Here is a 57,671-nt window from a genome sequence, read left to right as displayed (position 1 = left end):
AAGGCTCACAGCAGCAGCAGCGTTTCGCTCAGCCGCTTGCCCGCGGTGCCGCCGAAATCCTCCGCCCGGCGGATGCGCAGGAAGGAGGAGCCGTAGATCATCCGCTCGTTGTCCAGCTCGCCGTCCTCCCCCAGGAAGATGCCGATGATGTGCACCCCTTCCCGGCGCAGCCTCCGCACCTGGAAGCAGGTGTCCCGGATGGCCGCGTCGCCGATATAGCGCTCGGGCTTATTTTTCCGCACCCGGCCGCTGACCATGTCGTTGGGCAGGCCGTCGCTGAAAACAATGACGATCTTATGGTCCTCCCGCCGCTTCAGCAGGTCCACGCCTGCGGCGGCCAGGGCCAGTCCGTCCCGGTTGTTGGAGGTGGCCCGGTACTCCAGAATCTTCTCATCCGCCTCCGGCTTATCGTCGTAGTCCCGGAAGCGCCGCAGCACGGTGTGGTCCCCGTAGGTGCAGTAGCTCATCACCCGGTGGGGGATCTGGATGCGGCTGAGGGCGGAGCTGAAGAGATAGCTCTGCAGGGCCACCATGGACTGGCGGCTCTTCTGGGAGCCGCTGGCGTCGATGAGCAGCTCCACTACCACGGTGGAGTTGTCCTGGCGGAAAATTTTGTGGAACAGCCGGGGCTCCTCAATGCGCCCCACCTTCCAGAGGGTGCTGTTCACCAGCACGCCCCGGTGGGAGGAATAGATTTCCGGCTCGCTTTTCAGGTTCAGCGCGTTGCGGAAGGCCTGCTCGATGCTGCGGATGCTCTGCATGGCCGAATCCCGGTGCTCCTCCAGCATGCGCTGGTTGGCCTCCCGGGAGGCGCGCAGGGACCCGGCCCGGTCAGTGGTCTCCTCGTAGGCGCTCTCCGGCAGGCCGTCAGTAAAGAGCAGCCTGCGCCCCTCGTGGATGCCCACGCACACCGCGTTCTCAATCTCCTGCAGGGCCTTTTCCGTCTGGAAGCTGGGGCCGAAGTTTTTCTCCAGATACTCCGGGACCGCCGCCAGGGCCTCCTCGGACAGCTCAATGGGGTCGGTGGTCAGCTGCTTGGCCCGCTCATAGGTGAGCTCCTGGTCTTCCTCCTCCGGCGGGGCGGCCTCCTCCTCGGGGGCCTCATACTTCCCTTCCCACAGGTCGTCGTCGGAGACCTCAAACTGGGACAGCTCGTCCCGGCTGTGGTCGGGGGCAAAGTAGCGGGTGAAGACCTTCTTATAGAGCAGCACCGCCTGGTCCACCAGGGACCGGGCGTCCGGACAGTGCTCACACCCCTCCGCCAGCTGTACAAACAGCTCCAGCACCGACTCAAAGCCGGTGAAATTACGCAGGATGCGGCGGCTCTCCGCGTTGGCGGCCTGGGGGAACTGCTCCGTCAGCCAGTAGATGTTCAGCCAGCCCCGGGAGGAGTAGCGCAGGCTCAGAGGGTCTTCCTGCAGCAGCTCCCGGGCCACCTGCTCCGCCATGGCCGGGATGCCCGGACGGTCGGACGTCAGCCGGCGGCGCACCGCATACTCCAGACACAGGTGGGCAATGGGGAGCAGCACATGCATGTCGTAGGCCGCATAGCGGTGCCTCCGGAGCCACAAATTCAGCTCGTCCAGCCCGAACAGCTTGTCCGCGCCCCCCAGAATTACCCCCTCGTAGGCCGCAATCATTCCGCCCACCTCTTCATAAGGTTGGCTCATGCGGAGGATATATTCCGGATAGTTCCGTTTCGTATGGTTTTCGGAAACCGTCAGAAACAAGCTTTCCTCTCTGTCAATACTCACTGTGTTCTCCCGTCTCAGCCGAAGCGCGTCATGACAACATCCTGAACCAGCTGATACTCATACTCGTCAAAGCACTTGTTGGTAATGTTGATGGTGATGGCGTCCTTGGGGTTCATGCCGTCGGTCATCATGCGCAGGGCGGCAATCATGCCGCGCATGTCCACCGGGTGGGTGGACACCTCGCCGTTGATGGCCTTCTCATTGAGGTCTAGGAACAGCCCGATGCACCGGTCAATGTTCTCCTCCGAGGCTCCGGGCACATCCGCCCGCAGCAGCTGGTGCATCTGTCCCTCCTCCAGGGTGGGCATGCGGATGACCGTAAAGCGGGAGACCAGGGCCTCGTTGAGCTCCCGGGTGCCCGCGTAGCCGTAGTTCATGGTGGCAATGAAGCGGGTGGCCGGATGCATGGGGATACACTCATAGCCCGGCACATCAATAAGCCGGCGGTAGTCCAGCACCGAGTGCAGCACGGCCACTGCGTCATTCTTGGCCATGTTGATCTCGTCCAGAATGCAGAAGCCGCCGTACAGAGCCGCCTGGGAAATGGGTCCATGGCGCAGGCGCACCTCCCCATCCACAAAGGTGTCGGTGCCGATGAGGGTGCTGCTGTCCGTATTCACGTGGAAGGACACATTGTAGATGGGTCGGGCAAACAACCAGGCCAGGTTGTCCGACAAAATATTTTTTCCGGTGGCCTTTCCGCCGCACAGCAGAAGGTTCTCTCCCTGCAGCAGCGCCGCCACGGCCAGCTCAAAAATTTCCCGGCCAATGAATTCCACCGGCGGCTTTCCAATGCGGCCCTGTACCGCCGCGTCCGCGGAGTAGCGCTCCTTAAACTGTTCCAGTCGAATCTTCAGATCTTCTCTCATAGTGTTGCCTTTCCTCGGGCAGAGGCCCGATCCTTCCGCCTCAACAGCGCCTTCTGGGCCCCTGTTGGCATCAATTCAATTGTATCGTCCCCAGAAAATCTTGTCAATGGGATTCCCCTTCTCTCTGCGCAGGAAGGTCCTCATCTGCCGGCAGCCAACCTGTTTTCTGCCAAACTACCTGACAAAGCAAGGCGTCCTGTCCCAGTTCCCTATGCTCCCCACACCCCAGTTGTCCCGCTGCCCAGCCCTTCTTTTCTGTATGGTTTCCAGGTGGAACGGAATTTCTCCTCCAGCCGTTGCTTTTGTGCCGACAATATACTATGATGGAGTTACAAATGTAACCTTACAGGAGGCTGCCATGAACTACAGCCGGGAAAAATTACAGAAGCTGGCCCATGTGGCCCAGCGCTACTATCTGGAGGACTGGAAGCAGAGCGACATCGCCCGGGAGCTGGGGGTATCCCGCCCTCTGGTGAGCCGGATGCTCCGGGAGGCCCGGGAGCTGGGGGTGGTCCAGATCCGCGTGGGGCCGCCGGAGGACGACGCCCCCGCCCTGCTGGAGCGGCTTCGCCGGTCCAGCTCCATCCGGGACGGCGTGCTGGTGGAGGACGGCGGAGACGACGACACCACCAACCAGCTGCTCTCCCAGGGAGCCGTGCAGCTGCTGGGGCAGCTGCGGGCCCGGCACCTGGGCATCGGCTGGGGCTACCTCATCGGCCAGCTGGTGACCTGGCTGGAAAAGCACCCTCAGCTGGACAGCACCGTCACCCACATCTGCCCCCTGGTGGGCAACGCCAGCATCCCCGCCCGGAACTACCAGTCCAACGAGAACGTCCGCCTCATCGCCCAGCAGCTGGGGGCCACCCCCCACTTCATCTACCTCCCCGCCCTCCCCGAGGGACTGGAGGAAAAGCAGCTGCTGTGCTCCACGGAGATTTACCGCCAGATCCAGACCCAGTGGGAGCGGATGGACACCGCCCTGGTGAACATCGGCAATTACCCCTCCAGCCCTGACTTTGCCTCCCTGGTGCGGTACGGCGATCTGCTCCAGCAGGCCCACACCTGCGGCCGCCTGCTCATCTACTACTTCAACGAGGAGGGGGAGGTCATCCAGTCGGACCAGGACTTTGCCATCCAGATCCCCCTGGACACCCTGAAGCGCTGCCCCAACGTCATCGGCGTCTGCTCCGCCAACACCAGCGCCCGGGCCCTGCGGGGGGCGCTGAACTCCGGCATCTTTACCCACCTGGTGGCCCGCAGCCAGCTGGTCCGGGACCTCCCCCTCTAATCTCGTTACATATGTAACCCCGCATTCCGAAACCGCCCCTTCGGAACGCGGGGTTCTTTGCTGTTTTGCACAGTTTTTTATATTTATTTTAGGCGCTTTATAGAATATATCCCCGTTCGTTGACTTCCTCGGGTCGGTAAGATAAAATAATTGAACAAACGTAACTTCCCGGCAGCGGCAAACCTTCCCGCTTGCCGGAATCCCATCAAAGCAGAAAGAAGGAGTGCCGCAATGAAGAAAGCAGAGCTTGCCGCGCGCCTGAACCGCGCCTGCGCACAGGTGATCGAGGCCGAGCCGGTGCTCACCGAAATTGACTCCAAATTCGGCGACGCAGACCACGGACTCACCATGACCAAAATTGCCGGAGCCATTGCTCAGGCGGTGGAGGAGTCCCAGGATGGCATCCAGGCCATGCTGGATGACGCCGCTATGTCCGTGATGGTGCTCAACGGCGGCAGCGCCGTTCCCCTGTGGAACACCTGGCTGGACGGGCTGCAGGAGGCCGCCCCCGCCGGGGACGAGGTGGATGTGGCCGGGCTGAAGGCCATGTTTGCCCAGGCCCTGGAGGCGCTCAACGATATGTCCGGAGCCAAGGTGGGGGACAAAACCATGATGGACGCCCTCATCCCTGCCAGCGAAGCCATTGCCGCCTACCAGGGGGACAGCGAGGCAGAGCTGTTTGCCGCCGCCGCCCAGGCCGCCCAGGCGGGCATGGAGGCCAGCAAACAGTATGTGGCCAAATTCGGCCGCGCCAAGAGCTACAAGGATCAGACCATCGGCACCCCCGACGCCGGGGCCGCCTCCATGGCCTTTTTCTTCCAGGGTCTGGCCCAAGTGTAACGTCATTCATTCTGAACTTAAAACCGGGAGGTACATCTCATGAAAATGAAGAAGTTTATCAACGCCCCTGAGACCATTACCGATGAGGAGCTGGTGGGTCTGGGTCTGGCCTACCCCGACATTCTGGACGTGGACGGCCACCTGGTCATCAGCAAGGACCTGGCCGATGCCGACCGGGTGACCATCGTGACCTACGGCGGCTCCGGCCACGAGCCCGCCCAGGCCGGCTTTGTGGGCAAGGGCATGCTGGACGTCCAGGCCGTGGGCGACATCTTCGCCGCCCCCAACGCCAAGCTGGTCTTTGACGCCATGAAGCTGGCAGACAAGGGCCACGGCGTGCTGCTGCTCACCCTGAACTATGCCGGCGACCAGCTGGCCGGCAAGCAGGCCATGAAGCTGGCCCAGAAGGCCGGGCTCAACTTCCGCCAGGTGGTCACCGGCGAGGAAGTCCAGTACGACCCCAACGGCGAGGACAACAAGCGCGGTCTGGCCGGGGCCGTGGCCCTCTACCACATCGCCGCCGCGGCCGCCCGGGAGGGCAAGAGCCTGGATGAGGTGGCCGAGATCGCCCAGCGCTACGCGGACAACATGGCCTCCATCACCGTCAAGTCCACCGACGCCACCCACCCCCAGAACGGCATGTCCTTCGGCGACCTGGGCGAGACCGACATGATGGAGATCGGCGCCGGCCAGCACGGCGAGGGCGGCGGCGTCCGGGTGCCCATGATGTCCTCCAAGGACACCGTTGCCACCGTGGCCGAGGCCCTGTGCGCCAAGCTGGCCCTGAAGGAAGGGGACCGGGCCTTTGTGATGATCAACGGCTGCGGCGCCACCACCATGATGGAGATGCTGGTGCTCTTCAAGGACACCGTGGAGTTCCTGAAGGCCAAGGGCGTGGAGGTCGTGGCCAGCATGGTGGGCGAGATCCTCACCGTGCAGGAGGCCGGCGGCTTCCAGATGAACATCGCCAAGTGGGACGATGAGTTCATCCACCTGTGGAACACCCCCTGCCACACCCCCGCTTACAGCAAGGAGTAACTCATTCTCTGGAAGTACCGGGCGGACGCCCCACTTCCCCACCACAAACAAGGAGGAAATGCCCATGTCTGCGGAGTATATGCACATCGGAATCCCCATCACCAACCGCAAGCCCAACATGACCTACAACGAAGGGGCCAAGTTCTGGGTCAGCAACGTGGATGATTACGACTACAAGATCGAGTATCTGAAGTTTGAGGAGGGCACTCCCTTCCCCGAGGAGATCCACCGCAACCCCCATGTGGCCTATAAGGTGGACAATCTGGAGAAGTACATCGCCGACGCGGACAGCGTCATCTGCGGCCCCATGCCCGCCGGGGAAAAGGATCGCCTGGCCTTCGTGTGGAAGGACGGCGCCATTCTGGAGCTGTACGAGGCCAACTGACAAAAGCATAATTTTCAAGAAAACGCGCGGGACGGCATCGCATCCGTCCCGCGCGTCTTTATTTCCCGGTCCCGTTCTGCCGGTCTTTTCTCCGCCGTCACAGCCCCTCCCGAAACTCCGAGGGGGTCACCCCCACCTCGGCCTTGAACACCGAGGCGAAGTACTTGGAGGCGTGGAAGCCGGCCTTCTCCGCCACCTCGTAAATTTTCAGGCTGGGGTCCCGCAGCAGCTCCTTGGCCTTCTCAATGCGGAAGCGGAGAATGTAGTCGCTGATGTTCTCCCCCGTCTCCTGCTTGAAGATTTTGGAGAGGTAGTTGGGGTGGAGATAGGTGATCTCCGAGAGGGATTTCAGGCTGATTTCCGAGACATAGTTCTCCCGGACAAACTGCTTCACCAGCCGCACCGCCCGGCCGCTCTCGCTGTCCTCCCGGGGCGGCAGCGTCTCCGTCTGCATCTGCTTTTGGTACACCTGGGGCAGCTGCTCCGGCGTGACCCGCTGCCCTCCAAGGCCGCGGGCCTTGCCCCAGGCCTTCACCGCCTCTTCCTCCACATCCGCGCCCCACAAAAGCAGCAGGGCGTTTTCTCCATAGGAGAAAGCGTAGACGTCCTCCCCCAGGGCGCTTCCCTCCTTCTCCCAGGCCTCCCTGTCCTCCCCGGAGGCAGGCCCTCTGCCCCAGAGCACAAACACGTCCCCCTCCAGGTTCAGCCGCTGCCGCAGCCAGCGCCGGTGTTCCTCCTCCAGGAAGGGATACTCCTGCAGGTAGCGCACCAGGCAGCTCCGCTTCACTCCCCGGAGGTTCTGCTCCGCCCGCTCCAGCGCCTGACGGATTTTGGCGGGGCTCACCGGCTTGAGCAGGTAGTCGGCCACCCCCCGCTGGATGGCGTGCTGGGCATAGGAAAAATCGGCGTAGCCGCTGACGATGACGATCTGGCGGCAGCTGGAATCCAGCTTGTCCAGCATCTCCAGCCCACTCATGCCGGGCATTTTGATGTCGGTGAAGATAAGGTCAAAGTCCGTCTCCCGGCACAGTTCCAGGGCCGCCGCGCCGTTCACCGCCGTCTGCACCAGGGCCGGCGGCCTGAGCCGCCCCACAAGGGCGGCCAGACCCGCCCGGGCCTTGGGTTCATCTTCCACAATCAGAATGTTCATCCGTTTCCTCCTCCATCCGCTCCGTCTCCAGGGGAAGTTCCACCGTCACCCGGGTGTAGGCGTTGACCTGGCTCTCCAGCAGCAGGCGGGCCCGGTCCCCGTACATGTACCGCAGGCGGTGGCTCACATTCACCAGTCCGATGTGCTCCCCCTGCTCCCCGGCGTACTCCTTCCTGGCCAGCCGATCCCGCAGCTGGGCCAGCAGCTCCTCGTCCATGCCGCAGCCGTTGTCTTCCACCGTGATCTGCACCGTTCCCTCCCGGCGGCAGGCGGTCACCCGCACCAGGCCGTGCTCCCGGTCCTCCAGACCGTGGGAGACGGCGTTTTCCACCAGAGGCTGCAGGAGCATTTTGGGGGCCATCTCCCGTTCCACATCCTCCGGGCAGGAAATTTCATAGTCAAACCGGTCGCCAAAGCGGTGCTTTTGAATTTTCAGGTAATTTTCCGCCTGCTCAAACTCCATGGCCAGGAAGACCTGTCCGCTGAACTGGTCCAGGCTGTAATGGAGCATGTCCGAGAGGGAGAGCAGAATCTCGCTGATCTCATACTCCCCCTTCTCCACCAGGTCCCAGTTGATGGAGTCCAGGGCGTTGTACAAAAAGTGGGGGCTGATCTGGGACTGGAGGGCCTTCAGCTTGGCGTCCCGCTCGCTGAGCTTCAGGCGGAGGGTGCGGTTTACCAGCTTGTCCAGCTCCAGCTTCATCTGGGAGAAGGTGCGGTTGAGCATGCCGATCTCGTCATCTCCCACATCCAGGTCAGAGGCCGTCTCAAAGTCGCCGGACTGAATTTTCCGCATGTTGTCCGCCAGGGCCCGGATGCCCCGGGACATGTTGTAGGAGATGAGGCAGGCGCTGCACACCGCCAGGATGGCCAGCACCATGGCAAGGCGCACCACCACCGTCCCGCTCACTCCCTGGTTCTCCCGGAGGAATCGGGCGTCCTCCGTCAGCACCAGGGTACACTGGGGGGTCAGTTCCGCCCGGGCGGACAGGGTATCGCCGGACTGGCCCAATTCTTCCTGCAGAGCGTCCGTTCCCCCCTGGTCCGTACAGACCACATATACCGCCCCCCGCTCCTCCTCCCCATAGAGCATCTGCTGGAGATAGGCCCGGTCCAGGGTGAGAAACACGGTGCCCCATTGGGTTTCCAGGGGGAAGCGTTCCTCCCCCGCCTCCGTCTCCGCCGTCTCCACATAGGGCAGACGCCGGAGGGCGGCCAGAGCCTCCTCCCGGCTTTCACTCCCCTCCCCGGCGGCTTCCAGTCCGCTTTGCACCAGAGCCACCGTCCGCTGGGCACCCCGGTCCAGCTGAGCCTGGGCCTGGCGGGCGGCCTCCCGCCCCTGGATGGAGTAAAACAGCAGGCTCAGCACCACCGTGGGCACCACGCCGATGGTCAGAAAAACCAGGAGCAGCTTGCTGCGCAGGTTGTTTTTGATCTTGTAGCGCCGGTACCACCTGGGCCTGGGGTGCTCCTGGGCGTACTGGGTGACTACCCCCACCCCAAAGCGGGACATGGTCAGGGAGACCACCGGCGTGAGCAGGTTCAGCACCACAAAGGGGGCGTAAGCACTCACCGGCACGCCCAGAGTCTCGGAGATGAACACCCCCGCCGCCGTCCAGGGGATGAGAGGGGCGGAGAGGGTGGAGCCCTCCTCAATGGTGCGGGAGAGCATGGCCAGGGACAGGCGGTGCTCCTGGTACAGGGGGCGGTAGACATTTCCGTTGAGCACCATGCTCAGGTAGTTGTCGGCAAAGACGCAGTTGCCCAGCACGCTGGTGACCATGGTGGCCAGGAGCAGAGAAAAGTCCGACTTCAGGTAATGCCGGCAGTGGCGGATGATGCTGGAGAAAAAGCCCGCCCGCTGCAGCGCGCCGCCCAGACACACCGCCAGCAGGCACAGGTAAAAGCCGTTGATCATGGCGTCGATGCCTCCCTGGCTGAGCAGGGTGTCCAGGGCATCCACCCCCGTCTCCCCCTGTCCGCCGGACATGAGGGCGGTCATGGCGGCGGAGATGGTGCTGTGCTGGGTGAGCACGCTGCACACCACCCCCGCTCCGATGCCCGACAGCAGGGCCACGAAGACGTGGACCCGCAGAAGGCACAGGGCCATCAGCAGAATGGGCGGGAGAATGGCAAGGAAGCTGAGATTGTACTGCCCAGCCAGGGCGGTCTGCATCCGCAGGAGGATGGCCCCGTCCATCTCCGCCCCGCTGGCCAGCACCCGGTTCAGCACGCCGAACACCACCACCGTCAGCAGATAGGAGGGCAGGGTGGTGTAGGCCATGACCTGAACATGCCGGTAGACGTCCACCTCCGTCACCGTGGTGGTGAGCAGGGTGGAGTCGGAGATGGGGGACATCTTGTCCCCGAACCAGGCGCCGGACACAATGCTGCCCACAATGAGGCCGGCGGGCAGGTCAATGCTGCCTCCCTCCGCCACACCCACAATGACAATGCCCAGGGTGCCCACCGTGCCCCAGGAGGTGCCGATGATGAGGGACACCAGACTGCACAGCAGGAAGGCGGTGACCAGAAAATACCGGGGATTCAGGATGTTGAGGCCGTGGTAGAGCAGCACGGGGATGGTACCGCAGTGGATCCAGGAGCCGATGAGGGCGCCGATGAGGGGAAAGAACAAAAGGCCGGTGAGGGCCTGGGCGCAGCCGGAGGACATGCCGTCCACCAGCTCCGCCACCTTGATGCCGTGGATCCGGGCAATCATGGCCACATAGATCATATCCAGAAACAGCAGCAGGGTGATCTCCAGATGCAGCACAAACAGGCCCAGAAACAAAATCACCAGTGCCCCCAGCGTTCCCACCAGGGATAATTTTAGCGACGGCTGCCCCATAGCAAGCTTCTCCTTCTCTTATGACGCAAAAACAGAAAGTGCCATCCCCCGTCCCGGACCCGGGACGGAGGATGGTACATGGGGATATGACACGTCTGCCGCTCCGGACGGGCACCGGGAGGGGAGCCGGCGTCCGTCCGGGGCGAAACGCAAAACGGGAATTACGCTTTGGCCTTCTTGGCACCCTTCACATAAAGCACGCCAATGCCTGTGGCGGCACTGATGAGGCCCACCACCGGGCTTACAAAGTTCAGCACGCAGTAGGGGGCGTATTCCGCCACGCTGATGCCCAGGGTGCCTGTGAGGAAGGCGGCAGCCGCCGTCCAGGGAATCATGGGCACGGACATGGTGGCCATTTCCTCAATGGTACGGGAGAGCATGCTCCGGTCCAGGCCCCGCTCGTCGTACATGTCCCGGTACAGGTTGCCGTTGAGGATCATGGTGAGGTAGTTGTCGGCGAACATCATGTTGCTCAGCAGGCAGGAGACCATGGTGGTGAACACCAGGGAGAAGGTGGAGCGCATGTACTTGGCCAGGTTCTCAATGATGACGTGGAGGAACTGGGTCTTGGTGAGCACGCCGCCCATACAAACGGCCACCATGCACAGGAACATGGAGCTCATCATGCTGTTCATGCCGCCCCGGTTCAGCAGGGTGTTGACCTCGGCGATGGGGGTCTCCACCTGCAGGCCGTTCATCACGGCGGCCATGGTGTCCATCACGGTGTTGCCCTGAACCGCCATGCTGCAGAAGGAGCCGGCGGCGATGGCGCCCAGCAGGGAGATAAAGGCGTGGGTGCGCAGGACGCACAGAATGATCAGCACGATGGGGGGAATAAACACCAGGGGGCTGAGGTTGAAGTGCTCGGCCAGGGTCTCCTTGATGGGCGCAATCACGTCATAGTTCAGGGTGGCGTCACCGGCATAGAAGAAGTTGATGATGCCGAAGATGATGGTGGAAATGATGAACGAGGGGATGGTGGTGTAAGCCATGCCCCGGATGTGGTTATAGACATCGGTCTCCACAGCGGTGGCGGAGAGCACGGTGGAGTCGGAGATGGGGGACATCTTGTCGCCGAACCAGGCGCCGGCGATGATGCTGCCGGCCACGATGCCGAAGGGGATGCTCAGATCACTGCTGATGGCCACACCGGCGATGGCCAGGCCCGCGGTGCCCACGGTGCCCCAGGAGGTACCGATGAGCAGGGACAGGGCGCTGCAGATGATGAAGGACGAAATGAGGAAGAAGCGGGGGTTCAGAATGTCCAGCCCGTAGTACACCAGGGCGGGGATGGTGCCGCCGATGAGCCAGCTGCCGATGACAGCGCCCACCAGGGGGAAGAACAGCAGACCGATGAGGGCCTTGGCCACGCCCTCCTGCATGCCCTCCACCAAATCATTGAGGGTGACCCCGTTGAAGCGGCCCACAATGCCGGCGTAAATGATGCCGATGGTCAGGGCGATAATGACGTCCACCTTAAAGAGCAGCACGCAGGACAGGAGGATCACCAGTACGCCCAGGGTTCCGATCAATGCCAGTTTCAGCGTCGGTTTCTTCTTTTCCATAACATTCACTCCTTTTCTTGTCGGGTTCCCAGCATGTCTGCACACGCCAGGACCTCTCCCACACATAACAGGCCCAGCCCAAGCACAGGAAGCCCCGGGGCAAGCTGCTCCCCCAGCAGCTTCCACCCCAGCAGGCCGCACACAGGCAGGGCGCCGAACACAAGACTGCCGGAAATGGTATTCCGGCCCTTCAGCCGCCCCAGCAGCAGCGGCAAGCCGATGCTCCAGAGGACCGCGCCCCCCAGAAACAGCAGCAGCGCCCCGCCGCCCGGACAAGCAATTCCTTTGGGGTCAAAGACGGCCACCGGCAGGGCCATCAGTCCCCCCCACACATTCTGCCAGCCCACAACGAACTGCGCAGGATACTCCTCCGCCAGGTCCAGAGTCAGGATAAGCCACAAAGTCCAGGTAATCAGCAGTCCCAAGGGGACCAGATACCAGACAAGGCGCAATTCCCGTCCCCCCATTCCCATGGCACACACCGCCCCAATGGCGGTCACCGCCACAGACAGAACGGTTCGGGGACGGATGTACTGCTCCTTCACCAGGGAGAGACCAATGAGCAGCGTCAGGCACTGGAGGGAAAAGGCCACGGTCAGCTCCCCCAGCCCCGCCAGGGAGGCCCAGCAGGCGGCCAGAACCATGTACCCCGCATATAGCCCGCTGCTCACCGCCGCCACCGGCCAGTGCTCCCGCCGCCACCGGATTCCGGCGCCGGAGCCTGCCCGTCTGACCGCCAGCCCCAGCACACCGGAAATCAGCATGGAGGCCGAGGCCAAAAGCCCCGCAGGGATCTGCTCCGCCAGAAGGGTCAGCCCGGCCAGATTCAACAGCCAGACCAGCGCCGCCCCGGCCAGAGCCGCAGCCCCCACCTTATTGGTCATGGGCTCCTCTCACCCCTCCTTTTCCACCCGGACGGGCACCGACTTCATCACCGGGAACCCGCTGAGAAAATCAAAGGTGTCGTCCAGGGTGAGGCGGTTCACGTTGGCTTCCTTCCAGCCATGGGTGATCTGCACCACCCCGGGCATGATCTCGTCGGCCACCGCCACATGGACAGGAATGACAATGCTGCCGATGCGGGAGGTTACCCGCACCTGGTCTCCCTCCTTCACGCCCAGCTTCTGGGCGTCCGCCTCGTGGATCTCAATTTCCGGGCTTCTCAGCGCCTGGGAGAGGGCGGGGAGGTTATGGCCCCGTGCGTGACAGAAGGGCAGCTTCCGCGCCCCGGTGACCAGGGCGAAGGGGTAGTCGGGATCAGGCTGGTTGGTTTTGGGCGGGATATACACCGGCAGATCGGGATAGCCGTACCCCGCCAGATAGTCGGAGACAAACTCCACCTTCCCGCTGGGGGTCTTGAAGGGGGGCTCCCCGTCCGCCTCCCGCTCCCGGTACTTCTGGTAGCGGGGCCGGGCGTATTGATAGCCCGAGGGAGCCTTTTTCAGCTCCTCCAGGGTGAGGCCCGTGTCCTCCAGCAGCCAGGCGTTGAGTGCGTCCTCGTTCTCCCAGGGGAAGTACTCCCCAGCCCCCAGCCGGTGGGCCAGGTCGTGGAAGAACTGGTACTCGTCCTGCACCTCCGGCGGAGGGGGCAGCACCCGGTTTGTGAGGGTGACAGTGTGGAAAAGCCCGTGGGTCACCAGCTCGCTGCGCTCCAGGTAGGAGGCGGCGGGCAGGACATAGTCGGCCAGCTGGGCCGTCTCGGAGAGAAACAGGTCCCGGACCACAAAGAGCTCCAGGGAGCTGAGGGCCTTTCTCACCTTGTCGCTGTTGGGGTTTGTAATGGCCGGGTTGGCAGCGGTCATCACGATGGCTTTGATGGGGTAGGGTTCTCCGCTGAGGATGGTGTCCATGAGGGTCATGGTGTGGCACTCATGGCGGAAGTCATAGAGCACAGGAAACTTGTCCGCCCCCAGGGGCTCCAGCTCCTTCAAGGGCTTCTGGTCGTACAGGGGCAAATACCGGATGTCCAGCCCCACCGGCAGGTACTTGCCGCCCTTCTGGTCCACCGAGCCGATGAGCCCGTCGATGCAGGTCACCGCCCGGATGCTGTTGACGCCGTTTTCGTGGTGCTCAAAGCCGTTGCCCACCACAATGCCCGTGCGGGGCATGCTGTCCCGGATTTCCCGGGCAATCTGGGGAATGAGGGCCGCGGCGTCGCAGCCCGTCTCTTTGGCCACGTAGTCGTAGGTAAACTGCTGGGCATATTCCTTCAGGCGCTCAAAGCCCAGGGTGTAGCGCTCAATAAAGTCATGGTCCAGCCAGTCATTTTGGATGAGCTCCCGGATGATGCCCAGGGCCAGGGCCCCATCGGTGCCGGGCCGGACCTGGACAAAGAGGTCCGCCTGGCGGGCAATCTGGGTAAAGCGCACATCAATGACGATGAGCCGCGCTCCCCGCTCCCGGGCCCGGTTGATCTGCTGGGTCACGTTGGGGTGGGAGTTGGGCGGGTTCTGGCCCCAGTAGATGAGACACTTGGCGTTGTCCACATCGGCCTGGAACCCCTGGGGGCCCAGCACCAGGCCGCCTCCCATCCAGCGGCTGGCAAAGCAGGCCGAGTCGTTGGAGAAGTAGTTGGGCGAGCCGATGGCGTGGATCCACCGCCGGGCCAGCTCCTCCTGCTGGGCAAAGCCCACGGCCTCCCCCTTCCAGACGCCCACAGCCCGGGCGCCGTACTTGGCCTGGATGCCCTTGATTTTTTCCGCAATTTCATCCAGGGCCTGCTCCAGGGGGATCTCCACGAAGCCCTGCTCCGTGCGCTTGAGAGGGTGCTTCAGCCGCTGGGGCGAGGTGAACATCTCCAGGCCATGGCTGCCCTTGATGCAAAGCCGCCCCCGGTTCCACACGTGGTCTCGGTTGCCCTCGATCCTGGTGATCTTGTCCCCGTCCAGGTGGACGTCAATGCCGCAGCGGTCGTCGCACATTCTGCACAGGGTCTTTACAATCCGTGTTTCACTCATGGCTGGTTTCCTCACCCCCGTTCCCCATGCGCACCAGCTTGTAGCCGAACATGTTCTGCTTCCGCTCCGCCAGCTTGTCGATCTCCTCGTAGTTGAGGGCGCCGCTGATGCAGTGCTTGACGCACTCCGGGTCGCCGCCGCACAGGTCACACTTCCGGCTGACCAGCTTCTGGGCATCAAAGCGGATGTTCCCGTAGGGGCAGGCCAGAATGCACATCTTGCACCCGGCGCACCGCAGGGGATCGATGACCACCGCGCCCGTCTCCTCGTTCCGGGAGATGGCTCTGGCCGGACAGACCTCCATGCACCAGGCCCGGGCACAGTGGAAGCAGGTCACCGGCATCACAAAGCGGTCCGGTGTGGAGACGCTGACGTGGATATTGGACCACCGGCGGTCACAGCTGTCCCCGCTCTGGGCAAAGGCGCAGGCCATCTCACAGTCGTGGCAGCCCACACATTTTTCCGGCGTCACGGTTACCATTTTCATCCCGGTTGTCCCTCCTCCCAATTTCTTGCAAACACTTGTTTATTTACATAATCCCCCAGTTCCTGGGGGTGTCGCGTCATGGGCTGGTGCCGGGCAATCAGGGGCCGCAGCTTGCCCAGGAAGGACACGCCCTCGCTGCCTCCGATGAGAGTGGCGCCGCACAGGACCCCGTCCTTGCCAAAGACGCACAGCCGTCCATAGCCCAGCTCCTCCGGCAGGACCACACATTCGTCCACATCCTGCTGCCGGAACTTGCCCACAGAGGCCACCGTGACGTGGAACATCTGGGTGACGTTCATATTGAGGCTGCCGTCGTAGGGCAGGTCCACCCCGGCCATCTGGCCTCCGGCCACCCGGCCCATCTCCACGGCAGTGGGCCACAGGGAGTGGAGCACATGCTCCTCCCCAAATACCGTGGGGCCCGCGGCCACATCTCCGGCGGCGTACACGTCCGGGTGGCTGGTCTGCATTTTCCCGTTGACGGGGATGCCCTTTTCCACCAAAATCCCGCTGCCGGCCAGAAATTCCGTGTTGGGCTTCACGCCCGCGCCCACCAGAATGACGTCGGCGTCCACCCACAGGCCTTCCTCCAAACAGATACGCAGGCCGCCATCGGGGCCCGGCTCAATGCTCTTTGTATGGACAGGGGCCAGCAGCTCCACGCCGCTGTCCCGGATAGCCTGGGCCACCACCTCCGCCCCCGCCTCGTCCATGGCCGAGGGCATAATCCGGTGGCCCAGCACGGTGACGGGAAGACCCCGGAACCGGGCGGCCCAGGCCGCCTGCAGCGCCACAAAGCCAGACCCGATGACCGCCACCCGGGCCCCCGGGTGCAGCAGGGGCATCATGTGGTCCAGGTCCTCCTTGGTGCGCATGTAGCACACCCGGCTGTCCTGAATACCGGGGATATTGGGCGTAGACGCCCGGGCTCCGGTGGCGATGAGCAGCTTATCATAGGAGCAGACGGTGCCGTCCTTCAGGATGAGCCGGTGCTCCGCCTCTTCCAGCCTGGCCGCCTCCCCCTGCACATAGCGCAGGTTCAGACGGGTAAAATAGTCGCTCTCCCGTATGGTCAGCCCCTGGTAGGGGATCTTGCCCCGCAGCACATAGGGCAGCAGCACCTTGGAATAGGGCAGCCCCTCCTCGGGACTGATCAGCGTCACATCGCTTTGCTCGTCATGCCGCCGGAATTCCTCTGCGGCGGAGAGCGCCGCGGCGCTGCTTCCCAAAATTACGACTTTCAATTCCAGCCCCTCCTTCCCCATTCGGTTCTGGCCCAGCTTTTTTGGAGATTATAGCACACTACTGTGCTAGAGGGAAAGGCATACTTAAAAATCGCATAAAATTATGGTAAGAATATTGAATTATCGAACCATGTCCTCCCCATATTCTGGAGCCTTTGCCCGACTCTCACAGTCTCTTTTACTCCGCTTCCTCCATCCAGCACTTTGCCCTTTCTTTCCCACGTCATAATGCTCCTCAGCCAGCCGGCCCCAAAAATTCTTTTTCCGTTTTTCTGCAAAAAAGTCTGTACTGCTTCTTGGCAGTACAGACTTTACTCAGAAATTCGGTTTGCTTTCTTCTTCGCCAGGGCTCGGTCGGATGCCAATTCCAGCCGCCGGGGGAAGGACCAGCAGCGCAGGCGTCGGCCCGGCGGATGGCATTGGGCCAGCTTCAGGGGAACAGGTGACAGGCAATCTGGCGTCCGTCCACCTCTTTGACCGGCGGCTTTACCTCCATGCAGATTTTTTCCTTGCAGGTACACCGGGTGCAGAAGGGGCAGCCTTTGGGCGGGTTGATGGGGCTGGGGATTTCCCCTTCCAAAAGGGTGCGTTTCTGCTCTCTGGTGCGGATGGGGTCCGGAATGGGAACCGCCGAAAGAAGCGCCTTGGTATAGGGGTGCATGGGGTGGGTGTAAACCTCTTCGCTGGGTCCGCATTCCACCATGTTGCCCAAATACATCACGCAGATTCGGTCGCTGATATGGCGCACCATGGACAGGTCATGGGCGACAAACAAATAGGTAAGATTTAATTTGTCCCGCAATTCCTCCAGCATGTTGATAATCTGTGCCTGAATGGACACGTCCAACGCAGAGATGGGCTCATCGCACATGATGAAGGAGGGATTGACGGCCAGCGCTCTGGCAATTCCCACGCGCTGACGCTGTCCGCCGGAAAACTCATTGGGATAGCGGCGAATGTGATCCGGCTTGAGCCCGACCACGTTCAGCAGCTCCTGTACACGCTCCTCCTGCTCCGCCTTTGTCCCAATATGGTGGATGCGCATGGGTTCGCTGATGATATCTCCAATGGTCAGACGAGGATTCAACGACGCGTAAGGGTCCTGGAAGATGATCTGCATCTTCTTTTTCACCGGAATGAGCTCCCGGTTGCTGGCGTTGGTAATATCCTGCCCATCAAAGAAAATTTTTCCTCCGGTGGGTTTGTAAAGGCGGACCGCTGTGCGGCCCAGCGTGGTCTTGCCGCAGCCGGATTCTCCAACCAGTCCCAGCACCTCGCCCCGGCGTATGCCAAAGGAGACTCCGTCCACCGCATGGACCACCTGTCGTTCTCTGCTGAAAATCTTTCGGCTTTTTACGGGAAAGTACTTCTTTAAATCCTGAATTTCCAGAATATTGTCTGCCATATCATCCCTCCTGCTCCATCGCCATAACTTCAGGATGGCAGCGCCAGCACTTGCAGCTGTGTGTATCAGACAGAGTCACAACCGGCGGCTCGTGGGCCTTGCAGATCTTCATGGCATACTTACAGCGGTCCACAAATGCACAGCCCTGGGGCGGCTTACGCAGGTCCGGCGGACTGCCGGGGATGGGCTCCAGTTTGCGCTTGCCGCCCAGCTCATTGTCACAGGTCGCCACAGAGTTCAGCAGGCCCTCGGTGTACGGATGCCGGGCCCGGTAAAAAATATCCATGTCCGAGCCTTCTTCCATGATCTGCCCGCCGTACATAATGATAATGTGGGTACACATGGAGGCTACCACGCCCAGGTCGTGGGTAATCAAAATGATGGACATCCCGATCTTTTTCTGCAGCGACTGCATCAGCTCCAAAATCTGAGCCTGAATGGTGACGTCCAGTGCCGTGGTGGGCTCATCGGCAATCAGCAGCTTGGGCTTGCTGTTCAGCGCCATGGCGATCATAATCCGCTGCCGCATGCCGCCCGAAAGTTCGAAGGGATACTGGGACAGCCGCTTTTCCGCGTTGGTAATGCCTACCAGCTCCAGCATCTCGATGTTGCGCGCCCGGCACTCCGCATTGGACAGGTGAAAATACCGCTTCAGTCCTTCTGACATCTGGAACCCCACCGTCAGAAGCGGGTTCAGATAGGTCATGGGGTCCTGAAAAATCATTCCAATGTCCTTGCCCCGAATATCCTGCAAGTGCTTTTCGTAGTTTGCTTTTACATTGCGCAGCGTCTGCAAATCCACTTCGTCCGTTTCCGGATGCAGATCCAGCAACGTCTCGCCGTCAAATGTTACCCGGCCCTGGCCAACATAGCCATTTTTCGCCAACAGACCCATGACAGAAAACATGGTGACGCTCTTTCCAGAGCCGGATTCTCCTACGATCCCCAGCACTTCTCCCTGTTCTACCTTGAAGGAGACGTCCCGCACAGGACGGACCACTCCGTTTTCGGTGTTGAAGAACGACCGGAGATGTTCAACTTCTAACACATACATAGTGACCTCCTACTTGTTCCGCCGGGGATCGAACGCACTGCTCAGTCCGTCACCAATAAAATTCAGGGCAAACATGCTCAGGCAAATTGCCGCCACCGGGAAGAACAGCTGATAGGGATAGGTGGAGACATTGGACAGAGCATCACTGGAGAGCGTGCCCCAGCTGGCCATGGGAATGGCAACGCCGCAACCCACAAAGCTCAGGAAGGCTTCCGAAAACACAGCAGTGGGCACATTCAGCGTGGCGGTAACAATAATGGGACCAACCGAGTTGAGCAGCAGATATTTTACCAGGATCCGCTTTCCGCTTGCGCCCAGGGCCTGTGCTGCCAGGGTAAACTCCTGCTCCTTCAGGGTCAGTACCTGGGAGCGAACGATTCGCGCCATGCTGGCCCAGCTGCTGATTGCTATGGCGGCAATCACCGTACCCAGGCTGCTGCCAAAGACCATGGTGATCAGCAGCACATAAAGCATGGTAGGGATGGAATAGACAATGTCCACAAACCGCATCATGATCTGGTCGGCCCGCCCGCCTATGTAGGCCGCTGTACCGCCGTACAGAGTGCCGATGATCAAATTCAGAAGTGCCGACACAAAGCCCACCGTCAGGCTGATCCGGCCGCCGTAAAGGACCCGAACAAACACATCACGGCCCAGGGCATCCGTACCGAACAGGTGCTCCATAGACGGCCCCTTGTTCATATTTGACAGGTCAATTCCGTCATAGGTCCAAGGGGACACCATAGGGCCAAAAATAATGATCAACACAAATACAGCCAGGAATCCGGCACCAAACATGGCCAATTTGTTTTTCTTGAACTTTCTCCAGGCGTCCTGCAAAAATGTACGGGACTCCATGGCAATAAATTCCCGATCTTTTTCGGTGTCATCCAAATGCTCCAGCAGGTCCGGCGAGATGATAACCGGCTGTTGTTCCAGTTCGGAATTTCGCACTTGGATTGTCTTCACATTGCTTCGCAAGTTACCGTCCCTCCTATTCGTATTTGACCCGCGGATCGATCAGCACATATATCAGATCCACAATGATTCCAATCACGATTACTGTGGTTCCGTAAAAGATGACCATTCCCGTCAATGTGGTATAGTCCCGCATGGTAATGCTGGTAGCCAGCATTTTGCCGATTCCGGGGATGGTAAACATGTTTTCCACCACAAAGCTGCCAATCATCAGGGAAGAAATCAGGGGACCAATGTAAGTAATCACCGGCAGCAGCGCATTTTTCAGCGCATGGAGACACACCACTCTGCCAGTCCGCATTCCTTTGGCCCGGGCCAGCACCACATAATCCTGATTCAACGCATCAATCATGCTGGTTTTGGACAGCTTTGTCAGATGGGCAATGGGATTAAGTGAAAGCGCTATGACCGGAAGGAAATAGCTTTTATAGCTGTCCAATCCGGTAACCGGTACCCATTGAAGCTTTTGCGCAAACACATACATGAGCGCAATGGCGACTACGTAGTTGGGCAGTGAAACACCGATGGTGGACAGCGCGGTACAAAATCGGTCCAGCCCGCTGTCCGGTCTCAGGGATGCACTGATTCCCAAAGCCAGCCCCACCGCCACGGAAAAAATCAAAGCGCAGGTGGCCAAACGGGCGGTGGCGCCGATTCCCCGGCCGATCAAATCGGCCACCGGCGTACCGGTGTACTGAAGCGACTCTCCCAGGTCTCCGTGCAGCAAGTTTGTCATGAATACCGCGTATTGAACGTAAAGGGGTTTATCCAGGCCATATTTCATTTCCAGGTTCCGATATGCCTCTTCCGACATCTCCGCCACATCGGCGTCAAAAGGACCGCCGGGGACGATACGGATCATCAAAAACGCCACGGACGCCAGGATAAAAATGGTCAAAACACCCATCAAAATACGCTTGAGTACGTATTTGACCATCTGGTCGTTTCCTCCTTGATTCTCTAGAAATAAAAATTCGCTGCATACAGTAGGCTGCCGTATACAGCGAATCTGTTTTTTTAGCTTATGAACAGGGAACCGCCCTGTTTTTTGTTAGCCCGCCAAGACGTAAGCGGACTTAAACTCCAGCATGCCGGTGCTGCTGATTCCCACATCCTGAACTGTCGGCTTAATCAGGTACTTCAAACTGGGATAATACAGAGGAATCACTGCGGCATCCTCAATCAGCGTCTGATCCAGCTGGTGATACAGATCAAACCGCTTGCCTACATCGCCTTCTGCCCGGGCCTGATCCAGCAATGCATCGTACTCAGCGTTGGCATAATGAGAGTCATTGTTGCTGTCGGTGCTGCCGTACAGAGCCAAGGGAATAATGGGATCGGAGCAAGTGCTGGATATGGTGTAGCGAGCCACATCAAAATAGCCCTGCTCCTTGCGGTGGGCGACAAAGGCGGAGGAATCCTCAACCTGGATGCTGCAGGTGATGCCCAAATTCTGCTTCCACATGGCGCAGATTGCCTGGGCTACATTCTCATACTCCGTTCCGCTGCTGGTTCCGTAGCTGATCTCCGGGAAGCCCGCGCCGCCAGGATAGCCCGCCTCGGCCAGAAGGGCCTGCGCTTCCTCAACATTTTCCGAGAAATAGGGACCGTGCACATCCACAAAGTACTCGTCGGCACTGTAATCCTTCTCCGTCTTGGGGACGATGCTGTACGCAGGCGTTTCGCCGCCGCCCAGCATATCGCACAGAGCCTGACGATCAATGGCCATGGACAGTGCCTGACGCACACGAGGATCCTGAAGCACATCGCCCTGACAGTCCACCACCAGCCACATGGTAGCAAGTTTGGGCAAATAAGTAGCCTCATCCGTGTACTTCTGGCAGGTTTCGGCCGTGGGCTTGACCGCGATCTGAATATCACCGGTCTCATAGGCAATTTGCTCCACGGAAGACTCGGTAATAAAGCGGATCTCCAGCTCCTCAATAATGATATCGTTCACGCCGTAATAATTCTCGTTCTTCTGCAGAACCATCTTCTCAGCCGGAGTATAGGAAACCATCTTAAAGGGACCATTTCCGATACAGGTCTCAGGCTTCAGAGACCAGGACTCGCCATAGGTCTCCACGATGTCCTGACGCACCGGCAGATAGGAATTACCCGCAAGCAGTTCCTCAAAGCTGATGGAAGGAGCGGAAAGGGTTACGGTAAATACCTTGTCATCCACCTTTTCAATGCCAACCTCGGACGCATCGCACTCACCGCTGTTGTACGCCTGGGCATTCTTGATGCTGTACAGGTTGTGTACATATTTGGCGGCGGTGTTGGGATCCAGCTCCCGCATCCAGGAATAAATGAAGTCGTCCGAGGTGACGGGCTCACCATCGCTCCAATAGATGTCGTCTCTCAGCGTGATGGTATAGGTAAGGCCATCTTCCGATACTTCCACGCTCTTGCCCTGGCCAAGAACCAATTCGCCCTGATCCCAGCAGTACACACCCTCAAACATGTGGGCAACGATTTCTCCTGACTGATCATCCCGAATGGGGTCATAGGAACTGGACTCCACGCAGTTGTACACAATCTTCTGCACCTCTGCCAAGGTGCCCTCGCCAGAGCTGGCACTCCCGGCGCTCCCCTGAGATCCACTGGAGGCAGGTGAACCGCATGCTGCCAGAGAACTTAAGGCTGCCGCGGCCAGGAATACGGCAATCAGTCGCTTCAAATTGGTTTTCATGGACTTTCTTTCCTCCTCATCTTCTCATTTCATTCAATGGGCGCACTATGGTGCCTGCTCGTTCTGTCCCCCTTTCTCAAGCCGTCTCCTAAAGAGACTATGCCTTGCCTGAAAACCGAATACTATCTTTTGGCAGGCCATGGTGGATTCCTAACGAAATGTGAAAAAAGAGGGCACAGTAAAAGCCTCCAGAAACCTCGCTGTTTGATGTTATGAAATGCAAATGCTAACCGGATCCCCATATTTCCTTTGTCCAAGTGTTAAAAGGGCCTCCGGCGGACGATACAGGAGCGCAGAAATTTTCAAGATATAAAAATTCGCTGTATACAGTGGGCTGCCATATACAGCGAATCTGTCTTGTTAGTTTATGAACAGGGGACTAATCCGTTTTTTCAGCCCGCTAAGACGTAAGCAGACTTAAATTCCAGCATGCCGGTGCTGTTGATTCCCACATCCTGAACCGTCGGCTTAATCAAATACTTCAAGCTGGGGTAGTACAGAGGAATCACCGCAGCATCCTCAGTCAGCATCTGATCCAGCTGGTGATACAGATCAAACTTCTTGTCCATGTCACCCTCGGCCCGGGCCTGTTCCAGCAGAGCGTCGTACTCGGGGTTTGCATAGTGGGAGTCATTGGCGCTGTCGGTGCTGCCGTACAGGGCCAGGGGAACGATGGGATCGGAATAGGAACCGGCCATGGTGTAGCGAGCCACATCGAAGTAACCCTGCTCCTTGCGGTGGGAAATAAATGCAGAGGAATCCTCAACCTGGATGTTACAGGTAATGCCCAGATTCTGTTTCCACATGGCGCAGATTGCCTGGGCCACATTCTCATATTCCGTGCCGCTGCTGGTGCCGTAGCTGATCTCCGGGAAGCCCGCGCCGTCGGGGTAGCCTGCCTCGGCCAGAAGGGCCTGGGCCTCCTCGACGCTCTCGGAGAAATAGGGGTCGTACACGTCTACAAAGTACTCGTCGGCACTGTAATCCATCTCGGTCTTGGGTACGATGCTGTAGGCAGGCGTCTCTCCGCCGCCCAGCATATCGCACAGGGCCTGGCGATCAATGGCCATGGACAGTGCCTGACGCACACGGGGATCCTGAAGCACATCATCCTGGCAATCCACCACCAGCCACATGGTAGAAAGCTTGGTCAGATAAGTGGCCTCATCCGAATACTTCTGGCAGGTTTCGGCGGTAGGCTTGACCGCGATCTGAATATCGCCGGTCTCATAGGCAATCTGCTCCACGGAAGACTCGGTGATAAAGCGGATCTCCAGCTCCTCAATGATGATATCGTCGGCTCCGTAGTAATGCTCGTTCTTCTGGAGAACCATCTTCTCAGCCGGAGTATAGGAAACCATCTTAAAGGGACCATTGCCAATGCAGGTCTCAGGACTCAGAGACCAGGACTCGCCATAAGTCTCCACGATGTCCTGACGCACCGGCAGGTAGCACTTAAACGCAAGCAGCTCCTCAAAGCAGACAGAGGGAGCGGAAAGGGTAACGGTAAACACCTTGTCGTCTACCTTTTTAATTCCAACTTCAGAAGCGTCGCACTCACCGCTGTTATAGGCCTGGGCGTTCTCAATGCAGTACAGATTGTTCACGTACTTGGCCGCGGTGTTGGGATCCAGCTCCCGCATCCAGGAATAAATGAAGTCGTCCGAGGTGACGGGCTCACCATCGCTCCAATAGATGTCGTCTCTCAGCGTGATGGTATAGGTAAGGCCATCTTCCGATACTTCCACGCTCTTGCCCTGGCCAAGAACCAGTTCGCCCTGATCCCAGCAATACACGCCCTCAAACATCTGAGCAACCGTCTCTCCGGTCTGCTCATCCCGAATGGGGTCATAGGAGCTGGACTCCACGCAGTTATAAACGATCTTCTGCTCTTCTGCCAGAGTACCGTCACCGGAACTCGTACTGCCGGAACTTCCCTGAGATCCGCTGGAGCTGGGTGAACCGCAGGCTGCCAGAGAACTTAAGGCTGCCGCAGTCAGAAACAAGGCAATCAGCCGCTTCAAATTGGTTTTCATGGACTCTCCTCCTCATCTTTTTTATATTCCTTTGGATCGCTGCGGTACTTCCTCGTCCTACCCCTCCTTTTTACAGGAACGCCGTAAAGGGAAGGTCTGTATCCGTAGCAAAGCAATCATCAAACCCTCTGGGGTAATGATAATACAGTTTGTCTTTGTCCTGCGGATAAGAGAACTTACCACCGACCTGCCAAATAAACGGGGTAAACTGGTATTCCAAACGCTCCTTCTTCATATTGTAAAGAACCATAATTTCTTCCGGATTGGCCTGGAAATTGGACCAAATATCATGATGGAAGGGAATAATGACTTTGGCCCGGAGGGCTTCCGCCATACGCAGAATGTCGGAAGCGGTCATTTTATCGGTAATTCCTCTGGGGTTCTCACCGTAAGATCCCAACGCCACATCAATCTGATGCTCGTTGCCATGCTTGGCATAGTAATTGGAGTAGTGGGAGTCCCCGCTGTGATACAGGCTTCCACCCGGTGTCTTGAAGAGATAATTCACCGCCTTGATGCCCAGATCCTCCGGCAGCTTTCCCTTAAATGTCTCCCCATCGTCAGCGGTAATCAGAGCCGTGCGGTCAAAGGAATCCAACACCACAATCTCCGTGTCTCCAACCGTCAAGGTATCGCCCGGAGCCACGACCCGGCACCGCTCTGCCGGTACGCCCCAGCCAACCCACTTGTCCACACACTTCTGCGGCCCAATAAAGAGAACACTGTCATCGCAGTTCTGCAAAACAGCGGCCGCCACATTGACATCGATATGATCGTTGTGATTGTGGGTGGCTAAAATCGCATCCACCTTTCGGATTGCAAAGGGATCCAGTACGAAAGGCGCCGTCCGAAGGTTGGGCTGAAGCTTTTTGCAGCCGCACATCTTGGCCATTTGATGATTCGCTTTCATATAGGGATTGGCCTGCGTTTTCTTTCCCGCACCGCACCAGAAATCAATGCACAGATTGGTATCACCCGGCGTTTTAAGCCAAATTCCGGTACAGCCTAACCACCACATAGAAAAGGTGTTTTCGGGAACGACTGCGGCCTCAATCTCTTCATTGAGCCATGTCCCCCATTCCGGGAACGTATCCAGAATCCAGGACTCTCTGGTAATTTCATCTACTTTTGCCATTCGTAAATGTTCCTCCTCCCACAGAAAACCGTCTTTTTTCTTATATCATTCATATATTTATATATTTTTCTTATTTTTTCTACTTTATTCTGTGTTGTTTTGTATTATATACTCAATTTACGTGTGTGTCAAGTCGCATCTTTCAATTATCTGTGCAATACGAATCTTTTTCTATCGTTTTACGTCTATTTTATGTTTCATCTCGCCATAGGTTTAGTTTCCCTGCATCGCCTGATTTTCAAGGCTTCAGGCCGTATTGCCAAGTTTTTTCCCAGTGCTGGAATAATTTGTTTGACAAATCTTTTGTTCTTGTTTATGATTAACTTATAGTCTTTTAAGTGCGAATACGGGGCTAGGCACAATGTGTCAGGTGTAGCCAAGTATCTAGAAATAAAAGGAAAGCTGTTGATGTCATGAAAAATTCTCTGCAAAACGTGCAAGCACGGCAGCAACAAATTTTAGAACAGCTCCAGTCCGGAAAGCTGTTATACATCCGAGATTTAAGCCGTCATTTTAACGTCAGCGAAGTGACCATCCGACGTGATCTGAACGCCCTGGAGCATACTGCCCAGCTTAAACGCGTCTTCGGCGGCGTGCGCATGTCCCAGGAGCCTGAGGAGCTTCCGAATTCAGAACCCGAATTGAATCTCTCTTCCCCCGGGCTGTTTTCGCAGCGAATTCTTACCCGGCAGGCACTGCACGCCGAAGAAAAGGACCTGATTTGCAAAAAAGTGGCTACCTTACTGGAAAATGACGAAATTGTGTTCATGAATTCGGGAACCACTGTGCTATACCTTCTGCGTTATGTGGCCAACAAACATCTCCATGTTTTTACCAACAACGCTGCCATCGCGCTGGTAGAGCGTCCCGCTGACGTGGAAATGACCATTACCGGCGGAGAACACTTTGTCCGCACCCAGTCCATGGTGGGCAGTATTGCCAAGGACTCCCTCTCCCGTGTGATTGCCACCTCTTGCATTCTGGGTGTCAGCGGTATTTCTGCTGCCAACGGAATTACTACAACGTTGCATCAGGAGCGTGAAATCAACAATATCATGCTCCACAACTGCGAAGGAAAGCACATTGTAGCCGCAGATCCCAGCAAAATCGGCCGTTCGCACAGCTTTATTACCTGTCCCATTCAGGACATTGATATTCTGGTTACCCTCTCCACAGCAGACGAGGAGGAAATCCGCAAAATTCAGGATTGCGGCGTTCAGGTCATTTTTGCCGATCAGCCCGACTGAACGCATGCCTCCCTCCCCCTTTATTCCCATAACAAAGCCCCCGGCAGGAAGTTTGTGGCTTCCTGCCGGGGGTTCTTATTTTATGCATTAAATCGCCTATCACCACAAAATCGGATTACCGTTTCACCCGAGCACTTCCTCCCCGTGCCAGGGCATATGCCTCTTCCCGACTGACCAGATTCCAGTCGTTCCGTACCGTATGGCTCAGGGCAGAGTATGCGCCTGCAAAGTCGATGATTTCCTGCTCCTCATGCCCTTCCAGGAATCCCCATATAATGGCGGCCGCAAAGCTGTCTCCGCTTCCAATCCGATCCTGGATCTCCACGTTCTCATACTTGGGGGAGAGGAAAAACCCGTTTCTTGTCAGCATACAGGTCTGCCAATCATTGATGCAGGCCGTCTTTACCTGACGCAGTGACGCCCCCATTGCCATCAAATTGGGGTATTTCTGCATAATCTTTTGAGCAAGTTTGCGATAATCCTCCGGGTCCTCACTGAAGTAGTTGTCTTCCCCTTCCTCATTGTGAATTCCCAATACCGCGCCTGCTTCAATTCCAAACAGCACATCCACATAGGGCATCGCCGCCTCGGCGACTTTCCTCGCCTCCTCTATGTCCCAAAGCGTGCTGCGATAGTTCAAATCATAACTGGTGTATGCTCCATTTTCCTTGGCCGCCTTAAGCGCTGCTACCACCTCGTCACCGGTATGTTCCCCCAACGCGGCCACAATGCCGGTGGTATGGAACCACCGGGTGTCCAGCACCCTTTTCCAGTCAATTTCGCCCGGAGCAATCTTGCTTACCGCTGTATGGCCCCGATCGTAAATTTGATAACTGGGTCTGGGACCAATCCCTACTTCCACAAATGCCAAGCCATTGCGCGTGCGGCCAATGTTGTCAAAGGGTTCGACCACTACATTGCTCATGTCCACGCCATACATCTGGGCACGGTTTACAATGTATTGCCCGGTCCAGTTGTCCACCAGCTTTGTGATGTAAGCGGTGCGGAGTCGGGGAATCAGTCGTTCCACGCTCATATTTGAAATATTAACGCAACAATTCAGCTCCGCAGCCGCAATTCCAAGCTGTAAGGTATCTCCCTGCCCTAACCGGTCATGATCCGGGGGGGTAAACCGAATATTGGGCTCACCGAAACTCATAAAATCATATTTTTTCATGTAATACGCCTCATTCCGCCCATTTTTATGCCCGTTTTCTTGGATTATAGCATATGTTAGTTTTAATTGTCAATAAACTATCATTACTCTTTCATATTTTGTGTTTTTTCAGTTTTTACGACTTGACATTTTCATGTTTCGGACATATAATTAACGCGTTATTTGGACAGGAGTGATCGTTATGAACATTGAGAAAAAACTTGTCACCCATTTGACAAAATGCTACTGTCTGGCTCCCCTTCGCTATCGTGACAAACTGCACTATTTGGTGGCCTCGGAAAAAAATTATTCGTGTCTGCTGGTGGATACCCACGGCAATGTGGAGGAGGAAATTTGGTCAGAACCCGGCGGCACCATGTCTATGGTGTGGATTCCCGGAACCGACGGAAAATTCCTGGCAACCCACCGCATGTATTCTCCCAATGACTCCAAGCAGGCCAGCATTGTATTGGTAGAGCCGCCTGAACACCCTGGTCCCTGGAAGGTAACAACTCTGGCTGAACTGCCTCATGTGCACCGGTTTGATCTTCTGACTCGTAACGGCGTGCAATACCTTTTGGCATGCACCCTCTGTTCAGGGAGAGATTACAAAGATGACTGGACGCACCCGGGCAAGGTCTACGCCGCTGCGCTTTCTCCCGACTTCCCTCAGTCTGTTCAGTCCCCTCTTGCTCTGACGGTCCTCAAAGACAACCTTACCCAAAATCACGGCTATTGCCGTGTCAAGCTGGAGAATACCGAAGCCGGTCTGGTCACCGCCGACAGCGGCGTCTATTTGTTTATCCCCCCCGAGTCTCCTCAGGGGCAATGGACCATTCGGCAGCTTCTGGACAAGCCCATCAGTGACGCTCTCCTGGTTGACCTGGACCACGACGGGCTGCCTGAGCTTGTAACGTTGGAGCCCTTTCACGGCGATTTTGTTTCGGTCTATCACGATTCTCCCAATGGCTATCAGCAAGTCTACGCGCTGGATCGTCCCTTCCAGTTTGGGCACGCCATTTGCTGTGCGCAGCTGAACGGGCTGGACTGTGCGGTTCTGGGCGCCCGCAAAGGTGAGCGGGATCTTCTGGCCCTGTACCACAAGGGCCCGGAGCCCGGAGATTACGCCTATACGGTGATCGACCATGACGTCGGCGCTGCAAATGTTCTCTATGACCGGGTCGACGGGAAGGATATTCTCCTCTCTGCCAACCGTGAAATTGACGAGGTCGCATATTATATCATCCACTGAGCCGGCAGGTCCTTGCCCCGGTTCCTCGACCTTTTATTTCTTAATAAAAAGCGAGGCAGCCATCAGGATCATATCCCGTCTGCCTCGCTTTTGTTATGAACTAAAACGATCACCCGCTTCCGTATATCCCCCAGTTTATCCACTTTCTGAGCTGGTTCTGCTTATTCCCTATGTGCGGGACCATCTGCAGGAAAAATTAAAGGAGTGAACATCTATGTTGGAAGAACTGAAACAGCAGGTGCTGGAAGCAAATCTTCAGCTGCCCGCCCTTGGTCTGGTTACCTTTACCTGGGGCAACGTCTCCGGAATTGACCGTGAACAGGGGTTAATGGTGATCAAGCCTTCCGGCGTGGAATATGAACAACTTACGGCGCAGGATATGGTGGTGGTTTCCCTGGAGACGGGCAAACGAGTGGAGGGACATTTAAATCCGTCCTCAGATACCGACACACACCTTGAGTTATACCGCAATTTCCCTCAGATCGGTGGTATCGTACATACCCACAGCGAATGGGCCACCACGTTTTCCCAAATTGGCGTGGGGATCCCCGCCCTCGGCACAACCCATGCGGACTACTTCTATGGGGAAATCCCCTGTACCCGCCCCATGAGGCCCGAAGAAATTCAGGGTTCCTACGAATGGGAGACCGGAAAAGTCATTGTGGAGCGTTTCTCCGACCTGGATCCCAACCAGATGCCCGCCGTTCTGGTCTATGGGCATGGCCCCTTTGCCTGGGGAACCTCCCCTTCTGACGCCGTCCATAACGCAGCAGTTCTGGAAACCTGCGCCAGGATTGCATGGCATACGCTGTCCTTCCCCCACTTCCAGCGTCCGCCCCACATGCAGCAGGAGCTTTTGGACAAGCACTATTTGCGCAAGCATGGAGCCCACGCTTATTACGGCCAGCGATAATCCCCGAAAATCTGCAGCATAGCGCGGCCGTGCTGTCTGTCCTGACACGGTGCCGATATGCCCCGCGCTCACCACAGCCTGTCTCATCCGAACCGGAACCATATTTTTATCATGGAGGGTCCGCTTATGCCATGTTATTCCCTGGGGCTTTATGAGAAAAGCATGCCCAATACCCTTTCCCTTCGCGAAAAGCTGGAGGCAGCCAAGCAAGCAGGTTTTGATTATCTGGAGCTGTCCATCGATGAAAGCCCGGAAAAGCTGAGCCGTCTGGATTGGACTCCAGAGGAGTTGCATCGTCTCTGGCTGGACCAGCAGCAAACCGGGGTGCCCATCCGTTCCATCTGCCTGTCCGGACACCGCAGCTTTCCTATGGGGCATCCGGATCCGGAAATCCGGCAAAAGAGCCAGGAAATTTTGGAAAAGGCTGTGGATCTGGCCTCCGCCCTTGGAATCCGGCTGATTCAGCTGGCGGGGTATGACGTCTATTATGAGCCCTCCACACCCCAGACCAGGCAGTTCTTTGCCCAGGGGCTCCGCACAGCGGTGGCATATGCGGCCCGCCGCGGAGTTATGCTGGGATTTGAAACCATGGAAACCCAGTTTATGAACACCGTCCAGAAGGCCATGTTCTGGGTGGATGAAATCCGCTCCCCATACCTTCAGATTTATCCCGATATGGGGAACCTCACCAACGCGGCTGTGCTGTACCAGTACGACGTCTGCCAGGATATTGCTCTGGGCCGCGGACATTTTGCCGCCGCCCATTTAAAAGAAACCCGTCCCGGCGTGTTCCGGGAGGTTCCCTTCGGCGAGGGCCACGTGGATTTTCCCACGGTAGCCCGCTGTTGTCTGGAGCTGGGCGTCCGGCAATTTGTAGGCGAGTTCTGGTATGCGCCGGAAGGAGACTGGAAGCAGATTCTGGCCGACAACAACCGGTTCCTCCGCAGCGCCCTGGATGCCGCCGTAAAAGACATCGCTCTCTGAGCGAGTCCCCTTCCGCCTTTTATGGGCGGGCATTGTCTGTTTGATTTTCCCTCCTTTCCTATAAAGCAGGCCAGGCAGAAACAGATTCTGCCTGGCCTGCTTTTTTGGTGCAAAGAAACGCCTGTGCAGCCCCAAGGCTGCACAGGCGTTTTCTGTTTCTTATGATTGTCTGGCATCTGCCCGGTCAAGCGGCCGGCCGCTTACCACTGGGTGAGCTCCAGGTAGAGGTCCTTGTACTGTCTTGCGGACAGCTCCCAGGACACGTCCTTATCCATATCCCGCTGGACCACCTCATCCCAGTGGTAGCGGTTATCAAAGTAGAGGGTCTTGGCCCGGTTGATGGCACCCAGCAGCAGGCCCGCGTCGTAGCGGTCGAAGGTAAAGCCGTTGCCGTCACCGGTGAACTCGTTGTAGGGCTCCACGGTGTCCTTCAGGCCGCCGGTCTCCCGGACGATGGGCAGGGTGCCGTAGTGCATGGCGTTGAGCTGGGTCAGGCCGCAGGGCTCAAAGCGGGAGGGCACCAGCAGGGCATCGGCGCCGGCGTAGATGCGGTGGGCCCGGGCCTCGTCATACTGGATGCAGGCGCTGAAAGTGCCCTTGTAGGCGTCCTCATAGAACCGGAAGGCGTCCTCATACCGCTTGTCGCCGGTGCCCAGCACCACCATCTGGGTGTTGCCGTCCAGAATCTGGGGGACAATGGCGTTGACCAGGTCCAGACCCTTCTGGTCGGTGAGCCGGGAAACAAGGCCGATGACGAACTTGTCCGTATTCTCCTCCAAGCCAAGCTCCTTCTGCAGCGCCAGCTTATTGGCCATCTTGTGGTCCAGCACGTTGCCCAGGCCGTAGTTCTCCGCCAGAGCGGGGTCGGTCTCCGGGTTCCACATGCCGTAGTCAATGCCGTTCACAATGCCGCGGAGCTTGCCGCTGTGGTAACGCAGGTGGTCCTCCAGGCCCTCGCCGTACTCGCTGGTCTGAATTTCTCCGGCGTAGGTGCCGCTGACGGTGGTGATGCGGTCGGCATAGGCCAGGCCGCCCTTGAGCATGTTGGCGTCCACCCAGTTCTGCTGCAGAGCGCCCATGCCGAAAACCTCCCGGGGCAGGCCGGACCAGTACTGGATGGTGGGGATGTTGTAGACGCCCTGGAAGCGCAGGTTGTGAATGGTGAGGATGGACTTGGCGCGGCCCACCGGGGTATCCCGGAACAGGGTGCGCAGATAGACGGGCACCAAAGCCGCCTGCCAGTCGTGGCAGTGGACAATGTCGGGAATCCAGTTCATGTAGTTCAGGGCCGCCAGAGCTGCCTTGCTGAAGAAGCAGTACTTGGGGATGTCATCCACCAGGTTGGTGTAGGGATTACCGGAGGTGAAGAACTCCTGGTTGTCAATGAAGTCGTACACCACGCCGTCCCAGATGTACTCCATGATGCCCACATAGTAGTTGCGGCCGGTCTTGCCCAGGTCCATGTAGAACTCGCCCCGGTAGACCATCTTGTCCTGGTACTCCTTGGGGATGCAGGCGTAGCGGGGCAGAATCACACGCACGTCACAGTTGAGCCGGGCCAGCTCCCGGGGCAGGGCGTACATCACGTCACCCAGGCCGCCCGTCTTCACAAAGGGGTGGCACTCCGAGCCGATGAAGGCAATGCTCCGGCGGGGCAGGTTGGACACCTCATTCACGGGAGCGGACTCCTCCACAGGGGCGGTCTCCTCCACGGTGACGACAGGCTCGTCCTTCTTCTCCTCGGGCTCCGCCTTCTTGGCCGAAGCACGCTTCTTGCCGGAAGTCCCGGCCTTCTTCGCACCAGAGGCGGTCTTCTCTGCGGACGCAGTCTTTTTCTTCCCCGTCTCATTCTTGCCTTCCGCAGGGGCAGCGACAGCTTCCTTGGCGGGCTCCGCCTTGACCTCCACAGGGGCGACGGCTTCCTTTGCAGGCTCGGCCTTGACCTCCACGGGGATGGCGGCTTCCTTTACAGGCTCTGCCTTCTTCTCCACGGGGGCAGCAGCTTCCTTCACAGGCTCAACCTTCTTCTCCACAGGGGCAGCAGTTTCCTTCACAGGCTCGGCCTTGAGCTCCACGGGGGCGGCGACCTTCTCCTCCGTCGCGGGAGCCGCTTTTGTTCCAGCGGTGGTTCTCTTTGCGGTGGTCTTCTTTCCGGCTGCAGTCTTCTTGGAGGCAGCAGCGGTCTTTTTCCGGGCCGCAGTTGTTTTCTTCTCCGTGCCCGCCGTCTTTTCCTCTGCGGGCGCAGCCTTCTTCTCCACGGCGGCAGGTACAGCCGCTTTCTCCGACAGGACATTCACGGCGGCGGGGGTCTTCTCCTCCACTGGCGCTGTCTCCGCTCCTGCGGGCTTCTTAGACACTGTTTTCTCCCGTGCCATATTCAATCTTCCTTTCCCTTATTTATCATCACAGGGTCCGGCCGCCATCAGGGCATGCGGCCGAAACACAGCGGTGTAGCTTAGTACCAATAAAAGTATAACACACAAATGCAAGTCCGGCTGTATTTTTTGCAGGAATTCTGGCAGTCTTTTAATTTTTCCCGTCGCAGGAAACCGGGCTGCCCCCAAGTTTTTCCAGACAGAGCCAAAGAAGGAACCCAATACTTGACAGCATCCGGTCCCTTCTTTTTCGTTACGGTGCAGGGATACTGTCCTGCGGTCCCCTTCTGCTCCCCAGGAACTGAGGGCGTCACGCAATTATGGACAGCCCACGTTTCCGCGCAAGGCCCACATGCTGGTCATTTTTCTGCAAAGCCTGGTTTCCTTCGCTCCACCGTATAAATTCCGTTTTTTCACGCAGAGAAGCCCCGTTCCCAACGGGAACGGGGCTTTCATTCGGTTCGGCTATGTCGATTTGGTCCGGGCAGGTCGCCTGGCGCTTCTTTTTACAGCAGCAGCCCCACCAGCAGGTTGCCCACGCCGCACAGGGCCATCACCAGGATAGGATTCCACTTCAGCAGGCGCAGCACTCCAAAGGCGGCGGCAAAAAGCAGGATTCCCACCCAGTTGGCGTTGGCCAGGGCCATCTCTCCGCCGCCGAAGGCCACCTGGAGGAGGATGGACAGTCCCGCTCCGGCGATGAGGGCCACCACCGCCGGACGCAGGCTGGCCAGGACACTTTGGAGCAGAGAGAGATTCTTGTACCGGTAGTAGACAAAGGCCAGCAGGGACACCAGGAACAGGGAGGGGAAAATACACCCCAGGGTGGCGATCAGCGCCCCAGGCAGCCCGGCGATGCGGATACCTACAAAGGTGGCCGAGTTGATGGCGATGGGGCCGGGGGTCATTTCGGCGATGGTAACCAGGTCGGTGAACTCGCTCATGGTCAGCCAGCCGTGGATCTGAACGGTCTGAGCTTGGATGAGGGGCATGGCGGCATAGCCGCCCCCGACGGAAAAGAGGCCGATCTGGAGGAAGCTCCAGAAAAGCTGTGCGTAGATCATTGGACTTCCCCTCCCTTCTTCCGCTGGAGCAGGGCCAGCACCACGCCCAGCAGGGCGGCGGCCAGAATGATATAGATTACGTTGACGCCATAGACAAAGGTGGCCACAAAGGCGGCGGCCATTACCAACAGGTGGATGGGAGATTTGGTCTTTACCACGCCGGCCCCCAGCCCCCACACCACATCCAGAATCACCGCGGCCACTCCCGCCTGCATGCCCTTCAGCACCAGGGCCACATAGGGGTTGGCGGCAAAGGCGGCGTAAAAGAGGGAGATCACCGACAAAATGGTGATGGGGGGCAGCACAGTACCCGCCACCGCCACCAACATTCCGGCGAAGCCTCCCACCCGCCAGCCCACCAGGATGGCGGCGTTGACTGCGATGGCCCCGGGAGAGGACTGGGCCATGGCAGTGAGATCCAGCATCTCCTGCTCGTCAATCCAACCCAGCTCATCCACGAACTTCCGCTTCATAAAGGTGATAATCACAAAGCCGCCTCCAAAGGTGAAGGCACTGATATACAGCATACTGAAAAATAATTTCAGCAAAACACCCGGTTTTTTCTCCTTTGCCATAGCCTTCCGCTCCTTTCCCTGCTATTATATCCGTAGAAGATCAATAAGTAAAATGCTATCTTTTTATTTAATCAATAGCAAAAATAGCATGGATAGGAGGACGGCCCCATGACCCTTCGCCACATGAAGATTTTTCTCACCGTCTACCAGACTCAGCACATGACCCAGGCCGCCCGGCAGCTGTGCATGACCCAGCCCGCCGTCACCCGCGCCATTCAGGAAATCGAGTCCTATTACGGCATCCGCCTGTTCGAGCGCATGAACCGCAGGCTCTACGTCACCGAGATGGGCAACGTGTTTTATTCCTATGCGGTACACATTGTGGACTCCTTCGACCAGATGGAGAAGGGGCTGCGGGACTGGGACAAGCTGGGGCTTCTCCGTGTCGGGGCCACGGTGGCCATCGGAAACAGCCTGCTGCCCCAGGCCCTGGTGCAGTTTCAGAAGACCCACCCTGAGCTGCAGGTCCGCTCCACCATCTCCAACGGCACCGTGCTGCAGCAGGCCCTTCTGGACAATGAGCTGGACTTTGCCATCATCGAAGGGGGCATTCTCCATGACCAGCTGGACCGTCAGGCCATCGGGCCCGACCGGCTGGTGCTGATTCTGCCTCCCGACGACCCCAGAGTCCGGCAGGAGCACCTGGAGCTGAAGGAGCTCACCGGAGACTCCTTCCTGCTCCGGGATCGTGGCAGCATGGGCCGCGCCTTTTTGGAGCACGTGTTTGCCTCCCACGACTTGCCCCTGACCCCCGCCATGGAGAGCATCAGCACCCAGGCCATCATCCGGGCGGTGCACCTGGGGCTGGGGATCTCCTTCCTGCCGGAGCGGCTGGTGGCCGACGCCATCCGCTCCGGTATGGTGGCCGCCCGGGAGGTGGATGACGAGCCCTTTGTCCGGGACAACTACATCGTATGGCACAAGCAGAAATTTCTCACCGACTCGGCCCGTGCCCTGATGGACTGCTTTGATCAATTGAGCCGCTCGTCAGACTGAGCCGCCCACACTCCACAGACACGAAACGGCCCCGGCACGCGCTGGTTTTGCGCGCGCCGGGGTCGGATATCTTTTCAAAGGGTTCAGCCAATGGACTCCAGAAGGGCGGTCCACTCCTCCGCCGGGTAGGCTGCGGTGGACTGGAGGGAGCAGCCATAGGACGCCTCCTGCCAGAGGGCCAGGCGGTACGCCCCCTCCTCCCCCTTCAGGGTGACGGTGCCCCAGGGGAGCTCCAGCACCAGTGTGTCGGGATAGGCGGTATAGTCCCCCGAGGGGTCCCCGCCCTCCGCGGTTTTCCGGAAGGTGAGGCTCTGCTCCTCTCCCTTATACTGAACTTCCGCCATGGTTCCGCCGTAGGCGGTGTACCGGATTTCCGTGACGGAGAAGGGCACCTCCTCCACCTCCTCCACCGGAAAGCCCACCAACTGGGAAAGCTCCTGGAGGGAGGCAGCCTCCCGGCGGTCCAGAATGCCGGTCTGTACCCCGGAGGAGTTGTCCCCCTGCACCAGCTGAGAGAGCCTGGGCAGGGCAGCGGTGCCGGCCAGCAGCAGCGCCAGGCAGGCGGCAGCAGCCAGCATGGGCACGAAGGGGCGGCGGGGCCTGCTCACCGACGGGGAGCTCGTCCCCCCCCGAAGGTTGTGGAGAATCCGTTCGCGCATCTCATCCGTCACGGCAATGTGGTCCATAATCTCCTTATATGCCTCCCTCAACGTCATACCCCTCCTTCAAAATGGTCTTCAGCTTGCCCCGCCCCCGCATCAGGTGGGAGCGGACGGTGGACTCCTTCTGCTGCAAAACGGCGGCGATCTGGGCGGTGGAGAGGCCCTCATAGTAAAAGAGGTGGATGACCTCCCGGTATTTCACCGGCAGCTCCTTCACCGCCTCCCATACAAAGGAGAGGTCCTCCCTCTGCTCCGCCGCCAGGGTCTCCTTCAGCTCGTCCGTGCTGCGCACCTTGTTGTAGGCGATGCGATTTTTGCTCAGATTGGCCGCCACCCGCAAAAGCCAGGCCTTTTCATGGGCCTTGTTTTCAAAGGCAGGCCCCTTGTTCCAATATTGGATCAGTGTATCCTGCAAAACCTCCTCCGCATCGTCCAGGTTGTGGAGATAGGAGTAGGCCAGGCGCAGGATCTGGTTTCCATAGGTATCCAGCAGCACTTCGGCCTTCCGGTTCCGCGCCTCCTGTTCCAGGGCTGCGGCAGCCTTCCGGGGCTCCCCGGCCATGGCCGCCTCCAGTACCGCCGCGGCCTTTATCCACAGGCGCAGCAGTGCCCGCCGCCAGCGGACCGGCCCGCTCCATTCCGCGGGCATATCATACATCCCGTTCACCAACACGCCATCGGTTCTCCTTTATATGGCGGGGCCGCGCCGGTTTCCTCCGGGCGGCCCCGCTGGATTACTGCATCTGGGACAGGATGGCGTACATCCCATCCCGGTCCAGACCGTCTTCGGCCCGGACGGCATAGGTGTAGCCGCCGTCCAGCCAGGTGGCGGTCATAAACATGCCGTCATTTCCCTTCAGGGTCACCGTGCGGCCGTTCCACTCCTGAACATCGATCTGGGCGTAGTGGTTGTAGTCCCCGCTGATGTCCTGATCGCCCACGGCCTTACGCAGGGTGACGGGCCCGGCCTCCAGCTGGCAGAGCACCTCAATCATATCATCTTCCACGGCCCGGATGGCCACAGGCTCCGCTCCCTGGGGAAGCTCCATGGAAAAGCCGGCCACCTGGGCGGCCTCCTCCATGGTCTTGCACTCCAGGAAGGGATTGGCAATTTCCGTCTGCTCCACCGCGCTGAAATACTGCTGGAGCATGGGGTTGGCCTCGCTGTGGGTCACGCCGCTGTCGGGGGCAAACTGATTGTCTCCGGTCTCTCCCATGACGTCCTTCATGGTGACCCAGCACACCGCCTCATAGGCAAAGGAGCTGACCTCACCCGCATCGGCGTAGGGAAGGGGGACGGCCCAGGCGCCGGTGAAGCCCTGGTCCTTGCTCTGGGCGTACCGATAGAGAATCACTGCCATCTGCTCCCGGGTGACCATGTCGTCCGGCCCGAAGGTCCCGTCGCCGTAGCCGCAGGCAATACCCTGGCTGGTGGCCCAGCGGACCGCCTCGGCGTATTCCGCCTCCTGGTCCACATCGGTGTAGCGCATGGCAAAGTTGACGCTGGGCTTTCCCTCCTGCTCGTGGAGGACCGAAACCAGCTCCGCCCGGGTGAGCAGATGCTCGTCGGCGGCCAGGGGCAGATTCAGAGCGGGGGCCTCTGCAATCAGGGGTTTGAGATCTGCCTCCCCCTGCCGGGCGGAAATCGCCTCCGCTGCGAGGGCGGGGAGTACCATGGTGCCGGCCAGTGCCAGGGAAAACATCGCCGTTAATGTCTTTTTCTTCAACATTGTCATCATCCTTCTTTCCTTGTATGCAGGCGTTTTGCTTTCTGTGACACTTACTATACAGCCGGCTCCCCGGTTTTGTTGCAGCCGGGCATCTGTTTTTTCAAAATTGTGCCCCGGGCAAACAAACCGCCATCCCAAGGCGCGCGCTTTGAGATGGCGGTATTTGCGTTCAGCAGTCCCTGCTTCTCCGGGCAATGGGGCAGGATTACTCCTGCCACTCCTTTCGCTCACGCCGGAAGCGGGCCGTCATAAAGCTGGCCAGCACCCGGGCCTGGGTGTCGTCCTGGATGGCGTAGCGGGGGTTGTCCACTCCAATGAAGCCCGCCACCTGTCCGCCCAGCATCAGCGGGACAGAGAGCACGCGCTGAATGCCCTGACTGTCCAGGATTTCCCACTCCAGAGGGTACTTTTTCCGCAGGGGTTCCAGATTGTACAGGATCACCGAGCCCTTGTTCCGGAACACTTCCAGCCACCGCGCCACTGCCTCCGGCGGCACCTGCTGCAAATTGTCCTTCTGGGGGATCACCCCCGGCGCGCACCACTCAAAGGTGTTGTTCCAGCACCCGCGCCCCTCCGGGGCGGTCTCAAACAGATAGGCCCGGTCGGCCTTATAAAATTCTCCCATGGCCGCCAGCACCGCTTCCACCGCCTGGTGCCAGTGTTTCTGCCGGCTGAGCAGATCCACATAGCCCACAATGTGATCGGCAAATTCCAGCCGCTCCCGGGTGTGTCGGCTGACGTATTCCTTCTTGGTGATGTCCATGGCCACCTGGAGGCGGAGGGTTCTGTCCCCCACGTCCAGCAGCTTGTCCTTCAGCAGGAAATGACGGCCGCAGTACTCAATGCTGTCCTCCCAGACGTAGAAGGAGTCGTGGCGCAGGGTTCCGTTGGGACAGAAGTCACAGGGGGTGTCTTTTCCCCGCAGGGCCTGATAGCAGGTCTTTCCCCGGTAATTCCGAATGCCGAACATCCGCTGGGCCGCCGGGTTGAGGTAACAGAGCTCGTAGGTCCGGACGTCGCACAGGGAAATGGCGTCCTCCGTTTTTTCCAGAATGGTCCGCTCCAGCACCAGGGGCGCACTCTTCTTTTCGCCGATGGGACACGGACTCTCCCCCACCTGGCGGCACCGTGCCAGCAGGTCCTGCTGCAGCCCCTCCGGGTCAAACGCCTCCGGTGGGACGGGACGGGAAAAGAAGAAGCCCTGGTACAGGCTGGGCTGGAGGGACTCCAGCACCGCCAGCTCCTCCCTGGTCTCCACCCCTTCGCAGCACACCCGGAGGCTTCCGCCCCGGGCCAGCTCAATGATGTTGGACAGCAGGCGCAGGTTGTAGGCGCTGTGCTGGATGTCCCGGACGAAACAGCGGTCAATTTTGATCTCATCAATGGCCAATTCCTTCAGCCAGCCCAGGCTGGAATAGCCGGTGCCGAAGTCGTCCACCGAGATCTCCACCCCCGCCTGTTTCCAGGCGCTGAAAATGGTGTTGAGGTAGGTGTACTCCCGCAGCTCGCTGCCCTCGGTCACCTCAATGGTCAGGGCATCCCCCGGCACGTCCTTCTCCCGCAGGGCCGACAGCACCTCGTCCTGAATCTCCGGGCGGCGCAGCTGCACATAGGACATGTTGACACTCACCCGGAACCCGGGAATCTTCCGCCGCCACGTCCGGCACTGCTCCAGCGCGGTTTCCAGCACCCACTGCCCCACCGGCACAATCAGGCCGGTGCGCTCCAGGATGGGCACAAACTCCGCCGGAGGCACCGCCCCCCGCCGCGGGGAGACAAACTGGAGCAGGGCCTCGGCTCCGGTCAGCTGGAAGGTCTCGGACCGGACCTGGGGCTGATAACGGACGGAAAAGCCGGCAAGCTGATTCTTGACCGCCGCCTCCAGGTCCATCTGCAGCTCAATGGCGCTTAATTTCCGCTCGTAATCCTGGGGGTTGAAGAAGGCCAGGGGCTTCTCCGCCGTCAGCTTGGCCGTATCCAGGGCGTTCTCTGCATAGTGGATGAGAAGCTCGCTGTCCGGGACCTGATACTCCTGCAGGGATACGCAGCCCCCCGACAGGCTGCACTGTCCCTGCATGCACTGCTGAAGGCGATGGAAGTAGGCCTCAACGCCCTCTCGGTCCACCCCGGCGGCCAGGGTGCAAAAGCAGCTTCCACTGCTGCGGAAGGGGCGGGAGAAGCGGCCGTCTCCCTCCTCCATGGCGTCCGCCAGGGCCTGGAGCACTCCGTCTCCAAACTCCCGGCCGTATTTCAGGTTGATCTGGCTGAGGTGGTTCACATCCACCATCAGCAGATAGCCCTCCTGTCCCCGACTGTGAACATCCCGAAGGGTCTGCATCAGCTCCGCCTGCCGGCCGCCCCTGCCGTCCCCCTCCCGACCGTTGATCTCCACCATGGAGCCCAGATAGTACTTGGGATTGCCCGAACGGTCAAAGGTGCAGGTTCCGCTGCTGCTCACCCACACCAGCTGCCCCCAGCGGTTCCGAAGGCGGTAGTTGAAGCTGTACCGCTCCCACGACTTTTCAAAGACATCCTTCACATACCGCCGCAGCCGCTGCCGGTCATCCTCATAAATGGCCTGGTACCACTGCTCCAGAGAGTAGGACTTGTGGACATTCTCCCCCAGAAGTGCATCGATGTTGTCGGAAAAATAAAAGGTCTTCTCCCCAAAGTGGTAGAGCTGGTAGCACATCCCCGTGCTGTTTCCAAATCTGTTCAGCACCTGCTGGCGCAGCGTACGATCTTCCCACACAAACTCATCCATGCCGCTTCTCGTCCTCTTCTTCCTACCGGGCCCGCGCCCTGCTTTGCAGAGCGGCCAGCCGGCTTTATTCTTCCGATTTTTCACGCTAAATCACTGGCTATTATACCGTTTTCCCCCGAGAGATTCAAGTTAAGTTCCACAGCGGGACTTTTGCGATTTCACCCCCGCGCCGCAAAAATGAAGCAGGCCTTCGGAATCAGATCCCGAGGCCTGCTTTCCCCTTGCAGTTTGGTTATGTGGTGCCGTGCTCCATGCATCAGATGGTAAAGCGGAACTCCACGCCTGACACGGTATTTCGCACCGAGCACTGGCCGCCATGCAGCTCTATGATATGCTTAGCTATGGCCAGCCCAAGCCCGGTCCCCCGGCCGGACCGGGACTCGTCCGCCCGGTAGAAGGTATCCCACACCTTATGAAGTGCTTCCTCTGGTAGCGGAGGGCTCTCATTCTCAATGGCAAACGAGGTTTTTCCTTTGCTGTTTTTGATTCTGACCGTAATGCGGCCGCCCTCCGGGGTGTATTGAACGGCATTTGCGGCAAAGTTCTCAATTACCTGGGCAATCCGGCTCTCATCCGCCACAACCGTAACCTCTTCCGGAACGTCAAAGGAAATGCGGAGGTCTTTTGCCCGTGCCTGGGCCTCCAGCCGTTCAAAAATGGACTTGGTCAAGGCAAGGATGGAGACATCATCCCGGGACAGCTTCACTCTGCCCGCCTCCAGGCGGCTGAGGTCCAGCATCTCCAGCACCATGCCGTCTATGCGCTCCGTCTCAGACAGGATGACGTCAATGTACTTGTCCCGCTTCTCCTCGGCGGCATGCTCCTTCAGCCCCTCTGCATAGCTGTGGATGACGGCCAGGGGCGTCTTCAGCTCATGGGCAATGCTGGACGTCATCTGCCGCCGGTTCTCCTCCGCCTCTCTGGCATACTCCAGGGCGGTGTTCAGCCGGGTAATCTCATTACTTTGCATACCCATCCGGTCGCTCCAGTTCCGCAATTCCTCCCGCAGAACCCGGCCCTCCCGCCACATCCACACGTCTTCTACGTTCTTCCAGCTCCGGCTGTCTCCGCTTCCCATGGCCTCCCCCACCTGTCGGACCGGCTTAATCAGGCAGCGCTGCACTCTGGCCCGCACCAGCAGAATCAGCCCGACGGCCAGCAGGAAGGTCAGAAGATACACCTGCCACAGCTCTTCCCCCGCCGTGCGCCAGGGGGAGCAGTACACGGCACTGACGGTATAAACCCAGACCGTTCCACTGTCCTCCCGGCCATGGTAGTAGGGGCTATAACGGAGTTCTCCATCCACCTCCATGCAGTAATTGACACTTGGTAAAATGAGGTCCAGTCCCTCATAGCGGGCCATGCGCTTCCACCCACCCGCCAGCCGGGGCCCCAGCTCTGAAACCAAGGTGTCCAGGCCGTCATACCCATTTCCCTGATAGAAAAAACCGGGGGATGGCTGTTCATAGCACACGTCGAACCAATCGGAGTAAAGCGTGATGACCTCCCCCTCCGAGGCGACAGCCTCCGGGTCCTCATAGAGGGAAATCCAGGGCAGGCCGGAATCCTGCACCAGGCCCGAGACTGTGTACGAGCCGGATCCTCTGGCCCGCAGAGCCTCATCAAACATCTCCCAGTCAATGGCTTCAACGGTCCGGGGGATCAATTCCACCCCGTCAAAGCTGCCGGTCAGCCGCAGCGCCCGGGCGTCAAGGGACAGGCTCCCGTCCTGCACTATCTCCCGCCCCGCCTGCGTCAGCTTGGCCCGGTCAAACAGGGCCCGGGCGTTGTTCCGGGAGCGCTCCTCCCGGCGGTTCCACTGCTCCTCCGTGAGGTACTCAAAGGTAAAGAAATCCTCCCAGCTGCAGGCCAGCAGATTGCCCTCCCCGTCGTAGACGGCGGCAGCTGACCAGGCCCGGTCCCGGTCCGGAAGCTTCAAGAAGCCTCCCGTTTCCTCCCCGGCAGCGCGGTATGTCTGGAAGGAATTGGCATGGCCTCCCTCCTCCACCGCTGCCCAAATCCGTGCGATGTCATAATTTTTGTAGGTGAGGTCGTGGCCCTTTCCCAGCCAGGGCGCAGCATTGCGTTCCGCCAGAGTGGATGCATAGTCCTCATAGGCGGCCAGATACCGCGCAGCGGCATATTCCGCCGCCACCGCCGTCACACAGTACATGGACACCCCCCAGGTTCCCAGCACCGCCAGGCTCACAAGTCCGGTGATGGCAGTCCGTGCAGCCACCCCCTTCCCGCTCTTTCCCTGTTTCCACCCAGCGAACAGGAGCAGGCCGCCAAGCAGCACCTTTCCCAAGGCCCAAACCAACGGGTGATGCACCAGCTGCTGCAAAAGGCCGGCCCCCTCGTAATAGGAGCTCAGGCTCCGGTCAGCGCCGGCATAGCGCCAACCATCCCATATGGCCCAGAGTATCAGCGCACCGGCAGCAAGCCAGAATCCTCTGCCGATTTTCTTCACCGTCACCCCTCCAATCGATACCCCGCCTTAATGACCGTCTTGATGCAGGCGGCATGCTCCCCCAGTTTCTCCCGCAGGCGCTTGATGTGGGTGTCCACCGCCCGGCTCTCTCCCTCGTAGTCGCAGCCCCAGCATCGGATGAGCAGCTGCTCCCGGCTCAGCACCAGGCCCTTGTTCTGCATCAGGCAGCGGAGAAGGGCAAATTCCTTGGGAGTCAGCGCCACCTCCCGCTTGCCGGCAAACACCCGCTGCCGGGCCAGGTCCAGGGTAATGCCCCCCGCCTCCATCCGGTCGCCGGAGAGGACATTGCGCTCGTTGCGTTTGATGAGGGCGATGAGCTTGGCGTAAAGCACCGACATGGTGAAGGGCTTGGTCACATAGTCGTCCGCCCCCAGCTCATAGCCCAGCAGCTTGTCCTCCTCATCAGACAGCGCCGTCAACAGGATGATGGGAACATCGTTGTCCCGCCGTACCGCCCGGCATACGGACAGCCCGTCCAGTCTGGGCATCATAATGTCCAGAAGCACCGCGTCAAAGTTCTCTTCTTCCAGCCGCTCCAGCGCCTGCATCCCGTCCTGTGCCTCCACAGGGCGCTCTCCCCGACTGCTCAGATAGTCGCACAGCACCTCCCGCAGCTTGGGCTCGTCCTCCACTATCAAAATTTTATGTGCCATCCTTCTCCCCCCTTTGCCCACAGTATAGAACTCCCATTTGTATTTTCTGTGTCAACGCCCTGGAAATCGCCTGTTCTATCCCCAGTCTGAGGGAATCTTTCTGCAAAGTCAACTGCAATTTTCTGTCCGGATGGGTGGTTTCGCCCAGGCCGCCTTTCCATGTTCCCTATACACAGAGAACCCCCGCCCTTTTTGGCCAAAAGGGCGGGGGGAATGCTGCCGCGCAGCGTGAAATGATTGGATTCACCCGTGCAGGGAGCGTTATCCCTGGCGCAGCTGGTCCAGCCGCATGAGCATGACAGCCGCCTGGGCCCGGGTGGCAAGTCCGGTGGGCGAGATGGTGGTGGCGCTGGTGCCGGACATAATGCCGTTGGTCACCGCCCAGGCCATGGCATTCACGGCGTAGGCGGAGATGGACCCCCGGTCGCTGAACTGGCTGAGTACCGTGTCATCCTTCTTCGTGGAAGCTCCGGTGTGGGCGGCAAAGTTATAGAGCATGGCGGCAAACTGTTCCCGGGTGATGCTGCCGTCCGGGTTGGTGCCGTCGCTGATGCCGTTGGCCATGGCCCAGTCCCGGCCATTCTGATACCAGGGATCACCGGGCTTGGCCGTTCCGGTGTAGCCGTCCATGCGGGCCAGCACCGTCCAGAGCATGGCCCGGGTCATGGTGCCGTCCGGGGAGAAGGTTCCCGCTCCGGTTCCGGAGAAGTAGCCCCGCTCCACGGCGTAGCCGATGGCCTCGCTGGCCCAGTGGGAGGCGGACACGTCGGAGAAGGAGGGCTTGTCGGTCTGCTCCGTGGAATCGCCGGGGAGCAGACCGCCCTCCAGCACCTGGGTGAGGGTGTCCACCCGCTCAATTTCCGGCGGGAGCAGGGCGTCGGAGTTGGCGTTGTTGCCCACCGCCCAGATGGTGCCGTCGGTTTTCAAAATCATGGTCGTGGCGTTTACGTTGCTCACATCGGCCACGTCGGAGATATTGACCCGCTTGGGGATATCCTGGTAGGGCATGGTGCCTGCGTTCTCCCCAAAGATGGAGGAGCTGAGCTCATATTCCCGGTTGCCCCCCTGGTAGCCCAGCTGATTGTAGGTGTTGACGCCCCAGCTGTACAGGCTGCCGTCCTCGGTCAGGGCAAACACGGAGGGCACCACGGCCCGGCCCACGTTTTCTCCCCAGACATTGGCCACGTTGTCCATCACCTTGACCGGCCCGTTCAGGACCTGGGAGCCCGTTCCGCTGATGCCGAAGTCGTTGCTGCGTCCCCAGTACCACAGCTCCCCGTTTTCCAGGATCGCCATATAGCCGGAGACAAAGCGGACCTTCTCCAGCGGGGCCCGCTCCAGCGCGGGGGCGCTGCCCCCCTCCCAGGCATAGACTGTACCGTCGTTTTTCAGTATGATGCCGGTTACGCCATCGTAGCTGACCTGCTTGGCGTCGCCGGTGACATAGACGGGGTCCAGACCCTGGACACACCAGACCGTCCCGTCGTTCTTCAGGGCCATAAAGCCGCTCAGCTGTTTGACCCCGGTCAGGAGCTGGGTGGGCTCCTTGGTGGTGATGGTGGGCAGCTTGGTCCTGCCCCAGCCGCACAGGGTGCCATCGGCCTTCAGGGCAAAAAAGTCCGTGCCCAGCTGGCTCACCGCCACATAGCCGGAGCCCACCGTCTCCAGCTTCTCATCCCAGTCGTCCGCCTTGGCCGAGCCCCAGACCGCCAGGGTGCCGTCGGCCAGAATCGCCATCTGGCTGGAGAGGGTATGGTTGCCGCCGCCCGCGGGAAGGGTCCCCTCCCCCTGGCCGGGGTCCGGTTCGGGTTCGGGCTCGGGCTCCGGCTGCTGGCCGGCCTCGCTCTTGTGGGCGGTCACGCCGCTGCTGTCCAGGGTATAGAACACCGGGGCAGAGTCGTCGGTGACGTACCACACCACGCCGCTGCGGTAGGGAATGGGCTGGCAGTCGGACAGGGGCGCCTGGGCGGTCCGGGTCTGACCGGGCACGCCGTCGGCCCCGTAGGAGAGGTAGTAGAGGGTGTCGTTGACGGTGTAGTTGTCCTTTCCGTTCCACAGCAGATAGCCGCCATTCAGGCCGGTGGGAGCCAGCACAGGGGTGGTGCTGCCGCCGCTCTGGGTGATCTGATAGTCCCGGCCCTTGCCGGTGGCAATGTCCATGGCCTGGAGGTAGACGTTTCGGGGCCCGGTGCCCGCCTCGCCGTCATAGTTGTAGGCCATCATGTAGCAGCTGCTGGTCTCCGCCAGGCCGCCCACGGAGGCGCCGGTGGTGTTGGCGCCCACCGCACCGGCAAAGGAACGCTGCAGACCCACGCTGCACCAGGCTCCATAGCCCGAGCCGGAGAATTTCCCCGTGCCCGCGTCGGCGTAGTAGCGCATGAAGGTCATGGCCCGGGGATAGGCGTCCCCGTGGTCCAGGGTGACGATCCGGCCCTCCTCGTCCACCAGGATAAACTGGTTGAAGGAGTGGCTCACATAGCCGTAGTCGGTGTTCATCACCTTATAGTAGGAGTCGGTGACGGTCATGTCGCTCTGGCGCACCGCCATGGTCAGGTTGGCCTGGTGGTTCAGTCCGTCGCTGCTGGTGTACATTTCATGGCAGGTGCGGATGTACAGATACCCGCCGTACTCGTCCATGCGCAGGGAGCCCGCGTCAAAGGGCACGGTGGTGTTGGCCCCGTACAGGCTGGCCTGGCCCAGGCGCTGCCAGTCCTTGGAATACTTTACCACCCGGATGACCTCGGTGCGGTCGCTCTCCGTGGGGTTTTTCTGGCCAAACACAAAGAAGTTGTAGTCCGCCCCGGCAAAAAAGCCGCCCCAAATGGACAGCTCCATGGGGATGGTCCGGCCGGACTGGAACACAAAGTCGGAGGAATAGTCCTCCACCACGATCTGGCCGCCGGTGTACTCCACCCGGGTCAGGCCGCCGGCCCGGTTTTCCATCAAATAGGAATTTACCGGCGTGGACCAGACGGAATAGTCCTGATCGTTCCGGTTGTCCGATTCCACAGGTGCGCTCCCCGCCGCTGCGGTGGGAATCGTCACCAGGGACAGGGCAAGCGCCCCGGTCAGCAGCAGCGATATCAGTCGGTTTTTCATCACATAGTCTCCTTTCCGATTGAGTGGTTCCATGCAAATTCCATCCAGATCTCCCGCCATCCTGGATGGCGGAGTTTTTATCCTCCCCCTTTTTGTTTGCTGTCCCCTTGCCTGCCGGGGGCAGGCCGGACCATAGCGGTTTCATTTGGTCTTATGGTTTTGAAGCGGCGCGCCCCTCCAATGCCGGGTCAGCAAACCCGCCCAGCTTGGGGCGCGCCGGCAAAGCTGGCCAAAGCACGGCTCTTCCTCCCTGCCCAAATGATCGTCTACAAGTATGTAGAACCAGATACCCAGGGCTTGGTTTTATCAAATTCAAAAATTTTTCCCGCACACCGGGCCGCCGTCCGGGCCCGGTCCTTCTGCTGCTTCCGGGCGGTGAGCTGTATGTATAACTTTACCTTACCGCTTGAAGGGGGCAGAAAAAAGCACACCGGGCAGAAAAATTTCTGCCCGGTGTGCGCTGACGGTCAAAAAGTTCCTGAGCGAGGCGTTTCGTTCCGGAATGGGCGGGGGGAGCTCGAGGGGGCGGCAGCCATTTTCAAGCTCTTATTCCCCCGTGGGATAGCCGATGGTGACCCGGAAGATTCTGGTCTCAGCGGTGCCGGTTTGGTAACTGACCCAGTAGTCCTCCCCGGCGGTGTAGCCGTCGAAGGAGTAGGCGGACCCGCGGGTGCTGTCCCCCACCGTCTTACAGGCCTCCCGGAGATAGCCCATCTGGACGTCATCCTCGTACTGGAACAAAAGCTCCGTCTCCCCCGCCCGGATAGCCTCCTGAATGCGGGCGATGTAGTCCTTCACCGCTGTCTCCGGGTCCAGCTGGGGCTGGTTCAGATAGCGAATTTGGACGAGGAACTCGTTGGTGCCCGAGCGGATGGAGGTCTTGAGGATTTCGTAGTCCGTGCCCGCCGCCAAGCCGCCGGGGGTGGTGTGGCCATTCCCCTTGGCCGCGGTGGCCGCCTGGGAGGCGTAGTACCAGGGCTGGTCGGGCCGGTCGGCGTAGTGGGTGGGCTGGAGCAGGATCTCCAGTTCCCCGGCGTCAATGGCCGCGTCGATCTGGTCCAGATACCGCTGTTTCTCCGCCGCGGCCCACTTTTTGTTGGTGAGGCTCACCGCCCCGCCGGACTTGACGCTGATGGTATAGTCATCCCGATAGGTATATCCGCCAAAGGAATATCCGCTCTCCGACATGACCTTGACGGCGGCCTTGACCGCCCCGTCGGTGTAGCCGGTGAGGGTCACCGTCTTGGTGTAGCAGTCCATGTCGGCGATGGCCTTCTCCAGGATGGGCACGATCTCCGCCCGGGCGGTGGCCTCGTCCTGGGTCTGCTGCTGCTCCTGCTCCGCCTTGGCCTCATCCCGGCGGCGCTGCTGCTCCGCGGCCACGTCAGCGCGGCGGAACTCGAACTGCATCTTCTGGGCGCTGAAGGAGCCATAGGCAAACTCCGGATGTTGGGCGATGATTGCGTCCATTACCTCCTGGCGGTACTTGGACAGGGTGTTGGAATCAAAGCCGGTCTTGGAGAGGTCGATGGTGAAGTACAGCCTGTCACTGAGCTGCTCATCGGTGAAGGCCTGGAGCTCCGCCTGGGTCCAGGTGGGGACCCCAGCCAGGGCGGGGGCACAGGCGGCCAGAATGGCGTCCACCTGCTTCTGCCGCTCCTCGGCCATGTCCTGGTCCGTGGAGTCCATCAGGTCCTCATCATACTTGGTGCTGGTGCAGGTGTGGAGCTCCTCCCAGTTCCGGTGGCTGCGGCTGACCATCACCTTGTCGCTTTTCAGGAAGTAGTCGTAACGGACATAGTCGCCTCCCCGGGTGGTGGGGTCGTCCCAGGTGGTGTCCACGTGGTACCACGCTCCGTCCACCTGCACCAGGTTCCAGGCGTGGTAGCCCCCGGCGTAGCCGGTGATGGTCTCGCAGGGGATGTGGGCGGCCTCCAGCAGGATCTCGTAGGCCTTGGCGTAGCCGCCGCACACGGCGGTCCCCTTCAGCAGGGCCCCCTCGGCCTGGTAGGAGACAAAGGGCATGTTGCCGATGTCCACCCGGTAGTCGTAGTCACAGTGGGTGACCAGATAGTCGTGGAGGGTCTTGACCACGTCATAGTCGCTCATTCCGGCGGTGATGAGCTTCCCCACCACCCGGTCAGCTTCCGCCAGGGCCGCGTCGGAGACGTAACGCCAGTCGCTGGAGGCCACTGTGGTATCAGAGACGGTGGTGCTGGAATAGTACACCGCCAGGGTCTTGGCAATCTGTCCGTCCTGCTCATAGGCGTTCAGACTGGTGATGCCGTAGGGGTTGGCCCCGTTCAGGTCGGCAATCTCCAGGGCCAGCTGCTCCGCCTGGGAGGCCTCCAGGCCAAAGGCGCTGATGTCAATGGCGGACTTCCGGTCCAAAAAGCCGGTGGTGATGGCCAGGGTGGCCCCCTCCCGGTTGTCCAGGACCGGCTTCTCCGGGCCTGTGGGCTTCTGGGTGGTCTCCTCCCCGTCTCCCAGTTGCTTCCACAGGCAGTAGACCACGTCGGACCGGGGGCAGGAGGCCCCGGCGGAGAAGGTCAGCTCCTGGGTCAGCCCGGCGGACTGGGCCCACCGGACGGCGGCCTCCGACCAGTTGCCGGGGCCGGGGTCCTCCCGGGCCGCCCGGCAGAGGAAGAGGAAAATCTGGTCATAGGCCAGGGGGAGGTCGGGGCCGAACTGGGTGGCGCTCACTCCGGCGGTGATGCCGTTTTCCACCGCCCAGAGCACGGGCTTGTAGTAAAAGAGGGCGGGGCTGGTCACATCCTCAAAGGGGGAGGTGCTGGACTTGGGCTCGGGCCAGCCGGCGGCGGCCCACAGGAAGGTCACCGCCTGGCCCCGGGTGACGGTGTCCCCGGGGGAGAAAGTGGTGTCCGAGGTGCCGGCGGTGACGCCATGCTCCACCGCCCACTCCACCGCGTCGGCGTAGTAGGCCGTCTCGCTCACGTCCCGGAAGCCACCCACTGCCGCCGCTCCGGCGGGAATCGTGGCCGCTCCCGCCAGCAGGACGGCGGACAGAGCCAGGGCAGAAATTCGTTTGATCCATCGTTTCATAGGAATGCTCCTTCCATTTTGTATTCTGATTCTTAGTGCCAAAACAGAAGCAATCGGTTTTACTCGCTCAGAAGTTTTTGAGGATTTTTGGTTCCCCGAAGCGGCGGGAGGAAAAAGAAAAAGCCTGCGCTGCGGAAGAGTGACCAGCAGCGCGGGCTTTGTACAGATCCCGTCACTTGCGGGACATGCTGTTGATGGCATCCACCAGTCGGTCGGTGGACTTTTCGGTGTGGACACGGACGTTGGTGTCGCTGTAGCGGTTGGCGATCATGGCCTGGATGCCGGAGCAGATCTGCTCGGCCTTATCCTTTTCCAGGAAAATAATGGGGATCAGGTAGTCGTTGCCGGCCACGGTGATGTACACGGCCGTCTGCAGCGAACCCAGCACCATCAGCACGCCCACCGCGGTAAAAATCAGGGCAAGCAGGAGGCTGGAGCTCAGAGAGCCCAATCCCATAATGGTGATGAGTACGCCCCACAGCAGCGAGCCCAGCGTGACTTTGAAGTTGGAGTTGACCGAGGAGACCTGCTCCACGGGGAACGTCTTATTCAGAGAGCCCAGGGGAATGAGCTTCAGAATGGTGTTGGGGCAAGAGATGTTCACAAAATTATTGTCGCACTTCACATGCCCCTTCAAGTAAAACGTGAGGTAGGAGGTGATGAACGATACTTCCATACAGGAATGACCTTGCCTTTCTTGATATCATGTAGTTCGACCCAACGGGGATAACAGATTCCGTCCTGAGACGGGGCCGGCCGGATCAGTCAGCCGGGGAGGATTCCGAGAAGCACGGCACAAAATGCCAAAAAATTCTCTGGAGCATCCTCATTGTAAAAAAATGGTACAATCCACCAAACAGTCTCTGTGCAGCCCCCCAACGGTGCCCGGGCATGGGTATTCCATCCCCCAGGCAAATTCCAGTTGGGGCGAACAAAAGGGCTGTGCAGGTATAGTAATCCCTGCACAGCCCTAATTCAGCACACAAAGCCCATTGCACATTTCCCCTTGTAAAACGGAGAAAGTACCATTATAATGGGAGTGGCGCAGTAATCCTGCTGTGTGGGAGGTCTCGTCTCCTGCATAGGGACATGAGGGATGGCCGTCCCTCATGTCCTGCCCTTTTTATTCGCCTTGGTCACATTGTACTGCATAATATTTGGAAGTGCAAGGGTTTTTTCCCACGGTCCGGCTCTGTCCGGGCCGTTTTTGTCTGTTTCGGCCCCAAATGCCGGCTCCATATCCGTTTTGGCGGGAGAACTCGGGGGGAGCGCGGGAAACCGGCGCTGTGATGGCTCTGTCCATGGGCTGAAGGTCAGTCGCCCGCCTTGGCGATGTACAGGCTGAGCAGGCCCACGCCCAGAGGCATCAGAACCAGTTCCCAGGTGGCGCCGGGCTGACCGATCACCCGAGCCAGCAGCATGAGCAGGGCCAGGATGAGCACCAGAATGCCCATGACCAGGAAGGTGGTGCCTTCCCCCTTGACCCGGCAGCGGACCTCAGCGGCCAGCATGGCGGCAAAGCGCCGATAGCCCTGGGTTTTGAACTCCACGTAGTAGAGGATGAGGGCGGGCAGCAGACTCAGGGCAAAGCCGTTGGCGGCGTAGCTCAGCATGGTCTCCATCGTGGCCATTCCCCAGCTCAGGGACATGCACTGGCCGATGAGAGCGGTCACCAGGGTGGAGAGCAGCATATAGCGCTTCCAGGGGGCATGGGAGGTGGCCCGGGTCTCCTTGATGTCCCGGAGCAGCATCCCTGCCAGGATGACCAGAAGGACGGTGAGGGCGGGGCCCTCCATGGAGAAGCCGCCCTGATAGGCCTGGATCATCTCACGAATGGTATAGGGCCACGACAGCAGCACCAATCCTCCCACCAGCAGCACCAATCCCACATACAGCACCGTGCCCACAAGGGCGAGAATCAGGGCGACACCGCTCAGGGACTTCAGGTCCCAGAAGGTCCTGTTCTGCCGCTCCCGCTCCCACCACTCTTTCCGCTCTTGATCCACTCGTGCCTGATCGTTGGCCCGACGCAATTCCTCCCGAAACTCTCCTCTTGTCATACCCCTTTGCCCGCGGCGGATGTTTTTCCACTCCGCGGACTTCCTCCTCTCTGCTTGATTTACGCCTCCGGGCGCCTCGTTCTGTCATATAGTGCCGGCTGGGTTTCATTCGGTTTTATGGGGTTCAAAATTTTTTTGGATTTTTTAAAAATTTTTCCACTGGCCCGAAACTGCCCACGCTTTTCATTTTATGTAAACTAATACAGGCGCGTTCCCCGGGAAATCCCCTTGTCCGGGCATAAAAAGGAGCGATGCAGGCGGATTGCCTGCATCGCTCCTTCATGTCATCTGAACTTGGATGGGTCCGGGCCGCTTCAGCGCCCCATGACCCGGGCCATCTGCACCATGGTAACGGCCACCTGGGCCCGGGTGGCGGTGGCCAGGGGCAGGAATCGGTTGCCGTCCGCACCGGACATAAGTCCCATCTGGTAGACGGCGGTAACGCCGTCGGCGGCGTAATCTGCCACGTCACCGGAGTCCACAAAGCTGGGCACCTGGCTGTTCACTGGCTGCCCGGGATGGTCATACCGCTCCAGGAAGTTTCCGAAGAGGGCGGCCATGTCCTGACGGGTGATGGGGGCGGTGGGGTTAAAGTGCTCCTGCATGCCCGCAGGGATGAGGGGCCGGGCCCACTGCACGTAGGTGTCGTACCAGGCCCCACCGGTGACGGGGGTAAGAGTCTCCCCGGAGAACTGGCTGAGGACGGTGAGGAACTCCGCGTAGGTCATGCTGGCCTCGGGGGCAAAGGTACCGTCTCCGGTCCCGGCGAACAGTCCCTTCTCCGCCGCCGTCTCCACAAAGGTGTAGTACCAGGCGTCGGGGGACACGTCAGTGAAGGTGGGGCCGGACTGAACCTCCACACCGGTAATCTGGCAGTAGAGGTCCAGGGCCTCCTGGGTGGTGATCCAGTAGCACCCGTCATCGGCGTAAAACAGAGTCATGGGGACGCTGTATTCATAGTCATACCGCTCGTCCGTCCCCAGCCCGAACCGGGCGCTGGAATTGCCCAGCAGGTCGTTGTCGTTTATGCCCTCGACCTGGATGGTGCCGTCCTGCTGAACGTTATAATAGTGGCACCGCAGCATCCCCAGGGCGGAGTACTCCTCGGTCTCCATGACCTGCTTGTCATCAGTGAACACCCGGCCGTCCGGGGTGGTGGAGTAGCCGATACACCCCAGCTCCACCAGGATGGTGTGCAGCATCTGGGTCTCCCCGTCGTGGGGGTCGGTAAAGGGGACGTCACCCCCCAGGCTGGCGGAGGTGAGGGTGACCACCACCCCGTAGTCCGCCGTGGTAAAGGTAACCTGGCCGTTGGCCTGGGCGACGGTGCCCTGGCTTTCTTTTTCGTCAATGACCCGGCCGCCTGCCCCATTTCCGAAGGTCTCCGCCTCCGCCGTGCCGCAGCCCAGCCCCAGGACCAGGGCGGCAGATAAAAGGAGGCTGAGCCCCCTGGACCATGTCTTTCTCACGTTCTCTCCCTCCCGTCTATCTTCACTTTCAACACTTCGCTTTCAACTCTCATTTCCCCATGACTCTTGCCATCTGCACCATGGTGACGGCCACCTGCGCCCGGGTGGCGGTGGCCAGGGGCAGGAAGCGGTTGCCGTCCGCACCGGACATAAGGCCCATCTGGTAGACGGCCGTGACGCCGTCGGCAGCGTAGTCCGCTACGTCACCGGTGTCCACAAAGCTGGGGACCTGGTTGTTCACCGGCTGCCCGGGATGGTCATACCGCTCCAGGAAGTTTCCAAAGAGGGCGGCCATGTCCTGGCGGGTGATGGGGGCGGTGGGGTTAAAGTGCTCCTTCATGCCCTCAGGGATGAGGGGCTGGGCCCACTGCACATAGGTGTCGTACCATGCCCCGCCGGTGACGGGGGTGAGGCTCTCCCCGGAAAACTGGCTGAGCACGGTGAGAAACTCTGCGTAGGTCATGCTGGCCTCGGGGGCAAAGGTACCGTCCCCGGTGCCGGCAAAGAGACCCTTCTCCGCCGCCATCTCCACAAAGCTATAATACCAGGCGTCGGGAGACACATCGCTGAAGGTAGGCTGCTCCGGCGCGCCCGTCTCCTCAATGCCGGTAAGGCTGGTGAAGAGGTCCAGAGCCTCCTGGGTGACCATCCAGTAGCGGCTGTCATCGCCGTAGAAGGTGCACATCACCAGGCTGTACTCCTGGAAGTAGCCCACATCCACACCAAACCCGGCGTAGACGTTGCCCATGGCCGTGGCACCGCTGTAACCAATCCGCTGAATGGTGCCGTCACTCTTTACTCCGAACAGGCAAAACTCCAGCACCCCCAGTTCCGCAAATTCCTCATCCCCGTCGTACACCTTGCCATCGGGGGTGATGGCATAGGCGATGCAGCCGGGCTCCACGATAATGGTTTTCAGGTCGGCCTGCTCCTCAATGGGGTAGGGCCCCGGCTCCGGGAAGGAAACCCTTCCCCCAAAGTGGGCGGAGGTATAGGTAATGACGGTGCCGTCGGGCTGGGTGATGATCACCATGCCCGACTCCTGGGTAAGGGCCCCCTGGCTCTGGTCCAGCGGCTCATGGCTGCTGGACGTGCTGCCCGCCCCGCCGGGCATGTCCCCATAGGCTCCCGCTGTGCCGCAGCCCAGCCCCAGGACCAGAGTGGCGGACAAGAGAAGGCTGAGCCCCCTGGACCATGTTCTTCTCATGCTCTTTCCTCCCGTCTATCTTCACGCTCAACTCTTCGCTCTCAACTCTTCGCTCTCAACTCTCATTTCCCCATGACCCGTGCCATCTGCACCATGGTGACGGCCACCTGGGCCCGGGTGGCGGTAGCCAGGGGCAGGAATCGGTTGCCATCCGCACCGAACATAAGGCCCATCTGGTAGACCGCGGTGACACCCTCGGCAGCGTAGTCTGCCACGTCACCGGAGTCCACAAAGCTGGGGACCTGGTCGTTCACCGGCTGCCCGGGGTGGTCATACCGCTCCAGGAAGTTTCCAAAGAGGGCGGCCATGTCCTGACGGGTGATGGGAGCGGTGGGATTAAAGTGCTCCTTCATACCCTCAGGGATGAGGGGCTGGGCCCACTGCACATAGGTGTCGTACCAGGCCCCGCCGGTGACGGGGGTGAGGGTCTCCCCGGAGAACTGGCTGAGGACGGTGAGAAACTCCGCGTAGGTCATATTGGCCTCGGGGGCGAAGGTGCCGTCTCCGGCCCCGGCGAACAGGCCCTTCTTTGCCGCCGTCTCCACGAAGGTGTAGTACCAGGCGTCGGGAGACACGTCGGTAAAGGTGGGTTTCTCCGGCGCGCCCGTCTCCTCAATGCCGGTGAGGCTGGTAAAGAGGTCCAGAGCCTCCCGGGTGGTGATCCAGTAGCACCCGTCGTCGGCGTAGAAGAAGGTAATAAAGACGCTGTAACCCCACAGATTGCCGTCCAGGCCGAAGCGGGCATAGGTGTTGCCCAGCAGGTCATAGTCGTTCATTCCCTCAATGGCCAGGGTTCCGTCGGCCTGCACGCCGTAGTGATGGCAGAGCAGCCGCCCATAGTTTTCGTAATCGCCGGGTCCGCCCATATCCGCGTATCCCTCATCCTCTGCGGTATGGACCTGGCCGTCGGCCGAGGTGGCATAGGCGATACAGCCCGGCTTGGCGATGATAGTCTTCAGCGTCACCGTCTCCCCGGACCAGGGGTCGGGGAAGGACACGGTTCCCCCGAACTCGGCGGAGGTAAGGGTAATCTCTGTGCCGTAGGAGAGGGCCACATGGACCATATCCCCCTCCTGCCGCACCGCGCCCTGGCTCTGGTCCTCCGGAATGACGGAGCCCCCGGCGTCGCCCGATGCCTCCGCTCCCGCAGAGACGCACAGCAGCCCCCCGCAGAGAGCCGCGGTCAGCAGCAGGGCCAAACACTTCTTGATCTGTTTCATCACACATCTTCCTTTCTCATTTCACACAGCTTCCGGTCAGCCAATGCGGACAAACCGATAGTGGGACAGATTGGCGGTGGAGAGATTCAGCTTTGCATCCGTTGCGGTGGGCTGGTCCACCACATTGAGGCCCAGCATCAGCCCGTCGTAGTCCGCCGGGGCGCGGACGGTCAGGGTGATCTGATACACCAGGTCAGAGTGAATTTCATAGGTGTAGTCCGGGTTCTCGCTCTCCACCCAGTTGCTGCCGGCGTCGGCCAGCTTCTGGGAGCTGGCCTTGCCGGTGATGGTAAAGCTCTTCCCGTCATGCTCCCCGGTGACGGAGGCGCTGTCGCTGGCCGGTCCTTCGGCCCCGTCCAGATGGGGCGTAAAGTAGGTAGTGCCGGTGTAGTAGTCACAGAGGCTGTAGCCCTCAAACCAGATTACATAGGGGGCGGTGGAGGGCTCGGCCTTGGTGGTGGCCATGTGGCACTTGGTGGTCACATTGTAGCGGATGGTGTGGGTCACATAGCCCTCCCCGTCCGGCCCGCTGGTGGAAACGGAAGGCGCGGCGACGGTGCAGGTGGAGGGCAGGGCCGTCACCTCCGGGTCATTGCTCAACGTGAGGGCGGGCAGATTGGAGTAGGTGGCGGGAGAGCCGATGCTCAGCCCCCGGGCCACCGCGAAGGGTGTCGCCTCCGGTTCTGGTTCCGGTTCGGGCTCGGGTTCAGGCTCCGGTTCCGGCTCCGGCTCTGTGGTCGGTTCGGGTTCCGGCTCCTGCTCAGGCTCGGGCTCCGGCTCGGGTTCCGGTTCCACCACCTCCGGAAGGGGCTGGAGGTCCGGCTGGGGGTCCACCACCTCCACCACAGGGGGCGGAGCGGCCTCCTCCCGGTTCATCAGAGTGGTGATCCCGGCTGTGGCTCCGCCCACCGCAATGACCCCGGCCAGAAGGCCGGCGGCCACCTTGGTGGAGATGCCGGC

At 59.8% G+C, this 57,671-nt stretch carries 43 protein-coding genes; 9 read left to right on the top strand and 34 right to left on the bottom strand.

Annotation, left to right across the window (positions count from 1 at the left end; translation table 11 throughout):
* Positions 1-5: 5 nt before the first annotated feature.
* Both DWX58_RS09560 and DWX58_RS09555 read right to left on the bottom strand, forming a co-directional pair.
* Positions 6-1,670: a hypothetical protein gene (locus tag DWX58_RS09560; RefSeq protein ID WP_147382259.1), complete on the bottom strand. Its 1,665-nt coding sequence runs from the start codon at positions 1,668-1,670 to the stop codon at positions 6-8.
* Positions 1,671-1,768: 98 nt separating this feature from the next.
* Positions 1,769-2,623, bottom strand: a complete 855-nt coding sequence (locus DWX58_RS09555; protein ID WP_118643324.1) for a MoxR family ATPase — start codon at positions 2,621-2,623, stop codon at positions 1,769-1,771.
* A 358-nt stretch (positions 2,624-2,981) separates the two neighbouring features.
* Between DWX58_RS09555 and DWX58_RS09550 the strand changes: the two genes are divergently transcribed.
* The 4 genes from DWX58_RS09550 (at position 2,982) to DWX58_RS09535 (ending at position 6,174) form a co-directional block, all read left to right on the top strand.
* Positions 2,982-3,911: a sugar-binding domain-containing protein gene (locus DWX58_RS09550; RefSeq protein WP_158579245.1), complete on the top strand. Its 930-nt coding sequence runs from the start codon at positions 2,982-2,984 to the stop codon at positions 3,909-3,911.
* A 231-nt stretch (positions 3,912-4,142) separates the two neighbouring features.
* Positions 4,143-4,751 carry a DAK2 domain-containing protein gene (locus tag DWX58_RS09545; RefSeq protein WP_118643320.1) on the top strand — a complete coding sequence of 203 codons (609 nt, stop codon included), beginning with the start codon at positions 4,143-4,145 and terminating at the stop codon, positions 4,749-4,751.
* 39 nt (positions 4,752-4,790) lie between these two features.
* Positions 4,791-5,789 (top strand): dihydroxyacetone kinase subunit DhaK, encoded by a 999-nt coding sequence (locus tag DWX58_RS09540; protein WP_118643318.1) that lies wholly within the window; start codon positions 4,791-4,793, stop codon positions 5,787-5,789.
* A gap of 64 nt (positions 5,790-5,853) precedes the next feature.
* The gene (locus DWX58_RS09535) at positions 5,854-6,174 is read left to right on the top strand and encodes a hypothetical protein (RefSeq protein WP_118643316.1); all 321 of its coding nucleotides are present in this window, start codon (positions 5,854-5,856) and stop codon (positions 6,172-6,174) included.
* A 97-nt stretch (positions 6,175-6,271) separates the two neighbouring features.
* Here the strand turns inward: DWX58_RS09535 and DWX58_RS09530 are convergent, their stop codons facing one another.
* The 14 genes from DWX58_RS09530 to ulaG form a co-directional block, all read right to left on the bottom strand.
* Positions 6,272-7,324: a response regulator gene (locus DWX58_RS09530; RefSeq protein ID WP_118643314.1), complete on the bottom strand. Its 1,053-nt coding sequence runs from the start codon at positions 7,322-7,324 to the stop codon at positions 6,272-6,274.
* Positions 7,299-10,175 carry a Na+/H+ antiporter NhaC family protein gene (locus tag DWX58_RS09525; RefSeq protein WP_118643312.1) on the bottom strand — a complete coding sequence of 959 codons (2,877 nt, stop codon included), beginning with the start codon at positions 10,173-10,175 and terminating at the stop codon, positions 7,299-7,301. The genes DWX58_RS09530 and DWX58_RS09525 overlap by 26 nt, the downstream gene beginning before the upstream one ends.
* 161 nt (positions 10,176-10,336) lie before the next feature.
* Positions 10,337-11,740 (bottom strand): Na+/H+ antiporter NhaC, encoded by a 1,404-nt coding sequence (nhaC, locus tag DWX58_RS09520; RefSeq protein WP_158579244.1) that lies wholly within the window; start codon positions 11,738-11,740, stop codon positions 10,337-10,339.
* A 5-nt stretch (positions 11,741-11,745) separates the two neighbouring features.
* Positions 11,746-12,624 carry a hypothetical protein gene (locus tag DWX58_RS09515; RefSeq protein ID WP_118643308.1) on the bottom strand — a complete coding sequence of 293 codons (879 nt, stop codon included), beginning with the start codon at positions 12,622-12,624 and terminating at the stop codon, positions 11,746-11,748.
* 9 nt (positions 12,625-12,633) lie between these two features.
* Positions 12,634-14,697, bottom strand: coding sequence for a molybdopterin-dependent oxidoreductase (locus tag DWX58_RS09510; protein ID WP_118643306.1), 2,064 nt, complete (start codon positions 14,695-14,697; stop codon positions 12,634-12,636).
* Positions 14,690-15,184: a 4Fe-4S dicluster domain-containing protein gene (locus DWX58_RS09505; protein ID WP_118643304.1), complete on the bottom strand. Its 495-nt coding sequence runs from the start codon at positions 15,182-15,184 to the stop codon at positions 14,690-14,692. The genes DWX58_RS09510 and DWX58_RS09505 overlap by 8 nt, the downstream gene beginning before the upstream one ends.
* Complete coding sequence (locus DWX58_RS09500) at positions 15,181-16,428, bottom strand: FAD-dependent oxidoreductase (RefSeq protein WP_158579243.1); 1,248 nt, start codon at positions 16,426-16,428, stop codon at positions 15,181-15,183. Before DWX58_RS09500 ends, DWX58_RS09505 begins: the two co-directional genes overlap by 4 nt.
* A 430-nt stretch (positions 16,429-16,858) precedes the next feature.
* Complete coding sequence (locus DWX58_RS09495; protein ID WP_118643300.1) at positions 16,859-17,833, bottom strand: oligopeptide/dipeptide ABC transporter ATP-binding protein; 975 nt, start codon at positions 17,831-17,833, stop codon at positions 16,859-16,861.
* A gap of 1 nt (position 17,834) precedes the next feature.
* A complete protein-coding gene (locus tag DWX58_RS09490; RefSeq protein WP_118643298.1) occupies positions 17,835-18,887 on the bottom strand; it encodes an ABC transporter ATP-binding protein in 1,053 nt (350 codons plus the stop codon).
* Positions 18,888-18,896: 9 nt separating this feature from the next.
* Positions 18,897-19,868 carry an ABC transporter permease gene (locus DWX58_RS09485; RefSeq protein ID WP_243093404.1) on the bottom strand — a complete coding sequence of 324 codons (972 nt, stop codon included), beginning with the start codon at positions 19,866-19,868 and terminating at the stop codon, positions 18,897-18,899.
* A gap of 13 nt (positions 19,869-19,881) precedes the next feature.
* Entirely contained in the window at positions 19,882-20,802 is a 921-nt protein-coding gene (locus DWX58_RS09480; RefSeq protein ID WP_118643296.1) for an ABC transporter permease, read from the bottom strand.
* Between the two features lie 114 nt (positions 20,803-20,916).
* On the bottom strand, positions 20,917-22,560 hold the full coding sequence (locus DWX58_RS09475) for a peptide ABC transporter substrate-binding protein (RefSeq protein WP_118643294.1): 1,644 nt from the start codon (positions 22,558-22,560) through the stop codon (positions 20,917-20,919).
* 392 nt (positions 22,561-22,952) lie between these two features.
* Positions 22,953-24,596 carry a peptide ABC transporter substrate-binding protein gene (locus tag DWX58_RS09470; protein ID WP_118643292.1) on the bottom strand — a complete coding sequence of 548 codons (1,644 nt, stop codon included), beginning with the start codon at positions 24,594-24,596 and terminating at the stop codon, positions 22,953-22,955.
* Positions 24,597-24,666: 70 nt separating this feature from the next.
* On the bottom strand, positions 24,667-25,731 hold the full coding sequence (gene ulaG, locus DWX58_RS09465) for an L-ascorbate 6-phosphate lactonase (RefSeq protein ID WP_118643290.1): 1,065 nt from the start codon (positions 25,729-25,731) through the stop codon (positions 24,667-24,669).
* 413 nt (positions 25,732-26,144) lie between these two features.
* On the opposite strand from ulaG, the gene DWX58_RS09460 reads away from it, so the two are divergent.
* A complete protein-coding gene (locus DWX58_RS09460; RefSeq protein ID WP_118643288.1) occupies positions 26,145-26,978 on the top strand; it encodes a DeoR/GlpR family DNA-binding transcription regulator in 834 nt (277 codons plus the stop codon).
* Positions 26,979-27,093: 115 nt separating this feature from the next.
* On the opposite strand, the gene DWX58_RS09455 is transcribed toward DWX58_RS09460, so the two are convergent.
* A complete protein-coding gene (locus DWX58_RS09455) occupies positions 27,094-28,155 on the bottom strand; it encodes a sugar kinase (RefSeq protein ID WP_118643286.1) in 1,062 nt (353 codons plus the stop codon).
* 181 nt (positions 28,156-28,336) lie between these two features.
* Here DWX58_RS09455 and DWX58_RS09450 point away from each other — a divergent pair, with 181 nt between their 5' ends.
* The 3 genes from DWX58_RS09450 to DWX58_RS09440 all read left to right on the top strand — a co-directional run bounded on the left by DWX58_RS09450 (position 28,337) and on the right by DWX58_RS09440 (position 31,283).
* Complete coding sequence (locus DWX58_RS09450; RefSeq protein WP_118643284.1) at positions 28,337-29,386, top strand: hypothetical protein; 1,050 nt, start codon at positions 28,337-28,339, stop codon at positions 29,384-29,386.
* Between the two features lie 214 nt (positions 29,387-29,600).
* Entirely contained in the window at positions 29,601-30,299 is a 699-nt protein-coding gene (locus DWX58_RS09445; protein WP_118643282.1) for an L-ribulose-5-phosphate 4-epimerase, read from the top strand.
* Between the two features lie 126 nt (positions 30,300-30,425).
* Positions 30,426-31,283, top strand: coding sequence for an L-ribulose-5-phosphate 3-epimerase (locus DWX58_RS09440; protein ID WP_118643280.1), 858 nt, complete (start codon positions 30,426-30,428; stop codon positions 31,281-31,283).
* A 200-nt stretch (positions 31,284-31,483) separates the two neighbouring features.
* On the opposite strand, the gene DWX58_RS09435 is transcribed toward DWX58_RS09440, so the two are convergent.
* The 3 genes from DWX58_RS09435 to DWX58_RS09425 all read right to left on the bottom strand — a co-directional run bounded on the left by DWX58_RS09435 (position 31,484) and on the right by DWX58_RS09425 (position 35,297).
* Entirely contained in the window at positions 31,484-33,658 is a 2,175-nt protein-coding gene (locus DWX58_RS09435) for a glycogen/starch synthase (RefSeq protein WP_347559168.1), read from the bottom strand.
* A 506-nt stretch (positions 33,659-34,164) separates the two neighbouring features.
* Positions 34,165-34,722, bottom strand: a complete 558-nt coding sequence (locus DWX58_RS09430) for a chromate transporter (RefSeq protein WP_118643278.1) — start codon at positions 34,720-34,722, stop codon at positions 34,165-34,167.
* On the bottom strand, positions 34,719-35,297 hold the full coding sequence (locus DWX58_RS09425) for a chromate transporter (RefSeq protein WP_118643276.1): 579 nt from the start codon (positions 35,295-35,297) through the stop codon (positions 34,719-34,721). The genes DWX58_RS09430 and DWX58_RS09425 overlap by 4 nt, the downstream gene beginning before the upstream one ends.
* Before the next feature lie 108 nt (positions 35,298-35,405).
* On the opposite strand from DWX58_RS09425, the gene DWX58_RS09420 reads away from it, so the two are divergent.
* Positions 35,406-36,293 carry a LysR family transcriptional regulator gene (locus DWX58_RS09420; protein WP_118643274.1) on the top strand — a complete coding sequence of 296 codons (888 nt, stop codon included), beginning with the start codon at positions 35,406-35,408 and terminating at the stop codon, positions 36,291-36,293.
* 83 nt (positions 36,294-36,376) lie between these two features.
* On the opposite strand, the gene DWX58_RS09415 is transcribed toward DWX58_RS09420, so the two are convergent.
* The 14 genes from DWX58_RS09415 to DWX58_RS09350 form a co-directional block, all read right to left on the bottom strand.
* Positions 36,377-37,003 (bottom strand): hypothetical protein, encoded by a 627-nt coding sequence (locus DWX58_RS09415; protein WP_118643272.1) that lies wholly within the window; start codon positions 37,001-37,003, stop codon positions 36,377-36,379.
* Positions 36,987-37,604 carry a sigma-70 family RNA polymerase sigma factor gene (locus tag DWX58_RS09410; protein WP_243093402.1) on the bottom strand — a complete coding sequence of 206 codons (618 nt, stop codon included), beginning with the start codon at positions 37,602-37,604 and terminating at the stop codon, positions 36,987-36,989. The genes DWX58_RS09415 and DWX58_RS09410 overlap by 17 nt, the downstream gene beginning before the upstream one ends.
* Before the next feature lie 85 nt (positions 37,605-37,689).
* Positions 37,690-38,685: an S-layer homology domain-containing protein gene (locus tag DWX58_RS09405; protein ID WP_158579242.1), complete on the bottom strand. Its 996-nt coding sequence runs from the start codon at positions 38,683-38,685 to the stop codon at positions 37,690-37,692.
* 205 nt (positions 38,686-38,890) lie between these two features.
* Positions 38,891-41,449, bottom strand: a complete 2,559-nt coding sequence (locus DWX58_RS09400; protein ID WP_118643268.1) for an EAL domain-containing protein — start codon at positions 41,447-41,449, stop codon at positions 38,891-38,893.
* Between the two features lie 256 nt (positions 41,450-41,705).
* Positions 41,706-43,919 carry a HAMP domain-containing sensor histidine kinase gene (locus tag DWX58_RS09395; protein ID WP_118643266.1) on the bottom strand — a complete coding sequence of 738 codons (2,214 nt, stop codon included), beginning with the start codon at positions 43,917-43,919 and terminating at the stop codon, positions 41,706-41,708.
* 2 nt (positions 43,920-43,921) lie between these two features.
* Entirely contained in the window at positions 43,922-44,593 is a 672-nt protein-coding gene (locus DWX58_RS09390) for a response regulator transcription factor (RefSeq protein WP_118643264.1), read from the bottom strand.
* Between the two features lie 261 nt (positions 44,594-44,854).
* Positions 44,855-47,692: an S-layer homology domain-containing protein gene (locus DWX58_RS09385; RefSeq protein ID WP_118643262.1), complete on the bottom strand. Its 2,838-nt coding sequence runs from the start codon at positions 47,690-47,692 to the stop codon at positions 44,855-44,857.
* 546 nt (positions 47,693-48,238) lie between these two features.
* Complete coding sequence (locus DWX58_RS09380) at positions 48,239-50,755, bottom strand: S-layer homology domain-containing protein (protein ID WP_158579241.1); 2,517 nt, start codon at positions 50,753-50,755, stop codon at positions 48,239-48,241.
* Positions 50,756-50,927: 172 nt separating this feature from the next.
* Positions 50,928-51,431: a hypothetical protein gene (locus DWX58_RS09375; RefSeq protein ID WP_118643258.1), complete on the bottom strand. Its 504-nt coding sequence runs from the start codon at positions 51,429-51,431 to the stop codon at positions 50,928-50,930.
* A 637-nt stretch (positions 51,432-52,068) separates the two neighbouring features.
* Positions 52,069-52,815, bottom strand: coding sequence for a hypothetical protein (locus DWX58_RS09370; protein ID WP_147382258.1), 747 nt, complete (start codon positions 52,813-52,815; stop codon positions 52,069-52,071).
* 314 nt (positions 52,816-53,129) lie between these two features.
* On the bottom strand, positions 53,130-54,284 hold the full coding sequence (locus DWX58_RS09365; RefSeq protein ID WP_118643254.1) for an S-layer homology domain-containing protein: 1,155 nt from the start codon (positions 54,282-54,284) through the stop codon (positions 53,130-53,132).
* 49 nt (positions 54,285-54,333) lie between these two features.
* Complete coding sequence (locus tag DWX58_RS09360; protein ID WP_118643252.1) at positions 54,334-55,491, bottom strand: S-layer homology domain-containing protein; 1,158 nt, start codon at positions 55,489-55,491, stop codon at positions 54,334-54,336.
* Positions 55,492-55,553: 62 nt separating this feature from the next.
* Positions 55,554-56,711, bottom strand: a complete 1,158-nt coding sequence (locus DWX58_RS09355) for an S-layer homology domain-containing protein (RefSeq protein WP_118643250.1) — start codon at positions 56,709-56,711, stop codon at positions 55,554-55,556.
* 36 nt (positions 56,712-56,747) lie between these two features.
* Positions 56,748-57,671: hypothetical protein (locus DWX58_RS09350; protein ID WP_199648753.1), on the bottom strand; the 924-nt coding region annotated here is incomplete at its 5' end.

Origin of the sequence: Pseudoflavonifractor sp. AF19-9AC (assembly GCF_003478995.1) — a bacterium.
Lineage (GTDB): Bacteria > Bacillota > Clostridia > Oscillospirales > Oscillospiraceae > Lawsonibacter.
Note: the sequence above shows the minus strand (reverse complement) of the source record. Positions and strands in the feature narration are given on the sequence as shown.

Coding starts and splice junctions, on each gene's coding strand:
- ulaG (WP_118643290.1), bottom strand. CDS start 25,731: ATGGCAAAAGTAGATGAAATTACCAGAGAGTCCTGGATTCTGGATACG.
- DWX58_RS09410 (WP_243093402.1), bottom strand. CDS start 37,604: ATGCCCGCGGAATGGAGCGGGCCGGTCCGCTGGCGGCGGGCACTGCTG.
- DWX58_RS09425 (WP_118643276.1), bottom strand. CDS start 35,297: ATGGCAAAGGAGAAAAAACCGGGTGTTTTGCTGAAATTATTTTTCAGT.
- DWX58_RS09400 (WP_118643268.1), bottom strand. CDS start 41,449: ATGGATGAGTTTGTGTGGGAAGATCGTACGCTGCGCCAGCAGGTGCTG.
- nhaC (WP_158579244.1), bottom strand. CDS start 11,740: ATGGAAAAGAAGAAACCGACGCTGAAACTGGCATTGATCGGAACCCTG.
- DWX58_RS09420 (WP_118643274.1), top strand. CDS start 35,406: ATGACCCTTCGCCACATGAAGATTTTTCTCACCGTCTACCAGACTCAG.
- DWX58_RS09540 (WP_118643318.1), top strand. CDS start 4,791: ATGAAAATGAAGAAGTTTATCAACGCCCCTGAGACCATTACCGATGAG.
- DWX58_RS09370 (WP_147382258.1), bottom strand. CDS start 52,815: ATGACAAGAGGAGAGTTTCGGGAGGAATTGCGTCGGGCCAACGATCAG.
- DWX58_RS09460 (WP_118643288.1), top strand. CDS start 26,145: ATGAAAAATTCTCTGCAAAACGTGCAAGCACGGCAGCAACAAATTTTA.
- DWX58_RS09555 (WP_118643324.1), bottom strand. CDS start 2,623: ATGAGAGAAGATCTGAAGATTCGACTGGAACAGTTTAAGGAGCGCTAC.
- DWX58_RS09510 (WP_118643306.1), bottom strand. CDS start 14,697: ATGAGTGAAACACGGATTGTAAAGACCCTGTGCAGAATGTGCGACGAC.
- DWX58_RS09475 (WP_118643294.1), bottom strand. CDS start 22,560: ATGAAAACCAATTTGAAGCGACTGATTGCCGTATTCCTGGCCGCGGCA.
- DWX58_RS09430 (WP_118643278.1), bottom strand. CDS start 34,722: ATGATCTACGCACAGCTTTTCTGGAGCTTCCTCCAGATCGGCCTCTTT.
- DWX58_RS09405 (WP_158579242.1), bottom strand. CDS start 38,685: ATGTTGAAGAAAAAGACATTAACGGCGATGTTTTCCCTGGCACTGGCC.
- DWX58_RS09525 (WP_118643312.1), bottom strand. CDS start 10,175: ATGGGGCAGCCGTCGCTAAAATTATCCCTGGTGGGAACGCTGGGGGCA.
- DWX58_RS09360 (WP_118643252.1), bottom strand. CDS start 55,491: ATGAGAAGAACATGGTCCAGGGGGCTCAGCCTTCTCTTGTCCGCCACT.
- DWX58_RS09445 (WP_118643282.1), top strand. CDS start 29,601: ATGTTGGAAGAACTGAAACAGCAGGTGCTGGAAGCAAATCTTCAGCTG.
- DWX58_RS09505 (WP_118643304.1), bottom strand. CDS start 15,184: ATGAAAATGGTAACCGTGACGCCGGAAAAATGTGTGGGCTGCCACGAC.
- DWX58_RS09545 (WP_118643320.1), top strand. CDS start 4,143: ATGAAGAAAGCAGAGCTTGCCGCGCGCCTGAACCGCGCCTGCGCACAG.
- DWX58_RS09450 (WP_118643284.1), top strand. CDS start 28,337: ATGAACATTGAGAAAAAACTTGTCACCCATTTGACAAAATGCTACTGT.
- DWX58_RS09440 (WP_118643280.1), top strand. CDS start 30,426: ATGCCATGTTATTCCCTGGGGCTTTATGAGAAAAGCATGCCCAATACC.
- DWX58_RS09550 (WP_158579245.1), top strand. CDS start 2,982: ATGAACTACAGCCGGGAAAAATTACAGAAGCTGGCCCATGTGGCCCAG.
- DWX58_RS09390 (WP_118643264.1), bottom strand. CDS start 44,593: ATGGCACATAAAATTTTGATAGTGGAGGACGAGCCCAAGCTGCGGGAG.
- DWX58_RS09490 (WP_118643298.1), bottom strand. CDS start 18,887: ATGTATGTGTTAGAAGTTGAACATCTCCGGTCGTTCTTCAACACCGAA.
- DWX58_RS09480 (WP_118643296.1), bottom strand. CDS start 20,802: ATGGTCAAATACGTACTCAAGCGTATTTTGATGGGTGTTTTGACCATT.
- DWX58_RS09495 (WP_118643300.1), bottom strand. CDS start 17,833: ATGGCAGACAATATTCTGGAAATTCAGGATTTAAAGAAGTACTTTCCC.
- DWX58_RS09560 (WP_147382259.1), bottom strand. CDS start 1,670: ATGAGCCAACCTTATGAAGAGGTGGGCGGAATGATTGCGGCCTACGAG.
- DWX58_RS09435 (WP_347559168.1), bottom strand. CDS start 33,658: ATGGCACGGGAGAAAACAGTGTCTAAGAAGCCCGCAGGAGCGGAGACA.
- DWX58_RS09355 (WP_118643250.1), bottom strand. CDS start 56,711: ATGAAACAGATCAAGAAGTGTTTGGCCCTGCTGCTGACCGCGGCTCTC.
- DWX58_RS09470 (WP_118643292.1), bottom strand. CDS start 24,596: ATGAAAACCAATTTGAAGCGGCTGATTGCCTTGTTTCTGACTGCGGCA.
- DWX58_RS09455 (WP_118643286.1), bottom strand. CDS start 28,155: ATGAAAAAATATGATTTTATGAGTTTCGGTGAGCCCAATATTCGGTTT.
- DWX58_RS09515 (WP_118643308.1), bottom strand. CDS start 12,624: ATGACCAATAAGGTGGGGGCTGCGGCTCTGGCCGGGGCGGCGCTGGTC.
- DWX58_RS09535 (WP_118643316.1), top strand. CDS start 5,854: ATGTCTGCGGAGTATATGCACATCGGAATCCCCATCACCAACCGCAAG.
- DWX58_RS09380 (WP_158579241.1), bottom strand. CDS start 50,755: ATGAAACGATGGATCAAACGAATTTCTGCCCTGGCTCTGTCCGCCGTC.
- DWX58_RS09375 (WP_118643258.1), bottom strand. CDS start 51,431: ATGGAAGTATCGTTCATCACCTCCTACCTCACGTTTTACTTGAAGGGG.
- DWX58_RS09385 (WP_118643262.1), bottom strand. CDS start 47,692: ATGAAAAACCGACTGATATCGCTGCTGCTGACCGGGGCGCTTGCCCTG.
- DWX58_RS09530 (WP_118643314.1), bottom strand. CDS start 7,324: ATGAACATTCTGATTGTGGAAGATGAACCCAAGGCCCGGGCGGGTCTG.